Here is a 54,491-nt window from a genome sequence, read left to right as displayed (position 1 = left end):
CTTCCTCCTCACAGACAACACAAGGAATCACCATGAAGTACTGGATCAAACGAACTCTCTTCGGTTTTGCGGGCGCCGCGATGGTTGCCGGCAGCATCGCCGGCTGTGCCGGTCAACGGCACGGCTGGGGCGGTGGCGACAGCGCCGAGTTCCGCGCGAAGATGATCGAGCGCGTGGGCAGCAAGCTCGAACTCGACGCCAACCAGAAGCAGAAGCTCACCGTGCTGGCCGAGAAGCTGCAGGCGCAGCGCGAAGCGATGCGTGGCGCCGGCGGCTCGGGCGATCCGCGCTCGCAGTTCAAGGCGCTGTTCGCGGGCAACAAGCTCGACCAGGCCGGCGCCACGCGCCTGGTCGAAGAGAAGACCGCCGCAGTGCGCAACGGCAGCCCCGAGATCATTGCCGCCGCTGCCGACTTCTACGACAACCTGAATGCCGCGCAGCAGCAGAAGGTGCGCGACTTCATGGACCGAGGTGGGCGCCGCTGGAGCCATCGTGGATAGGCTCCACTCAACCCCAGGCTTCGCGCACTTCGTGTCGCTCCGCCTTCCCCCTCTCCGGGGGCGACAGCAGTGGACCGGCGAAGCCGGTTCCACGGTATCTCCCGAACAGGCAGCGGCAGCCGGCGGGGTGCGTGCGCTGCTGCGGGTCGAAGGCGCGGTGGTGCTCGGCGTGGCACTCGCTGCCTATGCCCAGTTCGGCGCGGGCTGGGGCGTGTTCGCGCTCTGGCTCCTCGCGCCCGATCTCTCGCTGCTGGGCTACCTCGCGGGGCCGCGCGTGGGGGCGGCTCTTTACAACGCGGCGCATTCGTACGTCGGTCCGGTGCTGCTGCTGGCGCTCGGCGTGCTTGCGGCCATGCCGTGGGCGGTGGCCGGCAGCCTGATCTGGCTGGTCCACATCGGCTTCGATCGCGCGCTCGGCTACGGGCTCAAGTACGCGGCGGGCTTTGCCGCCACGCACCTGGGCCGCATCGGAAAGGCCGATCCATGGTGAGCGAACGCGGCACAGTCCCCGTCATGCGCCCGCAGGCCGCGCGCGCATGGATGCTGACCGAGGCGCTCGCGCTCGGCCTCGCATCGATGGTGCACGCCGGCCGCATCGTGCCGGGCTATGCGCATGGGCACGCCCGCATCGCCGAAGCGGTGATCGCCACCGTGCTGGTGCTCGCCACGGTCGAGACCTGGCTGCGCCCAGAGGACGCGCGCCGCGCCGCCATCTTCGGCCAGGGCTTCGCGTTGCTGGGCACGCTGGTCGGGCTCGGCACCATCGTGGCGGGCATCGGTCCGCGCACCGTGCCCGACGTGGTCTACCACGCGCTTTTGCTCTCACTCCTCGTGACGGGCCTGACCTGGGCGGTGCGATGCCGGCAGGTTTGATGGTCAGCGAGGTCATCCGCCATTTCCTTGCCAGGAGGCACAATCCCGCCATGCCGCGCATCCTGCTGATCGACGACGACGAACACCTCGCCGCGCCGCTGACCACCTACTTCGCACGCTTCGGCTGCACGCTCGAGAGCGCCGTGCGCCCGAGCGAAGGTCTCGCCAAGCTGCGCGCCGGCACCTACGACGCGGCCATCCTCGACGTCATGCTGCCCGAGATGGACGGCTTCGCGCTGTGCCGCGAGATCCGCAAGGAAAGCGACATTCCCATCGTCATGCTCACTGCCCGCGGCGAAGTGATGGACCGCGTGGTCGGCCTCGAGCTCGGCGCCGACGACTACGTGCCCAAGCCCTTCGAGCCGCGCGAGTTGGTGGCGCGCGTGCAGACCATCCTGCGCCGCCAGCGCAGCGTGCCGCAGGCGATGATCAACGGCACGCAGCACCGCGTGTTCGACGGCCTGTCGATCGACCTCGACCGGCGCCAGGTGCTGCGCCATGGCGAGCGCGTGGAGCTCACGGGCACCGAGTTCGAACTGCTGGCGCTGCTGGCCGCCGAACCCGGCAAGGTGTTCAGCCGCGACGACATCCTCAACCGCCTGCGCGGTCACGAGGCCGAGCTCTATACCCGCGCGGTCGACATCGTGGTGAGCCGCCTGCGCAAGAAGCTCGAGCCGCTGGACTGCATCAAGACGCTGCGCAACGCCGGCTACGCGCTGGCCGTGGCACGAAGCGAACCTGCATGAGCGCAGCGCCGGGCCGCCCCAAGCAAGCTCGCACCGCAGCGCGAAGCGCGAAGGTATTTCAATGAGTCTCGGCCGTCGGGAATCCCGCAGGATGAGGTGGCGCGGCGAGGAGTGCCGCGACGAGCAATCGCGTGAGGACTGGCATGCGAAGTGGCATGCGCGCTGGAACGAGAAGGTGCAGGGCAAGCGCCGCTGGCGCCGCTCGCTGCGCGTGCGGCTGGTGCTGATGTTCGTGGTGCTGGCCATGGTGATGGCGGCGGTGTTCATGGGCGGCATGAAGAAGGCCTTTTCCACCGGCTGGGCCGAAGCCGCCAAGCCGATGCTGACCGACTACGCCGACCGCTTGGTCTCGGAGATCGGCACGCCGCCCGACGTGGCGCGCGCACAGGCGCTGGTGGCCCGGCTGCCCATCACCATCCGCATCGTCGGCCCCAAGGTCAACTGGGATTCCAACCCCGGTGGAGCGAACAGCCCCGGCGGCTGGATGCACGACCGCGAAGACGTGTTCGGGGGTGACAAGTGGTTCATCCGCCCCACCGCAGACGGCCACCGCGTGATCTTCGGCTGGGCGCCCAAGCTCTGGCAACTGGCGCCGCGCGCCACCGGCTGGGCCACGCTCGGCGTGCTGCTGTCGTGCGTGCTGCTGGGCTATGCCTACGTGAGCCGGTTGCTGCGGCCGTTGATCGACATTCGCGAAGGCGCGCAGCGCTTCGGCCGTGGCGAGTTCACGCAGCCCATTCCGGTGCGCCGCAACGACGACCTCGGCGACCTTGCCGAACGCATCAACACCATGGCCGACGACATCCAGGCCATGCTCGACGCCAAGCGCGGTCTGCTGCTCGCCCTGAGCCACGAACTGCGCTCGCCGCTCACGCGCGCCCGGCTCAATGCCGAGCTGCTGCCGATCACGCCCGAAGGCCAGGCCGAGCGCGAGGCGCTGCTGCGCGACCTCAACGAGATGCGCGACCTCATCAGCGACCTGCTCGAAAGCGAACGCCTCGCGAGCCCGCATGTGGCGCTGCAGCGCGAACCGGTCGACCTGGCGGCGCTGATCCGCGAGATCGTGGCCGAGATGCCCGGTGCGCAGAACGTGCACCTCGACCTGGCCGAAGGCCTGCCGCCGCATGCCGTCGATCGCATGCGCATCCGCCTGCTGGTGCGCAACCTGCTGGACAACGCCCTGCGCTACAGCGCCGACGCGCCGCGGCCGCCGTGCGTGTCGCTGCGCGCGGTGCTCGACGGCAGGAAGCAGGGCATCGAGATCGAGGTGCGCGACCACGGCCCCGGCGTGGACGACGAACAGCTCGAACGGCTGACCGAGCCCTTCTACCGCACCGACGGCGCACGGGCGCGCGCCACCGGCGGCGTCGGCCTCGGCATGTACCTGTGCCGGCTGATCGCCGAGGCGCACGGCGGCGAGCTGACGGTGCGCAACGCCGGGCCGGGGCTGCAGATCATCGTCAGGCTGGCCTGAGGCAAGGCGGCCCGGCGGGCGCTGTCACCTGCGCTACCAGCCCGCCCGCAGGCCACGGCTACGATGCGCCTCCGTGCCAGCGTCCGGCATTCAAGGTCAAGGAGACACCATGAGCAGCTCACTCACCAACCACCAGGTTCGCCTCGCCAAACGCCCCGAGGGCACGGCCACCCGCGAAAACTGGAAATTCACCACCGAACCCGTCGGCGAGCTGGCCGAGGGCGGCGTGCTGGTTAAGACACTGTCTCTGTCGCTCGACCCCGCCATGCGCGGCTGGCTCAACGACGCCAAGAGCTACATCCCGCCCGTGGGCATCGACGAAGTGATGCGCGCCGGCGGCGTCGGCCGCGTCATTGCCTCGAAGAACCCGCAGTTCGCTGTGGGCGACACCGTCTACGGCACGCTGGGCGTGCAGGAATACATCCTGATCCCCGAGGACCAGGTCAAGCGCAACGGCCTGGTCAAGATCGACCTGCGCGTGGGCACCATCACTCAGTGGCTCAACGTGCTGGGCATGCCCGGCATGACCGGCTACTTCGGCCTGATGGACGTGGGCATGCCCAAGGCGGGCGAGACGGTGGTGGTTTCCGGCGCGGCCGGCGCCGTGGGCCAGACCGTGGGCCAGCTGGCCAAGATCAAGGGCTGCCGCGTGGTCGGCATCGCCGGCGGCGCCGCCAAGTGCGACTGGGTGGTGAAGGAGCTGGGCTTCGACGCCTGCATCGACTACAAGGCCGGCGCAGGCGCGGTGCGCGAAGGCCTCAAGACCCACTGCCCGAAGGGCGTGGACATCTACTTCGACAACGTCGGCGGCGAGATCCTCGACATGGTGCTGGCGCGGCTCGCGCGCAAGGCCCGCATCATCATCTGCGGCGCCATCAGCCAGTACAACAACGCCAACAGCATGCCCGCGGCCGGCCCCAAGAACTACCTGAGCCTGCTGGTGAATCGCGCGCGCATGGAAGGCATCGTGGTGTTCGACTACGCCGACCGCTATCACATCGCCATCGCCGAGATGGCCGGCTACCTGAAAGACGGGCGCATGAAGAGCAAGGAAGACATCGTGAAGGGCCTGGACACCTTCCCCGAGTCGCTCAACAAGCTCTTTGCCGGAGAAAACTTCGGCAAGCTGGTGCTGCAGGTGGCGCAAGCCTGAAAAAGAAGAAGAAAAAGCGCTTCTTCAGCTTTCGTCGGGGCGCATGGGAATGTCGCCCATCGCCTCGTCTTCGCGAAGGCCCCGCGCGGCCTTCAGCAGCTCGATCGACATGCCGTCGCCGTGGCCTGCAAAACCCCTGGCGATGCCTTCGAGCACTGTCGACAGGCCGGTGTCGCCGTCGCCGCGCGCGTCCATGCTGATGTTGAGCACCCGGGCCGCCATCTGGCGGTAGGTGACGGCGCCCGCGCCCTCCAGCGCGGCCACCAGGTCGAGGTACAGCGCCAGGTTCAGGTCGAACACCAGCTTGGGCGTGATCTCGAAATCCCTGTTCTTGTCGTCCATGTGGGTTGGCTCCTTTATTCCTGAGCCTCCACTCTAGCCAGAAAAGAAGACGCCGAGCCGTCGGATACAGCCTGATTCTGCGCAAGTCAGCGCGCGCGCGTGCCCATGACCGCCGCCGAGACGATGAGCCAGGCCGCCACGGCGATGGTCCAGGTGAGCGGCCGGCCGGTGACGAGCAGCAGCAGCGCGGTCGAGCCCAGCGGCGTGAGGTAGCTCAGGATGCCGATCTGCCGCGCGTCGCCGCGCTTGAGCGCGATGTCCCACACGAAGAAAGCCGCGCCCAGCGGGCCGAGGCCGCAGAGCACGAGCAGCAGCCAGTCCCGGCCCGACAGCGCCACCGAGGGCTCGAGCACGGCGTGGCAGGCCAGCGAGAGCACACCCGAGACCAGCCCGAACAGGCCGATCGCCGAGGTCGGGAAGGCCGCCACGCGCTTCGTCCAGAGCGAATAGCTCGCCCAGACGAAGGCCGAGCCCAGCGCCGGCACGAAGCCCCAGTACTCCTGCGCTCCCGTTGCCGCCGCGCCGCCGCCGCGCGCGCCGAGGATCGCGATCGCCGCGCCCGCGAACCCCAGCAGGGCAGCCACCACGTGCAGCGGCCGCAGCGACATGCCCGGCAGCAGCACCGGCGCCAGCACCACCATGAGCAGCGGCCACAGGTAGTTGACGAGGTTGGCTTCGACCGGCGGCGCATGCCGCAGCGCGATGAACAGCAGGAAGTGAAAGCCGAACAGCCCGTGGATGCCCAGCGCCAGCGTGCGCGGCGGCACCCGCCAGGCCGAGCGGTCGCGCAGCGCCAGCGGCCAGCTCGGCACGCTGCCGATGATCAGCGCAAGGCCGGTCAGGAGAAATGGCGGCAGATGCGACAGCGCAGTGCCGAGCGAGGCGAGCGTGGCCCAGAGCGCGATGGCCAGCAGGGCGTAGACGGTGGACGACATGGGCCGCAAGGCTAAGCGACGCGGTCGTCGCGCAATGACGGTCCGTCGTCGCGCAACGACGGTCTTGCGCCGGGGAGGGCGCAGTTAGCGGCGCAGTGCGGCTGTGAGTGCGGAGGGCGACCGGTAGCCCGTGCGCCGCGCCGTCTCAGCCACGCTCATGCCGCCCAGCCGCAGCTCACGCGCATGCGCCAGCCGCAGCGAGCGCAGCCAGTGCATCGCGCTCACGCCCTGCTCGTCGCGGCAGCGCTGCGCGAACTGGCTCGGGCTCAGGCAGGCGACATCGGCCAGGTCGGCCACGCTCAACGGCTCGTGCCAGCGGGCCCGGGCCCAGTCGGCGAGCAGGGGCCAGTCGATACGACGCCGGCGCGAATCGGCAGATGCCGGCGCCGGGCTCCAGGCCTCCAGCAACAGCGCGGGGCCATGCTGCAATGCCAGGGCCGAGGCCTGTGGCTGCTTCATGCATTGCGCCAGGTAGCGCGCCAGCGCGTGCAGTTGCGGCGAATCGGGCGGTGCGCGCTCGGCGCAGCGGGCCCATGCCGGTTGCGTGGTGTCGAGCACCAGGCACAGGCTGCCGTGCTTGCGCGCGCTGAAGTCGTGCCGGTCGCCTGGGGCGACCACCTGCGCCTCGCCCACGCCGATGCCGGCGCCCCGGCCTTCCACTTCGATCTCCAGCACGCCGTCGAGGCCGATCAGCACCTGGAAGTGGTCGTGCGCATGGCTGCCATGCGAGTGGCCGTAGTCGCGCAGGGCGAGTTCATGGTGGGGCGACGGGGAGGAACCGAGGACAGGCATGGGCTGTCATGGATTGTCCGCGCAGCGCCCCGGCAATGCCACAGGCAGCATCAGCTTCCGTCGACGTCCTGCAGCGCCTGCCTGTTGACCCGCACCGCTTCGACCACGCGCCCCTGGCCCGTCGCCAGCGGCTGTGAGCGGCCCTCGGCCCGCACCTTGTCGCCGACCTTCAGCGCCAGCCGCGCGAGGCCGTCGGGCTTTGTGTGGACGAAGTCGCCGGTGTCCAGCACCACGCCGTTGGCCTGTCCGTGGCGCGCGTAGTTGAAGCGGACTACCGTGCCGTCGATGCGTTCACCGGCGTCCACCTGCCGCGGCGCCTTGCCGTCGACCGAGGCCAGCCGCTCGAAGCGGTAGACCGTGTGTTCGGTTTCGCCTTTGGGCGAGGGGTCTTGTTCGATGCCCTCGATCACCAGCGCCTGGCCGGCCTGCAGGCCGGCAAACGCGGGCGCAGCGCATTCGTCGTGGCGATCGAACACGAACTGCGAGGGCACGCCGTCGGTGTCGATCAGCACGCCTTCGATGTGGCCCTTGGGGCTGTAGACCAGGTGCTGGAAGCGGCCTTCGACCGACCAGACGTCGAGGGTGTCATCAGGATGTGGCATGGAATGTCCTTTTTCGAGTGTGGTTGTGAAACGGAAAACGCGATCAACCGAGCCGCAGCAGCACCGCCGATGCCGCGCACACGATCAGAAAGGGAATGCCGATGCGATGGAACTCGCGCAACCCGTGCGGCACCTTGGCCAGCCGCAGCGCGATGAGATTGGCCAGCGAGCCCAGCACGCAGCCGAAGCCGCCCACGCTCACGCCCGCCGCCAGCGCGGGCAGGTCGTGCACGTAGCGGTCCAGCAGGATGGTGGCCGGCACGTTGCTGATGAACTGCGAGGTGACGATGGCCGCAAGATACGCACGCCAGCCCTCGGCAATCGGCCACTGGCCCACCAGCGAAGCCACGGCCGGCAGCTCGGCCAGCTGTCGCAGGTCGACGAACATCAGCGCGATGATCGCCAGCAGCGCCCAGTCGACGCCCAGCAGCACGCGGCGCTGGAACAGCAGGTAGGCGACGAACACCACCGCCAGGCCAGCCAGCAGCCAGTGCCGGTCGAGCGCGACGACGAAACCCACGAACAGCACGCCCGACAGCGCCAGCAGCCTCGGCTGCACCGGTGAGGCCTCGGCCGCCGGCTTGAGCGCGATGGCCGTGCGCGGCACCAGCAGCCACACGGCCACGAACAGCCAGAACAGCATGACGAGCACGGTGGGCGCCATCATCAGCATGAAGCCACCGAAGCTCTCCCCGGTGCGGTGCCACAGATACAGGTTCTGCGGGTTGCCGATGGGCGTGAGCGCGGAGCCCGCGTTCACCGCCAGGGCCTGGAGCACCACCAGCCGCGCCAGCGGCAGGTGCGCCTGCGTGGCCAGCACGCGCGTCAGAGGTACCAGCAGGAACAGGCTCACGTCGTTGGTGACCAGTGCCGACAGCACGGCGGCCGTGGCGGTGAGCAGCAGCGCCAGATGGCGCAGATTGGTGGTGCGCGCCAGCAGCCGCTGGGCGGCCGACTGCAGCATGCCGCTCTTTTCCACGCCCTGCGTGATGGCGAGCAGCCCGGCCAGGGCCCCCACGGTCTGCCAGTCGATCAGCTTGAGCCAGTCCATCGGCGCGCGCGGGCGCACGAAGGCGAACAGCACCGCCACCGCCACCAGCACCCAGAGCAGGCCGTTTCCGCCGCCTTCGTGGGTTGCGGGAGCGTCGGCCCCGGAAGCGGCGGACGAGGAGGAAGATGCCAGGGTCGGCACGGTGTCTTTGGTCATGGAGCTGCGGTGGTCAGTGCGGAGGCGGCCGGCGCGTTCGCCATCGAACGGCGCCGGTCGCGAGTTTCCGGCATTGCGAGCGCAAACAGCGTCAGCGCAGCGGCCGCGATGCCCGCCAGCATCACGAAGGCCGTGCCATAGCCGGCCAGGTGCGCGACCGTGCCCGCCACCAGGTTGCTGAGCGCCGCGCCAAGCCCCACGCAGGCCGCGCCGATGCCCAGCGCGAAGTTGAAGTGCCCGCTGCCGCGCGTGATGTCGCCGATCATCAAGGTCAGCATCACGCCGAAGATGCCCGCGCCGATGCCGTCCAGCACTTGCAGCGACAGCAGTGCGGCCGGGCTGTCGGCCAGCAGGTACAGCAGCCCACGCACCGGCAGCACCGCGAAGCCGGCCAGGAAGATGGGCTTGCGCGCCAGCCGCGGCGCCCAGCGCCCGGCTGCCAGGGCAATCGGAATGGTGACCAGCTGCGTGACGATCACACCGCCCGACAGCCACAGCGTGGCCGAGGTGCCGGCCTGCGTGCCGACCTTCTGCGCCACCAGCGTGAGCATGGCGGCGTTGGCCAGGTGGAACAGGAAGGCGCAGACCAGCAGCACGATGAAACGGCGGTCGTACCAGCGTGCGGTGGAACGTGGCGTGTCGGCTTCGTGATCGGCATCGGCGCCGCGCGCCAGCCGTGGATCGACGTCGCGCTTGCGGATCAGCATGGCCGCCGCGATGGTCGGCAGCGCCATCGCCACCGCGTAGAAGAACATGGCATGCGGCCCGAACGCATGGCCCACCCAGCCGGTGCCCAGCGCCCACAGCACCGTGCCGGCCGCTGTGATCGCGGCGTTGCGGCCGACGCGCGCATCCAGCCCGGCGCGGCCCACCATGCCCAGGCTGACGGCCGCGATGGCCGGCGCCACCAGCGTGCCCGCTGCGCCGATGAGCGACTGGCCCGCCAGGATCACGCCGTAGCCCGGCCAGTTCGCCATGACCACCAGGCACACCGCGATGAGCGAAATGGCGCCCGCGATCCAGCGCGGCTTGTGCCGCGCGCTGTCGATCAGCGCACCGGCCGGCGCCTGCACCAGCAGCCCCACCAGCGCCGAGACGAACATCACGGTGCCGATGCGCTGCGGGTCCCAGGCCAGCGTGCCGGCCATGAAGACGATCAGGAACGGGCCGACGCCGCCCTGGATGTCGGGCGCGAAGAAGGCCAGTGCGTCGAGTGCGCGCAGGCTGCGGCGCGAAGGTGCGGCGGAGGAGGTCATGGCAGGCTGGACTGGAAGATCAGGATGCCGGCATCGGGGCCGGTGGCGCCATCAGCGGAGCGTATGGCGCGGGGCCGGCGCCCCTCGGGCCGCGGGGGCCGCCGGGGCCTCGGTGCGCAGGCACCAGCCCCGGGCCGCCGAACACCTCGCGCACCGTGTCCGCGGTCGGACCCATGCTGGTGGCCTCCAACGCCGTGCCCTGTGCGCCGCGCGTGCCCCAGCCGCGCGCATGGAACTGGGCGCCGGGCTGCAGTTGCGCGCCGTACATCGCGCCGATGTGCGGCGGAAAGCGCACGGTGGTCTTGTCCGCGAGAAGCACGCCGTGCACGTCGCCACGATCGGTGTACAGCAGGCGATCGATGCGCCCGCCCGCCGACAGGGCAACGAGCGCGCCCGGCTCGCGCGGCGGCGGGGCCATGCCGGGCACCGACGGCTCGTCGGTCACGCTGCGGCCGTTGGCGGCGAGCGACTGCATGCGCACCACCGGCACGCCGGGCGCGCGCCAGCCGCTGACCTGCACCGTATCGCCGGGCCTGAGTACCTGCATCACCGCGACCGAGAGGTGCGGCGGAAAGGCGACCTGCGTGCCGTCGGCCAGCAGCAGCCCGTCGGCCTCGCCGTTCGGGTTGAGCAGCCATTGCTGCACGCGGCCGCTGGCGACCGTGCCCGCTGTCGGCACGGCGTGTGGCAGTGGCGCGGTGGCGCCGGGCCGCTGCGGGGGGATCGGTCCGCCCGGTGGTGGGGGCGGCATCTGGGCGAAGGCGGCGCTGCCGGCCAGCAGGCAGGCGGCGGCGATGAAGGTGATACGGGGTGTCATGGTCAGCTCCTTGTGTGGATGGATGCCCAAGGACATCTCACACAACGTGCCAGCGCATGAATCCTTTGAAATCAACGACTTGCGTGTGTCCGGCGGCTTGCTGCCGCATGATCCGGAGACACCGGGTGTCCGGTTTGCGGACACCTGCGGCTCATTCGAGCCCGTACTGCGCCAGCTTGCGATACAGCAGCTGCCGGTGAATGCCCAGCCGGCGTGCCGTTTCGGCGCGGTTGCCCTGCGTCTGCGCGAGCGCGTGCGCGATCAGCAGGCGCTCGAGCCTTTCGACGGCGGCTGGCAGTTCGCCCTCGAGCCAGTCGGCGGGCAGCGTGGCGGGGGCTTCGCCGGGAGCCGCGGCACCGAGCGCGAGGTCCAGGTCCGCGCCGCCGATCACGCGGTGCCGCACCAGCGCCTGGCAGCGCTCCATCACGTTGCGCAGCTCCCGCACGTTGCCCGGCCACGGGTGGCTCAGCAGCCGCTGCGCCGCCTCGGCCGACAGCGCCTTGGGCACGGCATCGGGCGCACCCTGCAAGGCGGCGCGGCGCAGGAAGTGCTCCGCCAGCGGAATGATGTCGGCCAGTCGCTCGCGCAGCGGCGGCATGCGGATCGACAGCACGTCGAGCCGGTACAGCAGGTCTTCCCGGAAGCGTCCTTCGCGCACGGCGGCGGCCAGGTCGCGGTGCGTGGCAGCGACCACGCGCACGTCGACCTTCACCGTCTTGTGGCTGCCCAGCGGCGTGACTTCGCCCTCCTGCAGCGCGCGCAATATCTTGGCCTGCACGTCCAGCGCCATGTCGCCGATCTCGTCGAGCAGCAGCACGCCGCCGTCGGCCGCTCGAAAGCACCCGGGCCGCTCGCCGGTGGCACCGGTGAAGGCGCCGCGCACGTGGCCGAAGAGCTCGCTCTCGAGCAGTTCCTTCGGAATGGCCGAGCAGTTGACGGCCACGAAAGGGCGTTCGGCGCGGGCCGAGTAGCGGTGCAAGGCGCGCGCCACCATTTCCTTGCCGGTGCCCGTCTCGCCGAGCACCAGCACCGGCATCGCGTTGGCGGCGGCCAGGCCGATGCGCTTGTGCACCTCGCGCATCGCCTGGCTCGGGCCGATCAGGTCGGTGTCGTCGTCCCCGGTGTTGCTGGCCGATGGCGAGGCTGCCGTGTGCCGCTGCAGCGCGCGTTCCAGCACCTCGCGCACCGCCTCGCGGCTGATCGGCTTGGCCAGGTGGTCGAAGGCACCCAGCCGCATCGCCTCGATGGTGTTGCCCGCGCTCGAGAACGCGGTGAGCACGATCACCGGCGGCAGCCGCGCCATGCGCGCCTGCAGGGCCGCAAGCGTCTGCAGGCCATCCATGCCGGGCATGCGGTGGTCGAGGAACACGGCGTCGAAGCGCTCGCGCGACAGCGTCTCGATGGCCTCGTTGCCGCTGGCGACGGCGACCGTCTCGTGGCCCAGGCCCTGCAGCGTTTCGGCCAGCGTGTCGCGAAACGCGTTGTCGTCGTCGACGATCAGGAGGTGCGCCATGGAAGTTCCAGTTCGAAGCGGGTGCCCGATGTCAGCGGCACGTGATGCAAGTCACCGCCGTGCGCCAGCGCCACCTCGCGCGCCAGCGCCAGGCCCAGCCCGGTGCCGTCGGCGCGGCCGGTGGCGAAGGGCTCGAACAGGCTGGCCTGCAGCGATTCGGGCACGCCGGGGCCGTCGTCGTCCACGCGGATGGCCAGCGTGCGCGCATCGGGCTGCAGGGCCGAGAGCACGACGTGGCCGCCGCGCGGCGCATGGCGCACCGCGTTGTCGAGCAGGTTGTCGATCGCGCGCGCCAGGTGCACCGGGTCGAACACGGCGCCGGCGGGCGTGTCGTGCTGCAGCGTGACCTGCACGCCGGCGGCATCGGCCTTCGGCGCCACGGCGGCAACACGCTCGTCGAGCCAGCGGTGCAGCTCCACTTTTACCGGAGCCAGCGTCACCGGCTGCACGAGCGCAAGAAGGCTCTGCACCAGCCCGTCGAGCCGGTCGATCTGCCCGACGATCACGCGCAGTGCCTCGCCCTGCTTCTCGGGCGTGGCGGCCAGCGCGTTCTCGGCCTTCAGCCGCATGGTGGCGATGGGGTTGCGGATCTCGTGCGCGATGCCGCCCGTCATGCGGCCCAGCGCGGCCAGGCGCTGGTCGCGGCTGCGCTGCTGGGCGGCCGCGCGCAGGTGGGCGCGGGCCTCCTCGAAGCGCTGGCGGTAGTGGTTGAAGCCGTCGACGATGCGGTCGAGCTCGCGCACGCCGGTGCGAGGCAGCTCCGGCATGGCACCGCCGTCGGCATCGGCCTGCGCCAGCCGGTTTTCCAGGCGTTGCACGTGGCGCAGTCCGCGCAGCAGGATGAAGCCCAGCCACAGGCCCGAAGCCAGTACCAGCAGCAGCAACACGCCCAGCCCGGTGCGCAGGCTGTCCTGCGCAGCCAGCGCACCGCCGTTGGTGCGGGTCATGGTCCAGGCCGCCAGGTCGTTGCCCGGCGCCGCCAGCGGACAGGCCGCGACGATCAGCGCCTCGCGGCTGCCGCGCACCACGTCGGTCTGCGGCTGTTGCGTGCGGGCCGCAAGCTGCGCCATTTCGGCGATCAGCGGCTGCTCGGCGGCAGGCACGTCGCGCTTCACGCCGCTGCCTTCGTAGGTGGGGTAGGCGTAGGCCAGCTGGCCGCCGCTGGCCTGCCACACGCCGCCTTCGACGTGCGGCGCCTCGACCAGCACCAGCTGCAGCAGCACTTGCAGCAGGTCGACCTGGGGTTGTGCGGGGGCGGGCGCGGTGGCCGACCTGGCATAGCGCGCGGCGATGGCCCGGCATGACTGCTCGGTGGCCGTGCGCCCCGCCGCCACCTGCGCCCCCGCACTGCTGCGGTACAGCGTCAGCATCACCACGGCCAGCGCGGCGCACATGCCGAACAACAGCACCCAGAAGAACAGCAACTGACCGCGCAGGGATTTCATCTGGCGCGATCCTGCTCCGCCTTCGGGCTGCTGCGCATCAGCCGTGGTCACGTTCACGCAGTTCGCGCTTGAGCACCTTGCCGATCGCACTGCGCGGCAGCTCGTCGATGAAGCTCAGCCGCGCCAGGCGCTGCGTCTTGCCGAGCTGGGCGTTTGTCCATTGCAGCAGCGCGTCTTCGCTCGTGGCGTCGCCCTCGCGGCGCACCACGAAGGCCACCGGCGTCTCGCCCCATTGCTCCGACGGTACGCCAACCACCGCCACGTCGGCCACTGCCGCATGGCCGCGCAGCACGGCCTCGAGGTCGCTCGGGTAGATGTTGAAGCCGCCGCTGATGATCATGTCCTTCTTGCGGTCGAACAGCGTGAGGAAGCCCTCGGCGTCGAAGCGGCCCACGTCGCCGGTGCGGATGAAGCGCTTGCCGGTGGCGTCGAACCACTCGGCCTCGCGCGTCTTCTCGGGCTGGCGGTGGTAGCCGGTCATCATGCCGCCCGAGTGGCCCACCACCTCGCCGGCCACCTCGGTGTTGCCGCGCGGCAGCTCGTTGCCTTCCTCGTCGATCAGGCGGATGTCGCTGCCCTCGGCGGGCTGGCCCACCGTGTGCAGCTTGGTCGGGTGCAGGTGCGCTTCCAGGATGCAGGTGCCGCCGCCTTCGGTCATGCCGTAGAACTCGATCAGCCCGCCGGGCCAGCGCTTGAGCACGTCGGCCTTGAGCGCGGCGTTGAAGGGCGCGCTGGTGCTGAACTTGAACTTGTAGGAAGACAGGTCGTGCTCGTCGAAGCGCGGGTGCGCCATCAGCCGCTGGTACTGCACCGGCACGAGCATGGTGTGCGTCACGCGGCGCTTCTCGGCCAGCTGCAGATAGCCGAGCGCGTCGAACTTGGGCATCAGCACCACGCAGCCGCCGAAAGCCAGCGTGGGGAAGAACACCACCAGCGTGGTGTTGGAGTAGAGCGGCGTCGACAGCAGCGTGACGGTGTCGGTGCTGTATTCGTACCTGGCGCCGCGCTGCACGTGGGACCAGCGCATGCCGTGGCCCTGCACGATGCCCTTGGGCTCGCCGGTGGTGCCCGACGAATAGATGATGTTGAAGGCCCACGCGGGCTGCACCTCGACGGCCTCGGGCTGCGAACCGGCCGGCGCCAGCCAGCCTTCGATGTCGCGGCCGACCTGCGAGCCGTCCAGTGCCACGCGCGGAATGCCGCCTTCCTTCGCGGGGCCGATCACTTCGGCGGCCGATGCGTCACTGAACAGGATGCGCGCGTCGGCGTCCTCGATCATGCGGGCCAGGCTGGCGGGCGTGGAGCCGGGCGCCAGCGGGGCCACCGCGACGCCCGCGCGCAGCGCACCCAGGAACACGGCCGCGTAGTTCACCGACGACGAGGCGCAGATCGCAATGGCGTCGCCCGCCTTGAGTCCGTCGCGCTGCAGGCTGGCCGCGACGCGGTCCATCAGCGCGTCGAGCGCGCGGTAGTCCAGCGTGAGCGTGGCATCCGCCAGCGCGGCGTGATCGGGGGTGTGTTGTGCGTGGAGGCGAACCAGATCGGCAATGGCGCCGAAACTGCGTTCCATAGAGGCTTGAACAGCGGGGTGCATGGGAGAGTCAGTCCTTCATCTTGGCCAGCCGGCAGGATAGCGGACCTGTCGCGCGTGGCCAGCGCCTGGGCGACGACTGCCGGTGCAGGACACAGCGCCGTCAGTTGCCGATCAGGAAGGCGGGGCCACGATGCCCGACCACCAAGGAGCTCACCATGGGTTTACTCGACATCCTCCAGCAGGCCATCGGCAACAACAGCAACAACGCCGAAGACCACATTGACCAGGTCGCGCAGCACGCCTCGCCCGGCGAACTTGGCGCGGGGCTCGCGGCGGCCATGCGCTCGGACCAGACGCCGCCTTTCGGCGACACGGTCGGCAAGCTGTTCGGCCAGTCGTCGCCCACGCAGCAGGCTGGCGTACTCAACCAGATCCTGGCCACGCTGGGCCCGGCCGCCGCCTCGGCGCTGGCCGGCGGCGTGCTCGGGCGCGTGCTGCAGCCGGGGCAGACGCAGGTCACGCCCGACCAGGCCTCGCAGCTGTCGCCCGCGCAGGTGACCGAGATCGCCACGCACGCCGAGCAGCAGCATGCGGGCGTCATCGACGAGGTGAGCCAGTTCTACGCGCAGCACTCGGGGCTGATCAAGACGCTGGGCGGCGCGGCCATTGCCATCGCGCTGGCGAAGATGAAAGAGAACGCCACGCGCGGCTGAAAGACTCCGGGTCGATCAGCGTGCCGACGCCGTGGTCTCGGCCCGCACCGTGTCCCCGCCGCCCATCACCTTGTAGAGCGTGATGCGGTTGCTCTGCTCCGACAGCCGCAGGCCGATCAGCGTCTGCTGCGCCGTGTAAAGCGAGCGCTGCGCGTCCAGCACTTCGAGAAAGCTGTAGCTGCCGCTGCGGTAGAGCGCGTTCGACAGTGTGTAGCTCTTCTGCGTGGCATCGACAAGCGATTGCTGCGCCGCAATCTGCTCGCCGATCGAGCCGCGCGTGGCCAGCGCATCGGCCACTTCCCTGAACGCGGTCTGCACCGTCTTCTCGTAGGTGGCGAGGTCGATCTCGCGCTGCGCCTTCGCCGAGTCGAGGCTGGCGCGGTTGCTGCCGGCGTTGAAGATCGGCAGGCTGACCGATGGCGCGAAGCTCCAGGTGCTGTTGCCGCCCTTGAACAGGCCTGACAGCGCCGTGCTCGACGAGCCCGAGCTCGCGGTCAGCGAGATCGTCGGGAAGAAGGCCGCACGCGCCGCACCGATGTCGGCGTTCGAGCCCTGCAGCGTGTGCTCGGCGGCCAGCACGTCGGGACGCTGCTGCAGCAGCGTCGAAGGCAGCCCCGCGGGCACGTCGACCAGCGCGCTGGCCGTGGCCATGCCTGCGGCCGGCAGCAGTTCGCCGGGCACGGTGGCGCCGGCCAGCAGGTCCAGCGCGTTGCGGTCGAGCGCCACCTGCGCGGTGTAGCTGGCCACGTCCACACGTGCCGAATCAACGGTCGTCTGCGCCTGGGCCAGCGACAGCGCCGAGCTGGCGCCCAGTTCATGCATGCGGCCGGTCAGCGCATACGTGCGCTGCTGGCTGGCCAGCGTGTCCTGCGCGAGCTTCAGCCGTTCGTTGTCCGCGGCCAGCGTGAGCCAGGCCGAGGCGACTTCCGCCACCAGGCTGATCTGCGTGCTGCGGGTCGTGGCCTCGGTCGACAGGTAGCTCTGCAATGCCGCCTCGTTGAGGTTGCGCACGCGGCCGAACAGGTCGAGCTCGTAGCTGCTGAAGCCCAGCGACGCGCTGTACGTCGAGCCGATGGACGATTCGCCGCTGCTGCTTGTTGCCGCCGAGGTGCGCGCGCGGGTGGCACCCGCCGTGGCCGCGATGCTGGGGAACAGTTCGGCGCGCTGCACGCCGTATTGCGCGCGCGCCTTCTCAATGTTCTGCACCGCCACGCGCAGGTCGCGGTTGTTGGCCAGCGCGAGCGCGATGGTGCGGCGCAGCCGGTCGTCGGTGATGAAGCTCTGCCAGCCGGTGGTGGCGGAGACGGTTGCATCCTTGGCCTCCTTCGCACCCGTGGAGGCGGGCCAGGTGGCGGGCACCGGCGCTTCGGGCCGCGAGTACACGGGCGCGAGGTTGACGCAGCCGGCCAGCAGCGCGGCCGTGATGAGAGCGGAGAGTCTGAAATGAATTCGGGTCATGGCGTTCATGCCTCAGGCAGCGCGGTCAGCGTGGATGCCGCCGCGGGTTTTTTCTTTTGCGCGAAGAAGCGCCGGATCACGACGAAGAACAGTGGCACGAAGAAGATGCCCAGCGCCGTGGCGGTCGCGATGCCGCCGAGCACGCCCACGCCGATGGCGCGGCGGCTGCCCGAGCCCGCGCCGGTGCTCAGCGCCAGCGGCAGCACGCCGAACATGAAGGCCAGCGAGGTCATGAGGATGGGCCGCAGCCGCAGGCGCACGGCCTGCAGCGTGGCATCGACCAGCGCAACGCCTTCGTCCTGCAACTGCTTGGCGAATTCCACGATCAGGATCGCGTTCTTCGCCGACAGCCCCACCGTGGCCAGCAGCCCCACCTGGAAGTACACGTCGTTCGACAGCCCCGCCAGCTTCGTGGCCAGCACCGCGCCCAGCACGCCCAGCGGCACCACCAGCATCACCGAGAACGGCACAGACCAGCTCTCGTACAGCGCGGCCAGGCACAGGAACACGAACAAAATCGACACCGCGTAGAGCAGCGGCGCCTGCGAGCCCGACAGGCGTTCCTGATACGAGCTGCCGGTCCATTCGTAGCCGATGCCCTGCGGCAGCTGCTTCATGATGTTTTCCACCGCATCCATTGCTGCACCCGAGCTCACGCCCGCGGCGGGGTCGCCGATCAGCTCGAACGACGACATGCCGTTGTAGCGCGACAGCTGCGGCGAGCCATACGTCCAGCGGCTGCTGGCGAAGGCAGAGAACGGCACCATCTCGCTGCTTGCATTGCGCACGTACCAGCTGTTCACGCTGTCAGGCTGCATGCGGAAGGGCGCGTCGGCTTGTACGTAGACCTTCTTCACGCGGCCGTTGTTGATGAAGTCGTTCACGTAGCTGCCGCCCATGGCGCTGGACAGCGTGTCGTTGATGTCCGAGGTCGACAGGCCCAGCGCCGCGGCCTTGCGGTCGTCGATGTCGATGGCGAACTGCGGTGTGTCGTCCAGGTTGTTGCTGCGCACCTGGCTCAGCGCGGGGTCTTTCTTGGCCAGGGCCAGGAACTGCTCGCGCGCCTGTGCCAGCGCATCGTGGCCGATGCCGCCCAGATCCTGCAACTGCACGTCGAAGCCCGCGTTCGAGCCCAGGCCGCGCACGGCCGGCGGCAGCATCACGAACACGTTGGCGTTGCTGGTGCGCGCGGCCATTTCCATCGTGAAGCGGCGCGACAGCGATGCGGCGTCTTGCCCGTCGCCGCCGCGCTCGCTCCAGTCCTTCAGCGTGATGAAGGCATTGCCCGTGGCCTGGTCGCCGCTCAGGCCGGTCAGCGTGATGAAGTGGGCAACCTCTTTTTGTGAGGACAGGTATTGCTCGAAGCTCTTCATGGTCTGCTGCAGCTGCTCGTCGGTGGCGCTGGCGGGCAGCTTCACCTGGGCCATCAGCGTGCCCTGGTCTTCGTCGGGCAGGAACGAGGTGGGCAGGCGCATGAAGGTCACGGCCAGCACGCCCACCAGCAGCGCGTACACCAGCAGGCTGCGCTTGCCGCGCCGCAGCAGGCCGCCGACGCCCGAGCGGTAGCGGTCTGCATTGCGCTCGAAGTTGCGGTTGAACCAGCCGAAGAAGCCGCGCTTCTCCTGATGGTGGCCGGCCTCCACGGGCTTGAGCAGCGTGGCGCACAGTGCCGGCGACAGCGTAAGCGCCACCAGCACCGACAGCAGCATGGCCGCGACGATGGTTACCGAGAACTGGCGGTAGATCACGCCCGTCGAGCCGCCGAAGAAAGCCATGGGAATGAACACCGCCGACAGCACCAGTGCAATGCCCACCAGCGCGCCGGTGATCTCGCGCATCGACTTGCGCGTGGCTTCCTTCGGCGAGAGCCCTTCCTCGGTCATGAGCCGCTCGACGTTCTCCACCACCACGATGGCGTCGTCCACCAGGAGGCCGATGGCCAGCACCATGCCGAACATGGTCAGCGTGTTGATCGAGTAGCCCAGCAGCGCCAGCACGCCGAAGGTGCCCAGCAGCACCACCGGCACCGCGATGGCGGGCACCAGCGTGGCGCGCAGGTTCTGCAAAAAGAGGTACATGATCAGCACGACCAGCACCATCGCCTCGCCCAGCGTCTTGGCCACTTCCTCGATGGAGATGCGCACGAAGGGCGTGGTGTCGTAGCCGACCACGGCCTTCATCTGGTTGGGGAAGAAGGGCGCCAGCTCCGCGAGCTTGGCCTTCATCGCGTTCGACACCGTGAGCGCGTTGGCGCCGGTGGCCAGCTTCACGCCCATGCCGGACGACGGCTTGCCGTCGAAGCGCGAGCTGACGGTGTAGCTCTCGCTGCCGAGCTCGATGCGCGCGACGTCGCCCAGCCGCACGATCGCGCCGCTGCTGCTGTCCGACTTGACGATCACCTCGCGGAACTGGTCGGCGGTGCGCAGCTTGCTGCGCGCGGTGATGGTCGCGGTGAGCCGCTGGCCCGCGGCCGCCGGCAGCGCGCCGAGCTGGCCGGCCGAGACTTCGGTGTTCTGGCTGGTGAGCGCAGTGGTCACGTCCGAGGGCATCAGCGAATACTTCTGCAGCCTGGCGGGGTCGAGCCAGATGCGCATGGCATAGCCCGAGCCCAGCGTCTGCACGTCGCCCACGCCGTCGATGCGGCTGAGCACGTCGAGCAGGCTGCTGGAGATGTAGTCGCCGATGTCGGTGGCCGACGCGCTGCCGTCCTGCGAGACCAGCGAGACGATCATCAGGAAGTCGGTGCCCGATTTGGTGACCGTCACGCCCTGGCTCTGCACCGATTGCGGCAACTGCGACTCGGCCTGCTGCAGCTTGTTCTGCACCTGCATCTGCGCCACGTCGGCGTTGGTGCCGGCCTCGAAGGTGAGCTCGATGCGCGCGGTGCCCGACGAGGTGCTGCTCGACGACATCGAGACGAGCCGGTCGAGGCCCTTCATCTTCTGCTCGATCACCTGCGTGACCGAGTCCTCGATGGTCTTGGCCGAGGCACCGGGGTAGGTCGCGTTGATGGAGACCTTGGTGGGTGCGATGTTGGGATACTGCTCCAGCGAAAGCGTGGCAATGGACAGCCCGCCGGCAAGCATGATGACGATGGCGATGACCCACGCGAAGATGGGCCGGTCGATGAAGAAGCGTGCCATGTGCGTTGCTTCCTCAGCGGCTGGTGCCGGCGCTTGCCGCGCTGGCCACCGTTGCGGTGGTGTCGGCGGTCACGGGTTTCACTGTGTCGCCCACTTTGACTTTGAGCGAGCCCTCGACGATCACGCGCTCGCCCGCCTTCAGCCCGTCGGTCACCTGCCAGCGGTTGCCGACAGCGCGCGACACCTTCAGCGCGCGCTTCTCGACCTTGTTGTCGGCAGTGACCACCAGTGCCGATGCATCGCCGCTGGCCGTGCGCGTCACCCCCTGCTGCGGCACCAGCAGCGCCCGTTCGGCCACGCCCTCTTCGAGCACTGCGCGCACGTACATGCCGGGCAGCAGCGTGCGTTCGGGGTTCGGCACCAGGATGCGTAGCGTGACCGCGCCCGTGCCTTCGCTGACGGTGACGCTCGCGAACTGCAGGCGCCCGGCGTGGGCGTAGACCGTGCCGTCTTCCAGCAGCAGCTTCACGGAGGCTTCGCTCTTGTCGCTGCTGCTCTTGAGCGTGCCGGCCGCCAGTTCGCGCTGCAGCCGCAGCAGATCGGTGGTCGATTGCGTCACGTCGACATGGATCGGGTCGAGCTGCTGCACGGTGGTGAGCGCGGTGGTCTGGCTGGCCGTGACCAGCGCGCCCGGCGTGACCGTCGAGGCCTCGATGCGCCCAGCGATCGGGGCGGTGATACGTGTGAAGCCGAGGTTGATGCGCGCCGTGTCGAGCGAGGCGCGGGCCACGCCGAGTTCGGCCTCGGCCTGCTGCAGCGTGGCCTGGCTGTCGTCGTTGGTCTGCTGGCTGACGGCGTCGATCTTCGCGAGTTCGGCATTGCGGCGCGCGGTGACCTTCGCGGAGTTGACCGTGGCCTCGGCCTTGGCGACGCTGGCCTGCGCGCTGGCGTAGGACGCCTTGTAGCTGGCGGGGTCGAGCTGGTAGAGCACCTGCCCGGCCTTGACCAGCGCACCTTCTTCGAACAGGCGCTGCTGCACGATGCCGCCGACCTGCGGGCGGATCTCGGCGCTCAGGCGGGCGCGGGTGCGGCCCGACAGCTCGGTGGTGATCGGCTGGTTCTCGGGCTGGATGGTGACCACGCCGACTTGCGCGGCGGGGAGCTGGGGCGGTGCGGAAGAAGAGCCGGAGCATCCCGCGATCGCGCCCAGCAGGCCGAAGGCCAGGGCGCACGCGAGGCCGGTGCGGATGAAGCGGGAAGACATGTTCAGAAGATTCCAATCGGGTTTGGAATCCATGGTCTTCAGTGAATGTGGAGCGAATGTGGAGGTCCCTGCGGCATGCACGGCCATGGGCGCCGAGTGCACCGCGCGGGCCTCATCTGGCTTATCTTGTGGCCCTTCATGAAGATCAGCATCACCACCAAGCTCTTTCTCGCCGTGCTGGCCACCGCCGTGCTGGCCGTGGTCGCGATGGGCGCGGCCTCGCGCTGGAACTTCGAGCGCGGCTTTGTCGGCTACCTCAACGAGCAGGGCGTGGAGCGGCTCGACTCCGTGCTGCCGAACGCCGTTGCGGCCTACCGGCAGAACGGCAGCTGGGACTTCCTGCGAGACGACCCCCGCCCCTGGTTCGAGATCATGCGGCCCGCGCCTTCCGCCTCGGGCGAGCGCTTCGAGCCGGGGCGCACCCCGGCGCTGGTGTCCGACCTGACGGGCGCCGTGCTGCGCATCGCGCTGCTCGATACGGACAGGAAGGTGATCGTGGGCTTCAGGGAGATTCGCAAGGGTGCCATTGAACGCGCCGTGGTGGTCGACGGCAAGACCGTGGGCTGGGTCGCGATGATGCCGTTCCAGAGCGTGAGCGAGGCCGGCGACCAGCGCTTCCAGAAGAACCAGCTGCGCGCGAGTTGGGTCATCGGCAGCCTGTGCGTGCTGCTGGCCGCGGGCATCGCATGGTGGATCGCTCGGGTGCTGCTCGCGCCCGTCAAGCGTGTGGCGGCGGCCACGCACCGACTGACGTCGGGCGACTACGCGAGCCGCGTGGCGGTGGCATCGCACGATGAGGTGGGGCAACTGGCACGTGACTTCAATTCGCTGGCCTTCACCCTGCAGCGCAACGAGCGGATGCGCCGCGAGTTCATGGCCGACGTGTCGCACGAACTGCGCACGCCGCTGGGCGTGCTGCACGGCGAGCTGGAGGCAATGGAAGACGGCGTGCGCCGCCTCGACGCGCAGGCCGTGCGCTCGCTGCAGCACGAAGTGGGCATGCTCAACAAGCTGGTGACCGACCTGTACGACCTGTCGATGGCGGACGTGGGCGCGCTCGCGTACCGCAAGGCCGACATCAACCTGCGCGAGCTGCTGGAGCTGAGCGTGGATTCGTTCCGCGAAAGGCTGGCTTCGGCTGGCCTGCGACTGGAGCTGGTGCTGCCCGCGCAGCCGCTGATGATGTTCGCCGACGAGCGGCGCATGCAGCAGCTCTTCAGCAACCTCGTGCTCAACGCCTGCCGCTACACCGACGCGGGCGGCATGCTGCGCATCGAGGCACGCGAAGACGACAACCAGATCGCGATCGATCTCATGGATTCGGCGCCTGGCGTCGACGCGGCGCTGCTGCCGCGCCTGTTCGAGCGTTTTTTCCGCGGCGAGGGTTCGCGCAACCGGGCCAGTGGCGGCGCGGGCCTTGGCCTTGCCATCTGCCGCAGCATCGTCGAGGCGCATGGCGGCACCATCGAGGCCAAGGCTTCGCCGCTGGGCGGGCTGTGGATTGCGGTGCGGCTACCGCAATGAACGACACGACCATGGCAACTGCTTCTTCTTCGTCAGCACACATCCTGATCGTCGAGGACGAGCCGCGCATGGCGGCGCTGCTCGCCGACTACCTCCAGGCCTCGGGCTACACCTCGCAATGGATCGCCAACGGGCTGGAGGTTGTGCCCTCCGTGAAGGCTCGCCGGCCCGACCTCGTGCTGCTCGACCTGATGCTGCCCGGACAGGACGGCATGAGCGTGTGCCGCGAGCTGCGGTTGTTCAGCGAGGTGCCCGTCATCATGCTCACGGCGCGCGTCGAGGAGGCCGACCGCCTGATGGGCCTCGAGATCGGTGCTGACGACTACATCTGCAAGACGCCATTCAGCCCGCGCGAGGTGGTGGCGCGCGTGAAGGCGCTGCTGCGCCGCAGCGGCTATGCGTCGCGCGAGGCATCGCCCCTGCAGATCGATGAGCAGACGTACAGGGCGACGCTGCACGGCACCCCGCTGGGGCTCACGCCGATCGAGTTCCGCCTGCTGAAGGCGCTGGCCGATGCTCGGGGCCGCGTGCTGTCGCGCGACAAGCTGCTCGACCATGTGCATGCAGACCAGCGCGCGGTGACCGATCGGGCGGTGGACAGCCATGTGAAGAACCTGCGCCGCAAGCTCGATGCGGCGAGCCGGGGGCAGGAGTTGATACGGTCGATTTATGGGGTGGGGTATCGGCTCGATCTTCCCTGAATAGAAAAAGGCCCTCGATGGGGCCTTTCTTCTCTTTGCTGTCTTCGAAACGGTCAGACGCCGGCGGCGTGGGCCTGCTGATCGGCGTGATAGCTGGACCGCACCATCGCACCCACCGCCGCATGGCTGAAGCCCATCTTGTAGGCCTCTTCCTCGAACATCTTGAAGGTGTCGGGGTGCACGTAGCGGCGCACCGGCAGGTGCGAGCCCGACGGCGACAGGTACTGGCCGATGGTCAGCATGTCGATGTCGTGGGCGCGCATGTCGCGCATGACCTGCAGGATTTCTTCGTCGGTCTCGCCCAGGCCGACCATGATGCCGCTCTTGGTCGGCACGTTGGGGTGCAGCGCCTTGAACTTCTTCAGCAGGTTCAGGCTGAACTGGTAGTCGCTGCCGGGGCGCGCTTCCTTGTAGAGGCGCGGCGCGGTTTCGAGGTTGTGGTTCATCACGTCCGGCGGGGCGGCCTTGAGGATCTCGAGGGCGCGGTCGTCGCGGCCGCGGAAGTCGGGCACCAGGATCTCGATCTGCGTCATCGGCGAGAGCTCGCGGATGTTCTTGATGCAGTCGACGAAGTGCTGGCTGCCGCCGTCGCGCAGGTCGTCGCGGTCGACACTGGTGATCACCACGTACTTCAGGCGCAGCTTGGCGATGGTCTTGGCGAGGTTGAGCGGCTCGTCCTTGTCGAGCGGGTCGGGGCGGCCGTGGCCCACGTCGCAGAACGGGCAGCGGCGCGTGCACTTGTCGCCCATGATCATGAAGGTGGCCGTGCCGTTGCCGAAGCATTCGCCGATGTTCGGGCACGAGGCCTCTTCGCAGACGGTGTGCAGGTTGCTCTCGCGCAGGATCTGCTTGATTTCGTAGAAGCGCGTGGTCGGGCTGCCGGCCTTGACGCGGATCCACTCGGGCTTCTTGAGCACCTCGCCGCTCTGCACCACCTTGACGGGAATGCGCGAGAGCTTGGCCGCCGCTTTCTGCTTGGCCAGGGGGTTGTAGTTTTCGGCGCTCTGGGCGTCGCGGACGACTTCTGTGGTGCTCATTGGTGTGTCAAGGCGCCAGGAAAGTGGAGAGCTTCTGGCTCAGCACCGTGGCGGCTTCTTCCCATGTGGTTTGGATGCCGATTGTAGAAAGGTCGACCGTTTGCAGCCCTGCATAGCCGCAAGGGTTGATGCGGGAGAAGGGTTCGAGGTCCATCTGTACGTTGAGCGCCACGCCGTGGTAGGTGGCGTGGCGGCTCACCTTGATGCCCAGCGCGGCGATCTTTCCGAGGCCGCGGAACGGGTCGGCGGCGGGCATCGGGCCGGTCAGCGCGGCGTGCGAGAACGGGTCGTCCAGGCGCACGTAGATGCCCGGCGCGCCGGGCACGCGGTGGCCGGTCACGCCGAAATGGGCGAGCGTGCGCAGCACCGATTCCTCGATGCGGTAGACGTATTCCTTGACGAAGTAGCCCGCCCGGCGCAGGTCGATCAACGGGTACGCCACCACCTGGCCGGGACCGTGGAAGGTGACCTGGCCACCGCGGTCGGTCTGCACGACCGGGATGGCGCCGGGGTTCAGGATGTGGTCCTGCTTGCCCGCGATGCCTTGCGTGAACACCGGAGCGTGCTCGCAAATCCATAGCGCATCGGGTGTGTCGGGCGTGCGTTCCAGCGTGAACTGTTTCATGGCCGCGAAGGTATCGGCGTAGTCGACGCGACCCAGCGGATGCAGCTCGATGGCGGGAACGGTGGCGGTGTCTGTCATGGCGTGGTCCGCCGCGCGGGCCGCTTGTGGGTCAAAGCACGACCTTGACCATCGGGTGCGCGGACAGCGCGCGATACAGGTCGTCGAGCTGTTCGCGGCTGGTGGCCGTGACGGTGATGGTCACGCCGAGGTAGTTGCCGGCCTTGCTGTCGCGCAGCTCGACGGTGGTGGCGTCGAAGGTCGGGTCGAATTGCTCGGCGATCTGCGTGACGGCATGCACGAAGCCGTCGACCTTGGCGCCCATCACCTTGATCGGAAACTGCGAGGGGTACTCGATCAGCGACTCCTTGCGCGGGTCGGGGATCGCGTTGGTGTCGGTGGTAGTCGTGTTGTCGGTCATGCCAGGGCTCCGTGCTTCTGTGCGTTGTGTTGCTTGGCCTGCTGGTAGGCCGCGTACAAGCTCTTGTAGATGGGGCCGGGGCGGCCGTTGCCAATAGGTTGGCCGTCGAGCGTGACGACGGGCAGCAGCTCCTTGCTGGCCGAGGAGATCAGCAGCTCGTCGGCGGCGAACACCTCTTCGCGCGAGATGGGGCGCAGCGCAAAGGGAATGCCGTGCGCCTTGCACAGGCGTTCGAACAGGCTGTAGCGGATGCCGGTCAGCACGAGGTTGTTCTTGGGCGGGCCCATCAGCTTGCCGTCCTTCACGATCCACACGTTGCTCGACGAGGCTTCGCTGAGCCATTCGTCGCGGAACATGATGGTCTCGGCCGCACCGGCTTCCACGCTGATCTGTCGCGCGAGTACGGCGCCCAGCAGGCTGGTGCTCTTGATGTGGGCCTTCTGCCAGCGGAAGTCGGCCGCGGTGACGCAGGCCACGCCCTTGGCGCGGATGGCGTCGGAAATCGGCGGCAGCGGGTTCACCATCACGAACACCGTCGGGCGCAGGCCGCGCACCATCGCGTGGTCGCGTGGTGCCACGCCGCGCGTCACCTGAAAGTACACTGACTGGGGTTCGTCGCCGCCGGGCTCGACCAGCCGCATCACGATCTCGCGCCATTGCTCGAGCGAAAGCGGGTTCTCTATTTGCAGCTCGGCGAGCGAGCGGTCGAGGCGGGCCATGTGCTCCTCGAAGCAGAAGGGCTGGCCGAAGTAGACGGGGACGTATTCGTAGATGCCGTCGCCGAAAATGAAGCCACGGTCGAGGACGCTGATCTTCGCGTCGCGCAGGGCGGTGTACTCGCCGTCGAGGTAACAAAGCGTGGCAGGCAGGGCGTCGGTGATAGGGTGCATGAAGGAATTATGGTTGTGCGCGCCGCGTCGGGTTCGCGTCAGGGAATGCAGCGTCGATTTGCATGCGCGACAGCGCGGGGTGGCGGGACCGGCTGGGTTTTTACTTATAATCAATGGCTTTGTAGAAATTCTGGGTCGTCATCCGGGCTTCATTCGAAATGAAAACAATCGCCCGTCAAGACTCGGAGGTCGCTGAAGACCTCGATGCAGAATTCAAGCCGTTGACCGCCGATGAGGCGCGTGAACTGCGAGCAAAGAACCCTTCGGTCTCCCCATGGCGGGTGATCGCGGGTCAGTTGGTTGTCGGTCTGGTGGTGGCTCTGGCCGCCTGGGGGCTGACGGGGAGGCAAAATCTGGGTTGGTCCGCCGCTTACGGTGCGATCGCGGTGGTTGTTCCATCGGCGGTTTTCGCACGCGGGCTGACCGGTCGGTTTTCTTCCTTGAATCCGGGCACTGCGGTGTTCGGATTCTTCCTGTGGGAAATGGTCAAGATGGCCTTGTCCGTGGCGATGCTGATCGCCGCGCCAAGGCTGATAACGGCGCTGAGCTGGCCAGCAATGCTGATCGGCCTGGTGGTGACAATGAAGGCGGCCTGGTTGGCGGTGATGTTCTCGCCCCGGCGCCGGCAACAGAGAGACGAGTAACGGAATGGCTGCTGAAAACGCTGCGGAACATGGTCAGACCGCGGGTGAATACATCGTTCACCACTTGACGCACCTGCAAAGCTCCAAGCCCGGAGGTGTTGCTGACTTCTCGGTTTTCAATTTCGACTCGCTCTTTTTCTCGATCACGCTCGGCATCCTGGGTTGCTGGCTGCTCTGGCTGGCTGCCCGCAAGGCCACTTCGGGTGTTCCCGGCCGTTTTCAAGCGGCTGTCGAACTGCTCGTCGAAATGGTCGACCAGCAGGCCAAGGGCATCGTCCACAACGCCACGAGCCGCAAGTTCGTCGCACCGCTGGCCCTCACGATCTTCGTGTGGATCTTCCTGCTGAACGCAATGGACCTGTTCCCGGTCGATTTGTTCCCGGCAATCTGGGCCAAGATCTTCCACATCGCCGGCGAAGACCCGCACCACGCCTACCTGCGCGTCGTGCCCACCGCCGACCTCTCGGTGACCATGGGCATGTCGGTGGCAGTGCTGCTGATCTGCATCTACTACAACATCAAGATCAAGGGCGCCGGCGGCTGGATCCACGAGCTGTTCACCGCACCCTTCGGCAACCACTGGGCGCTGTACCCCTTCAACTTCGCCATGCAGATGATCGAGTTCGTCGCCAAGACGGTCTCGCACGGCATGCGGTTGTTCGGCAACATGTACGCCGGTGAACTGATCTTCCTGCTGATCGCCCTGATGGGCGGTGCCTGGTCCATGTCGGCCACCGGCATCGGCCTGGCCATCGGCCACATCATCGCGGGCACGGCCTGGGCCATCTTCCACATCCTGATCATCACGCTGCAAGCCTTCGTGTTCATGATGCTGACGCTGGTCTACATCGGCCAGGCCCACGATCACCACTGATCATCAGTTTTCGTTTCTGTTTTTTGTTTTCTCTTCAACCAAAGTCCTCTAGGAGTCATCATGGAAGTTATTAGCTTTGTTGCACTGGCCGCCGGCCTGATCATCGGTCTGGGCGCTGTGGGCGCATGTATCGGCATCGGCATCATGGGCAGCAAGTACCTCGAGTCGGCCGCACGTCAGCCTGAACTCATGGGTGAACTTCAAACCAAGATGTTCCTGCTGGCTGGTCTGATCGACGCCGCTTTCATTATCGGCACCGGTATCGCTCTGTGGTTCGCAACGGCCAACCCGTTCCTGGCTCAGATTGCCAACCTGCCGAAGTAAGTCTTTCTCGTCGGACCTGCGTCGTCGTTCCCTAGTCCTCTGGCGTCTAGCGAATGGCTTCGATTCAATCCCAAAGAGAGGGTGAAAAGTGAGCATTACCGGTACCCTGATCGTTCAGATGATCGTGTTCCTGATCCTGGTCGGGTTCACGATGAAGTACGTGTGGCCGCCGATCGCGAAAGCGCTGGACGACCGCGCTGCGAAGATCGCCGAAGGCCTCGCTGCCGCCGACAAGGCCAAGTCCGAGCTGTCCGCCGCCAACAAGCGCGTGGAAGCCGAGCTGGGTCAGGCACGCAACGAGTCCGCACAACGTCTTGCCGACGCCGAACGTCGCGCCCAGGCCATCGTTGAAGAGGCCAAGGCCCGCGCGACCGAGGAAGGCAACAAGATCGTTGCAGCCGCACGCGTCGAAGCCGACCAGCAGGCACTGAAGGCCCGTGAAGCACTGCGCGAGCAGGTTGCCGCACTGGCCGTCAAGGGCGCAGAGCAGATTCTGCGCAAGGAAGTGAATGCAGGCGTTCACGCCGATTTGCTCGCCCGTCTGCAGACCGAACTCTGATAGAAGCCATGGCAGAACTCGCCACCATTGCACGCCCCTACGCCGAGGCGCTCTTCAAGGCGTCGTCGTCCGACGTCGCCGGAACCAGCGCCTGGCTCGAAAAGATTGCCGCCATCGCGGCCAATCCGGAGCTCCAGCAGTTCGCCGACAACCCGAAGGCCACGGCCGAACAGGTGATCGGCGTGGTCGCCGGTGCATTCGGTGCACCGTTGGCCGCTCATGCCCAGAACTTCCTGGGTGCGCTCCTCGAGAACGGGCGCTTTTCGGTGCTGCCGGAAATTGCGAAGCAGTTCCGGGCACTGGCCAACGCGAAGAGCGGTTCGTCCGACGCCGTGGTCTACAGCGCCTTCCCGATCGACGGCGCTGCGCTGGCCAATGTGTCGGCCGCGCTCGAAAAGCGTTTCGGTCGCAAGCTCCAGGTCACGGTCCAGCAAGAGCCGGAACTGATCGGCGGCATTCGTGTGGTGGTCGGCGACGAGGTGCTCGACACCTCCGTCAAAGCGCGCCTTGAACAAATGAAAGTTGCGCTGGCAGCCTGACGGTTTCCAGCCCTCTACTTGTAGCCTCAAAGAAAGAAGGAAAGAGTCATGCAACTCAATCCCGCAGAAATTTCCGAACTGATCAAGAGCCGCATCGAGGGCCTCGGGGTCAGCGCCAACATCCGTAACGAAGGCACCGTGGTGTCGGTGACGGACGGCATCGTGCGCGTGCACGGCCTGTCCGACGCGATGCAGGGCGAAATGCTCGAATTCCCGCCCACGGCAGACGGCACGCCGTCGTTCGGCCTGGCGCTGAACCTCGAGCGCGACTCGGTCGGCGCCGTGATTCTGGGCGAGTACGAGCACATCTCCGAAGGCGACACCGTCAAGTGCACGGGCCGCATCCTGGAAGTGCCCGTGGGCCCCGAGCTCATCGGCCGCGTGGTGAACGCACTGGGCCAGCCGATCGACGGCAAGGGTCCGATCAACGCCAAGATGACCGACGTGATCGAAAAGGTCGCACCCGGCGTGATCGCCCGCAAGTCGGTCGACCAGCCGATGCAGACCGGCCTGAAGTCCATCGACTCGATGGTGCCCGTCGGCCGTGGCCAGCGCGAGCTGATCATCGGCGACCGCCAGACCGGCAAGACGGCAGTGGCCATCGACGCGATCATCAACCAGAAGGGTCAGAACATGACCTGCGTCTACGTTGCGATCGGCCAGAAGGCTTCGTCGATCAAGAACGTGGTGCGCGCACTGGAACAAGCCGGTGCCATGGACTACACGATCGTGGTTGCGGCTTCCGCTTCGGAATCGGCTGCCATGCAGTACGTGTCGGCCTACTCGGGCTGCACGATGGGCGAGTACTTCCGCGACCGCGGCGAAGACGCCCTGATCGTCTATGACGACCTGTCCAAGCAGGCCGTTGCCTACCGCCAGGTCTCGCTGCTGCTGCGCCGCCCGCCGGGCCGCGAAGCCTACCCCGGCGACGTGTTCTATCTCCACAGCCGTCTGCTCGAGCGCGCAGCCCGCGTGAACGCCGACTACGTCGAAGCCTTCACCAAGGGTGAAGTCAAGGGCAAGACCGGTTCGCTGACCGCACTGCCGATCATCGAAACGCAAGCCGGCGACGTGTCCGCTTTCGTGCCGACCAATGTGATCTCGATCACCGACGGCCAGATCTTCCTGGAAACCAACCTGTTCAACGCAGGTATCCGCCCCGCCATCAACGCCGGTATCTCGGTGTCGCGCGTGGGTTCGTCGGCTCAGACGAAGATCATCAAGGGCCTGTCCGGCGGTATCCGTACCGACCTGGCGCAGTACCGTGAACTGGCTGCGTTCGCGCAGTTCGCTTCCGACCTCGACGAAGCCACCCGCAAGCAGCTCGACCGCGGTGCCCGCGTGACCGAACTGCTGAAGCAGGCGCAGTACAGCCCGCTGCCGATCTCGCTGATGGGCGCGTCGCTGTTCGCCGTGAACAAGGGCTTCATGGACGACCTCGAAATCAAGAAGGTGCTGCCGTTCGAACATGGCCTGCACCAGTTCCTGAAGTCCAGCCACGCCCCGCTGCTCGACAAGATCGAGAAGGCCAAGGCGCTCGACAAGGAAGCGGAAGCCGAATTGCTGGCAGCCGTCACCGCGTTCAAGAAGTCGTTCGCCTGATCGACCCCTTGATCGACGCAAGAAGGAGCTCTCATGGCAGCTGGTAAGGAAATCCGCGGCAAGATCAAATCGGTGGAAAACACCAAGAAGATCACCAAGGCCATGGAAATGGTCTCGGTTTCCAAGATGCGCAAGGCGCAGGAACGCATGCGCGCCGCTCGCCCCTACAGCGAAAAGATCCGCAATATCGCAGCCAACCTCGGCAAGGCGAACCCGGAGTACACCCACGCGTTCATGAAGACGACCGATGCCAAGGGCGTCGGCTTCATCATCGTGACCAGCGACAAGGGCCTGTGCGGCGGCTTGAACACCAACCTGCTGCGTGCCGTCACCGGCAAGCTGCGCGAAGCGCAGGCAGCGGGCAACGTGGTCGAGTCGGTCGCCATCGGCAACAAGGGTCTGGGTTTCCTGAACCGCATCGGCGCCCGCGTGGTGGCCCATGTGACGCAGCTGGGCGACACGCCGCATCTGGACAAGCTCATCGGGCCGGTCAAGACGCTGCTGGACGCCTATGCCGAAGGCAAGCTGTCGGCGGTGTACCTGTGCTACACGAAGTTCATCAACACCATCAAGCAAGAGCCGATGGTGGAGCAACTGCTGCCGCTGAAGGCCGAGACGCTGCAAACCGAGTCGGGCCATCATTCGTGGGACTACATCTACGAACCCGACGCGCAAAGCGTGATCGACGAGCTGCTGGTGCGCTACGTGGAATCGCTGGTGTACCAGGCCGTGGCCGAAAACATGGCGTCCGAGCACTCGGCGCGCATGGTGGCCATGAAGGCTGCGACCGACAACGCGGGTAACGTGATCAGCGAACTGAAGCTGGTCTACAACAAGACCCGTCAGGCAGGCATCACCAAAGAGCTGTCCGAAATCGTGTCCGGCGCGGCCGCGGCCGCAGGCGTTTGATTGAGGCAATGCAACAGGCCGCGTTGCTGATCGGATGCGCTCTGCGCGCCCGGTAACCCAAGGCCTTTATTTAAGGGGACTCTGCGCAAAATGAAGAAGATTCTTGCTCTGGTGGCTATTGCTGCCGCTCTGACTGCTTGCTCCAAGAAGGAAGAGGCGCCCGCGCCTGCACCGGCTCCCGCTGCTGCACCCGCCGCTCCGGCTCCTGCCCCCGCTCCCGCAGCAGCGCCGGCTGCTCCCGCTGCAGCCCCGACGGCATCGGCCGCCGACCTGCCGCAGGAGTGCAACGACTACCTGGCCAAGGTGCAGACCTGCGTGGGTTCGCAAAGCGGCGCCGCTGCTGACGCGATGAAGGCCAGTCTCGACCAGACGAAGGCCACCTGGGCTTCGATGGGCGCCGACAAGGCTGCGTTGGGTCAGGCCTGCAAGGCTGCTTCGGACGCTTTCGCTGCCCAAGCGACGGCCATGAAGTGCTGATGAACTGACGAGAAGAAGTAGAGATTCAAGGGTGCCGGCCCGTCCGGCATTCTTGCAAAAGCGGCCCGTTTTGGCACCAGGACGCTTCTGCAAGAACCTGTCGCAAATTTATTGAGATCCATCCAGAAGGAAACGCCATGGCTGAAGGAAAAATTGTCCAATGTATCGGCGCCGTGGTCGACGTGGAGTTCCCGCGTGACCAGATGCCCAAGGTGTACGACGCCTTGAAATTCGAAGGCGGCGGGCTGACCCTCGAAGTTCAGCAGCTGCTCGGCGACGGCGTGGTGCGCACCATTGCACTGGGCTCGTCCGACGGCCTGCGCCGCGGCCTGATCGTGACCAACACCGGTGCACCCATCACCGTGCCGGTCGGCAAGGCCACGCTCGGCCGCATCATGGACGTGCTCGGCCGTCCGATCGACGAGCGCGGCGAAGTGGGCCAGGAGCTCACCGCTTCCATCCACCGCAAGGCTCCCGCGTACGACGAACTGTCGCCCTCGCAAGACCTGCTGGAAACCGGCATCAAGGTGATCGACCTGGTGTGCCCGTTCGCCAAGGGCGGCAAGGTGGGCCTGTTCGGCGGCGCCGGCGTGGGCAAGACCGTGAACATGATGGAACTCATCAACAACATCGCCAAGGCTCACTCGGGTCTGTCGGTGTTCGCCGGTGTGGGTGAACGTACTCGCGAAGGCAACGACTTCTATCACGAGATGGCCGACTCCGGCGTCGTGAACCTCGAGAAGCTCGAGGACTCGAAGGTGGCCATGGTCTACGGCCAGATGAACGAACCCCCGGGCAACCGTCTGCGCGTGGCGCTGACCGGCCTGACCATCGCCGAGTCGTTCCGCGACGAAGGCCGTGACGTTCTGTTCTTCGTGGACAACATCTACCGCTATACGCTGGCCGGTACCGAAGTGTCGGCTCTGCTGGGCCGCATGCCTTCCGCCGTGGGCTACCAGCCGACGCTGGCTGAAGAAATGGGCCGCCTGCAAGAGCGGATCACGTCGACCAAGGTCGGCTCGATCACCTCGATCCAGGCCGTGTACGTCCCCGCCGACGACTTGACCGACCCGTCGCCCGCCACCACCTTCGCTCACTTGGACTCGACCGTGGTGCTGTCGCGCGACATCGCCTCGCTCGGTATCTACCCCGCCGTGGACCCGCTGGACTCGACCTCGCGCCAGCTCGACCCGAACGTGGTCGGCGAAGAGCACTACAACGTGGCCCGCGCCGTGCAAGGCACGCTGCAGCGCTACAAGGAACTGCGCGACATCATCGCCATTCTGGGCATGGACGAACTGGCTCCCGACGACAAGCTGGCCGTGGCCCGCGCCCGGAAGATCCAGCGTTTCCTGTCGCAGCCGTTCCACGTGGCCGAAGTGTTCACGGGCTCGCCCGGCAAGTACGTGCCGCTGGCCGAAACCATCCGTGGTTTCAAGATGATCGTGAACGGCGAAGCCGACCACCTGCCGGAACAAGCGTTCTACATGGTGGGCACCATCGACGAAGCGTTCGAAAAAGCCAAGAAGGTCGCTTAAGGCGGCATAGGAACTCAGATGGCAAACACCATTCACGTCGACGTGGTCAGCGCGGAAGAGTCGATCTTCTCGGGCGAAGCCAGGTTCGTCGCGCTGCCCGGTGAAGCCGGTGAGCTCGGCATCTATCCGCGCCACACTCCGCTGATCACGCGCATCCGCCCCGGCGCCGTGCGCATCGAAACGGCCGACGGCAAGGAAGAGTTCGTCTTCGTGGCCGGCGGCATTCTCGAAGTGCAGCCTAACGCCGTCACCGTGCTGTCCGACACCGCGATCCGCGGCAAGGACCTCGATGACGAGAAGGCCAACCAGGCCAAGGCCGCCGCCGAGGAAGCGCTGAAGAACGCGAAGAGCGACATCGACATCGCGATGGCGCAGTCCGAGCTGGCCGTGATGGCCGCCCAGATCGCGGCACTGCGCAAGTACCGCCAGAAGAAGTAATCGGTCTTCCCGATTGCTCCGACAAGAAGCCGCCTTCGGGCGGCTTTTTTGCGTCTGTACGCTTTCGCTCGATCATCTTTGGCTGAAACATGGTCGAAGTTAGGCCTTGTCTGGCTGAAGAGCGCCGCCTAGTATTCGCCTTCGTCCAGCAGCCGGGCTGCGGGCGCAAAGCAAAAGAACACCGGAGACAAAGCGCGTGGCACCCTGGAGTGGCATCACTGCGGACGAGATGCGGCTGCTGGAAACGACCTTCTGGTCGGCCGGCGGCTCGCGCCACGCCATGGCCGAGCAACTCGGCTTTTCCAAGAGCAAAGCCAACGGGCTGATCGCCGGCCTCGTCGACCAGGGCCTGCTCGCCGAAGCCGGCCTGCAACGTTCCTCAGGCGGTCGCCGCGCGGAAAACCTCCAACTGCATGCCGGCCTTGGCGTGCTCGTCGGCATCGACATCGGCGCCACCAGCCTCGACGTGGCCGTGCTTCGGCCCGATCTCACCGTGCTCGCGCAGCACGACGAACCGGCCGACGTGCGCGAAGGCCCGGCCGTGGTGCTGGCCCGCGTGCGCACGCTCATACGCGAACTGCTGGCCCGCTGCAACGCGAGCGCCAAGGACGTGCTCGGCATCGGCATCGGCGTGCCCGGCCCCGTCAACTTCGAGATCGGCCAGCTCGTGAACCCGCCGCTGATGCCCGCGTGGGACAGCTTCTCCATCCGCGACTACCTGCGCGAGGACTACGCGGCGCCCGTCTTCGTCGACAACGACGTGAACCTCATGGCGCTCGGTGAGCTGTGGCGCCTCAAGCGCTCGCTGACCAACTTTCTCGTCATCAAGATCGGCACCGGAATCGGCTGCGGCATCGTCTGCCACGGCGAGGTGTACCGCGGCGCTGCAGGCTCGGCCGGTGACGTGGGCCACATCTGCGTCGACCAGGAAGGCCCCCGCTGCCACTGCGGCAACCTCGGCTGTGTCGAGGCCATGGCCGCCGGCCCCGCGATCACGCGCATGGCGATGCAGGCTGCGGAAGCCGGCGAGAGCGCGACGCTGGCCGAGTGCCTGCGCGTGCATGGGCGCATCGACGCCATCGATGTGGGCCAGGCCAGCCGCGGCGGCGACACGGCCGCCAACGCCATCATCCAGCGCGCGGGCAGCCTGATCGGGCAGATGCTCGCGTCGGTCGTCAACTTCTTCAATCCGTCGCATGTGTTCATCGGCGGCGGCATCACGCGCATCGGCCCGCTGTTTCTTGCGGCCGTGCGGCAGAGCGTGTACCAGCGCTCGTTGGCGCTCTCCACGCGGCATCTGGAAATCCAGTACACGCCGCTGGGCATGCAGGGCGGCCTGATCGGCGCCGGCGTGCTCGCGATGCAAGAGACCCTGAAGGCCCGCGGAGTGGCGCCATGAACGCGGCCGAGAACATCAAGGGCAGCGTCGCTGTCGAGTTCGATGGCGTGGTCAAGGCATTCGGCCCCGTGCAGGTGCTGCACGGCGTGAGCTTTGCGCTCGCGCCCGGCCACGTCTACGGCCTGCTCGGCGAAAACGGCGCGGGCAAGTCCACGCTGATGAAGATCCTGGCTGGCTACGAGCCGCTGAGCGGAGGCACGCTGCGCGTCAACGGACAGCCGCAGCAGTTCGCGAGCTCGCGCGATGCCGAAGCACTGGGCATCGTGCTGATCCACCAGGAGTTCAATCTCGCCGAAGACCTGAGCGTGGCGCAGAACATCTTCCTCGGCCACGAGAAGAAAAAGGGCTGGCTGCTCGACGACGCCTCGATGGAACGCGACGCCGCCACCGCACTTGCAGCAGTGGGCCTGAACATCGATCCCCGCACCAAGGTGCGAAAGCTCATCGTCGCCGAGAAGCAGCTCGTCGAGATCGCGAAAGCCATCGCTCGCCGTGCACGCCTGCTCATCATGGACGAGCCCACGGCCACTCTGACGCCGGGCGAGACCGAACGCCTGTTCAAGCTCATCGCCCAGCTGCGCGCCGATGGCGTCACCATCGTCTACATCTCGCACAAGCTCGACGAGGTGGAGCAGGTGACGGACGAAGTCATCGTCATGCGCGACGGCCGCTTCGTCGCGCGCGCGCCCACTGCCGAAGTCACGCGCCAGCAGATGGCCAACCTCATGGTGGGCCGCGAACTGGCCGACCTCTACCCGCCGCGCGACGTGGTCGTCGCCGCCGACGCGCCCGCCATGCGCGTACGGAACTTCAGCGTGCCCGGCTGGGCGCAGGACGCGAGCTTCGAAGTGCGCCCCGGCGAGATCCTCGGCTTCGCGGGCCTCGTCGGCGCGGGCCGCACCGAACTCTTCGAAGGCCTGCTAGGCCTGCGTCCCGCGAGCGGCAGCGTCGAGATGCTCGGCAAGCCCGTGCCCCACGACAAGGGCTGGCGCAACCCGCGCGATGCCGCCAAGCACGGCCTCACCTACCTCAGCGAAGACCGCAAGGGCAAGGGCCTGCACGTCAACTTCGGCCTGCGCCAGAACCTCACGCTGATGGCGCTCGAACGCTACGCCCAGCCCTGGCTCAAGCCCGAGGCCGAGCGCGGTGCGCTGGCCGGGGCGGTGAAGGACTACGGCATTCGCACCGGCTCGCTCGACGTCAAGGCATCGTCGCTCTCGGGCGGCAACCAGCAGAAGCTCGCGCTCGCCAAGGTGCTTCAGCCGCAGCCCAAGGTGGTGGTGCTCGACGAGCCCACGCGCGGCGTCGACGTGGGCGCCAAGCGCGATATCTATTTCCTGATCCAGCGACTCGCCCGCGAAGGGCTCGCGGTGATCGTCGTCTCGTCGGAGCTGATGGAGCTGATCGGCCTGTGCCACCGCGTCGCGGTGATGCGCGCGGGCCGTCTCGTTGCCACGCTCGACGCGGACCATCTGACTGAAGAGGAGCTCATCGCTCATGCCACCGGAACAGCCAACACCACCGCAGACGCTTGAAGCCGCGCAGCAGCAGCACCGCAGCGAGGCAAAGCCGGGCTGGGTGCAGCGCCTGCACGGGCTCGGCCCGGTCATCGGCCTCGTGCTGCTGTGCATTGCCGGCACGCTGCTGAACGGCGACTTCGCGACCCTCGATAACGCGATGAACGTGCTCACGCGCACGGCCTTCATCGGCATCATCGCGGTGGGCATGTGCTTCGTGATCATCTCCGGCGGCATCGACCTGTCGGTGGGCTCGATGGCCGCACTCATCGCGGGCAGCGTGATCATGTTCATCAACTGGGCCGGCCCGGCCTCGGGCTCGCCGCTGCTCGCGGTCGTGATGGGCGCTGTACTGGCGGTGGTGCTCGGCGCGGTGTTTGGGCTCGCGCACGGCCTGCTCATTACCAAGGGCCGCATCGAGCCCTTCATCGTGACGCTGGGCACGCTCGGCATCTTCCGCGCATACCTCACGTACTTTGCCGACGGCGGCGCGCTCACGCTCGACAACGACCTGTCGGACCTCTACGCGCCGGTGTACTACGCGAGCCTCGCGGGCATTCCGGTGCCGGTGTGGGTTTTCGTGATCGTCGCGGTCATCGGCGGCATCATCCTCAATCGCACAGCGTATGGGCGCTACGTGCAGGCCATCGGCTCGAACGAACAGGTGGCGCGCTACGCGGCAGTCGACGTCGACCGCGTGAAGATCCTCACCTACGTGCTGCTCGGCGTGTGCGTAGGCATTGCCACGCTGCTGTACGTGCCGCGCCTGGGCTCGGCCTCTCCGACCACCGGCCTGCTGTGGGAGCTCGAAGCCATTGCCGCGGTGATCGTCGGCGGCACCGCGCTCAAGGGCGGCGCGGGCAGCATCACCGGCACCGTGGTGGGCGCGATCCTGCTCTCGGTCATCAGCAACATCCTGAACCTCACCAGCATCATCAGCGTGTACCTGAACGCTGCGGTGCAGGGCTTCGTGATCATCATCGTCGCGTTCCTTCAACGAGGACGCCGCTAGCCCCTTTCCCGTTCGTTCCATCAACCACAAGGAGACACCCAGCATGACGACTTTCACCCGACGCCTCGCACTCACGGCGGTTGCCGCCGCAGCGTTCGCCAGCCTGCCCGCGCTTGCCGCGGAAAAGGTCAACCTCGGCGTTTCGATTCCCGCGGCCACGCACAGCTTCATGGGCGGCATCAACTACTGGGCCAACCAGGCGAAGAAAGACCTGGAGAAGGAACACAAGGACCTGAAGATCACGATCAAGACGGCGGCCAACGCGCCCGAGCAGGCCAACCAGCTGCAAGACCTGTCGACCGTCACCAAGATCAACGCGTTGGTCGTGTTCCCCTTCGAGTCGGCCGCGCTGACCAAGCCCGTCGCTCAGGTCAAGGCCAAGGGCGCCTACGTCACCGTGGTCGACCGCGGCCTTACCGACACCAGCGCACAAGATGCCTATGTGGCCGGCGACAACACGGCCTTCGGCAAGATCCCGGCCGAGTACATCGTGAAGCAGCTGGGCGGCAAGGGCAACGTGGTGGCGCTGCGCGGCATTGCGACCACGCTCGACAACGAACGCATGGACGCCTTCAACGCCGTGCTCAAGGGCAGCCCCGACATCAAGCTGCTCGACGCCAAGTACGCCAACTGGAACCGCGACGACGCCTTCAAGGTCACGCAGGACTACCTGACGCGCTTCAAGAGCATCGATGCCATCTGGGCCGCCGACGACGACATGGCCGTTGGCGTGCTGAAGGCCATCGAGCAAGCCAAGCGCGACGACATCAAGATCATCTTCGGCGGCGCGGGCGCCAAGGGCATGGTCAAGACCATCATGGACGGCAAGGACAAGCGCATCACCGCCGACGTGAGCTACTCGCCGAAGTTCATCTACGACGCGATCAAGCTGACGGCCGAGGCACGCCTGAAGGGCGAGAAGCTGCCGGCCACCACGATCATTCCTTCGGTGCTGATCACCAAAGAGAACGCCAAGGACTTCTACCACCCCAACTCGCCGTTCTAAGGTGACCGAGATCGCTTCACGCAAGCTCCGCTACGCCATGGTCGGCGGCGGCCGCGACGCCTTCATCGGCGGCGTGCACCGCAAGGCCATGGCGCTCGACGGCCAGATCGAGCTCGTGGCCGGCGCGCTGTCGTCGAGCCCGGACAAGGCGCGCGCCTCGGGCCGCGACCTCGGCCTGGCCGATGACCGCAACCACGGCGACTGGCAGGCGCTGCTGGCCGACGAGCTGAAGCGCCCGGAGGGCGAGCGCATCGACTTCGTGTCGATCGTCACGCCCAACCACGTGCACTTTCCGGTGGCGCAGGCCTTTGCCGAAGCGGGCTTCCACGTGGTCTGCGACAAGCCGCTGGTACACACGCGCGAGCAGGCCGATGCGCTGGTCGCGACCGTGGCGAAGCAGGGCACGGTGTTCGGCGTCACCTACAACTACACCGGCTATCCGATGGTGCGGCAGGCGCGCGAGATGGTGCGCTCGGGCCAGATCGGCGAGGTCCGCAAGGTCGTCGTCGAATACAACCAGGGCTGGCTCGCAAGCCATGTCGAAGGTGGCACCAACAAGCAGGCCGACTGGCGCACCGACCCCGCACGCAGCGGCGCGGCCGGCGCCATCGGCGACATCGGCTCGCACGCCGAGAACCTCGTGGCCACAGTCACCGGACTGCAGATCGAAAGCCTGTGCGCCGACCTCGGCGCGCTGGTGCCGGGCCGCATGCTCGACGACGACGGCAGCCTGTTGTTGCGCTTCGAGGGTGGCGCGCGTGGCGTGCTCGTGGCCTCGCAGATCAACACCGGCCTGGAGAACGACCTGCGCCTGCGCGTGTCGGGCACGCTGGGCACGCTCGAATGGCGCCAGGAGCAGCCGAGCCGGCTGGTGCACCTGCCGCATGACGGACCCCTGCGCGTGTTGACGCGTGGCGCGCCGTGGCTGTGCGAATCAGCGCAGCGCGCAAGCCGGCTGCCGGCGGGGCATCCCGAAGGCTTCATCGAGGCTTTTGCGAATGTCTATGCGGGCGTGGCGGCGGACATCCGTGCCCGGCTCGCGGGCCAGCCGGCCGATCCGCTGGATGCCGACTACCCGCGCGTGGAAGACGGCGCGCGTGGGGTGCGCTTCATCGAACGCACGGTGGCTTCGTCGAAAAGCGAATTAAAGTGGACGCCCTGGTAGCGCGCGACGCGCTGCACAGGCCTCCATGACACCTTCCGCATCCGAAGCTTCTTCCACTTCATCGGCAACGCAGCCCTGGCTCGCCGGCCTCTGGCGCCGCTGCATCACGCTGTTCCCCCTGAAGCTGGTCGGCAACACGGTCGCCACCCTCGGCTTCTTCCCGCTGTATTTCTGGATCATGAAGAACGCCGGCCAGGCCTGGGTGCTGCCGCTCACACCCATCGACCGGCTGATCGCCTTCTGGCCGGCGCTGCTGCCGGTGTATCTCTCGCTCTGGGGCTACATCGCGCTGCCGGTGCTGCTGGCCAAAGACAAGCGCGAGCTGCTGGGCTTCTCCTTCGGCTGCGCGGCCATGACGGCGCTGGCGCTGCTCGTGTTCTGGTTCATGCCCACGGCGATTCCCAACTTCGCGGTCGAGGCGGCCCCGGGCACCTCGCTGCAGTTTCTCAAGATGGTCGACTCGGCCGGCAACGCCTTTCCCTCGCTGCACGTCTCGTTCTCGGTGTTCGCCTGCGTCATGCTGGCGCGGCAGTTGCGCGATGTGGGGGCGCCGGTTTGGCTTCGCGTCGTGAACGTGGCCTGGGCCGCGGGCATCGTCTATTCGACGATGGCGGTGCGCCAGCATGTGCTGATCGACGTGCTGGGGGGCCTCGCGCTGGGCGTGGCGCTCGGTGTCGTCACGCGGCAGCGCGGCCCGGTGCTCGCGCCGGCGCAGCAGGCGCGTCCGGCTTAGGCCGATTGCGCTATTCCGCCGCCGCGGTGCACGCGGTACAACCCGGGGATCGTCGTCCACCGCTGCGGGAGCCCGTCATGAAGATCCGTTTGTCCGCCGTTGCTGCCTGCATGGCGGCCAGCGCCATCGCGTGTCCCGCGTTCGCGCTCGATTTCCCTTCGCGCAAGCCCGGCCTGTGGGAAATCCAGTCTGGAGACCCCACGGGCAAGGGCGCCGGCCACACCATGCAGCAGTGCATCGACGCGGCCAGTGACAAGGCGCTGCGCGACATGGGCCAGGGCATGGGCAAGGACATGTGCTCCAAGCAGGAACTGCGCGCCGACGGCGGCAAGCTGGTGATGGACTCGGTCTGCAAGATCGGCAACACCGTCGCCACCTCGCATGCGGTGATGAGCGGCGACTTCAGCACCGCCTACCGCATGGAAAGCAAGTCGACCTACAACCCGCCGCTGATGGGCCGCGCCGAAGGCGCGAGCGTCATGGAAGCCAAGTGGATCGGCCCCTGCAAGGCCGACCAGAAGCCGGGCGACATGGTCATGTCCAACGGCATGAAGATGAATGTGCTCGACATGATGAACAACCGGCCCAAGAAGCCGTAGCCTGTCGCGCAAGCCCGGCTGCGCCTACCATGGCGTGCCATGCCCGCAAAGCAGGAAGAAGACCTCCTCGTTGTCGCCCGGCCCGAGGGCCTGTACTGCCCGCCCGGCGATTTCTACATCGACCCGTGGCGGCCGGTGGCGCGCGCCGTCATCACGCACGCGCACTCTGACCACGCGCGCCCCGGTCACGCGCACTACCTGGCCCACACCGACAGCGCCGGCACGCTGCGCACGCGGCTCGGCCCTGACATCGACCTGCAGACGCTGGCCTACGGCGAGGCCATCGAGCACCACGGCGTGCGCGTCTCGCTGCATCCGGCCGGCCATGTGCTGGGCTCGGCGCAGGTGCGGCTCGAACACGGTGGGCGCGTGTGGGTGGCCTCGGGCGACTACAAGACCGAGCCCGACGGCACCTGCACGCCCTTCGAGCCCGTGCCTTGCGACACCTTCATCACCGAGTCGACCTTCGGCCTGCCGATCTACCGCTGGCCCACGCAGGCCGTGCTGTTCGCGGAGATCGATGCATGGTGGCGCGCCAATGCTGAAGCAGGACGCGCGTCGGTGCTGTTCTGCTACGCCTTCGGCAAGGCGCAGCGCATCCTGCATGGGGTGGACGCGAGCATCGGGCCGATCGTCGTGCACGGGGCGGTGGAGCCGCTCAACGCCGTGTACCGGGCGGCAGGCGTGGCATTGCCGCCCACCTTGCGCGTGAGCGATGAAGGCGTCGATGCCGCATTGCTGAAGCGCGCGCTGGTGCTCGCGCCGCCATCGGCACAAGGCTCGCCGTGGATGAAGCGCTTCGGCAACTACGCCGATGCCTTTGCGAGCGGGTGGATGCAGCTGCGCGGCACCCGGCGGCGGCGCGGCGTGGACCGCGGCTTCGTGATGTCCGACCATGCCGACTGGCCTGGACTGCAGCAGGCAATTGCAGGCACCGGCGCGGAGCGCGTGTTCGTCACGCATGGCAGCGTGCAGGTGATGGTGCGATGGCTCACCGAGATCGGCCTCGACGCGAAGGGCTTCAAGACCGAGTACGGCGACGAAGACGATCAGGAGGCAGAGGCATGAAAGCCTTCGCTGCCCTCTACCGCGACCTCGACGCCAGCACGTCGAGCCTCGCCAAGCAGGCGGCACTGCAGCGCTACCTGCGCGACGCAGATGCTGCCGATGCCGCATGGGCCGTCTACTTCCTCGCCGGCGGCAAGCCGCGCCAGCTCGTGCCCACCAAGCTGCTGCGCCTGCTTGCACAGGAAGCGGCGGGCCTGCCCGAATGGCTGTTCGACGAAAGTTACGACGCCGTGGGCGACCTCGCCGAAACCATTGCGCTGCTGTTGCCGCCACCGAGCGAGGCGCATGAGCTCGGCCTCGCCGGTTGGGTCGAGCAGCATCTGCTGCCGCTGCGCGAAGCCGCAAAGACTTCGCCCGAGCAGCTTGCCGACCGCCTGCGCGCACAGTGGCGGCAGCTCGCTGCCGAAGAGAGGCTGGTGTACTTCAAGCTCATCACCGGCGCGTTCCGCGTCGGCGTGTCGAAGCTGCTGGTCACGCAGGCGCTCGCCGCGGTCGGCGGCATCGATGCCAAGCGCGTCGCGCAGCGGCTCATGGGCTACACGCACATCGGCGCGCGGCCAAGGGCCGATGACTACCGCACGCTCATCGCCCCCGAGTCAAGCGCCGAGCAGGTTCAGAAGACCAGCGGCCAGCCGTACCCCTTCTTCCTCGCGCATCCGTTCAACCTGCCGCTCGAGCAGTTCGACGCCGCGCTGGGCCCGCCGTCCGACTGGATCGTGGAATGGAAATGGGACGGCATCCGTGCGCAGCTCATCAAGCGCGCGGGCGTCGTGTGGCTGTGGTCGCGTGGCGAAGAGCTGGTGACGGAGCGCTTCCCCGAGCTCGCCGCTCTCGGTGAAGCCCTGCCCGACGGCACCGTGCTCGACGGCGAGATCGCCGTGTGGCGCGACGACCGCGTGCAGCCCTTCGCCGAACTGCAGAAGCGCATCGGCCGCAAGACGCTGGGCGCGAAGCTGCTTCGCGACATTCCCGTGGTGCTGCTGGCCTACGACATCCTCGAATGGGAAGGCCGCGACCTGCGCGTGCTGCCGCAGTCGCAGCGCCGCACGCTGCTCGACGACCTGGTCACGCGCATGCAGCATCCCTCGCTGCTGCCGAGTCCGATGCTCACGGGCTCAGACTGGCCCGATCTCGCACGCCAGCGCGAAGCGGCACGCACCATGGGCGTCGAAGGAATGATGCTCAAGCGTCGCGACGCGCAGTACGGTGTGGGTCGCACCAAGGACGTCGGTGTGTGGTGGAAGTGGAAGATCGACCCGCTCAGCATCGATGCGGTGCTGATCTACGCACAGCGCGGCCACGGCCGGCGCGCGAGCCTCTTCAGCGACTACACCTTCGCCGTGTGGGACGGCCCGCCCGGGCAGGAAGACCGCAAGCTCGTGCCTTTCGCCAAGGCCTACTCGGGCCTCACAGACGCAGAGATGGCGCGCGTGGACGCAATCATCCGTAAGACCACGGTGGAAAGCTTCGGGCCGGTGAAGAGCGTGAAGCCGACACTGGTGTTCGAGTTGGGCTTCGAGGGCATCGCGCGCAGTACGCGGCACAAGAGCGGCATCGCGGTGCGGTTTCCGCGGATGCTGCGGTGGCGGGAAGACAAGCCGGTGGAAGAGGCGGACACTCTGCAGACGCTGGCGGCGTTGTTGCCCCTATGAAAAGGGCCGTCAAGCAGGCGCTCGACGTGTGGTTCGCTGCGCGCGGCTGGAAGCCCTTCAAGTTCCAGCGCGAGGTCTGGAAGGCCATCGGCGAAGGCAAGTCCGGCCTGCTGCATGCCACTACCGGTGCAGGCAAGACCTACGCGGTGTGGCTCGGCGCACTGCAAGCCTTCTCGCAGGCCCGCAAGGAAAGCGCGCGGCCTGCGGCGCCGCCGCTCACCGTGCTATGGCTCACTCCGATGCGTGCGCTTGCGGCCGACACGCTGCGCGCCCTGCAGCAACCACTCGAAGCCCTCGGCGCCGAGGTGCATCCGTGGAGCGCGGGCGCGCGCAGCGGCGACACCACGTCTGCCGAACGCAGCGCGCAGAACCAGCGCCTGCCCACGGTGCTCGTCACCACGCCCGAAAGCCTTTCGCTGCTGCTCGCGCGTGCCGATGCCCGCGAGGTGCTCGGCCACGTGCAGATGGCGGTGGTCGACGAATGGCACGAGCTGCTCGGCAACAAGCGCGGCGTGCAGGTGCAGCTCGCGCTCGCGCGGCTCAAGCGCTGGAACCCCGGTCTCGCGATCTGGGGCATGTCGGCCACGCTGGGCAATCTGCATGAGGCAATGCATGCACTGCTGGGGCATGAAGACGGCGTGCTCGTGCAGGGCCATGTGCCGAAGAAGCTCGTCATCGATTCGCTGCTGCCCGGCACCGCCGAGCGCTTTCCATGGGGCGGACACCTGGGCCTCACGATGCTGCCGCAGGTGATCAGCGAGATTGCCGCGAGCAAGACCGCGCTGGTCTTCACCAACACACGCTCGCAGGCCGAGATCTGGTACCAGGCGATGCTCGAAGCCAAGCCCGAATGGGCCGGCCTCATCGCGCTGCATCACGGCTCGCTCGACCGCGAAGTGCGCGAGTGGGTCGAGCTGGGCCTGAAGAGCGGCGAGCTGAAGGCAGTGGTCTGCACATCGAGCCTCGACCTGGGCGTGGACTTTTTGCCGGTCGAGCGCGTGCTGCAGATCGGCTCGCCCAAGGGCGTGGCGCGGCTGCTGCAGCGCGCGGGCCGTTCGGGCCATGCGCCGGGGCGGCCGTCGCGCATCACGCTCGTGCCCACGCACAGCGTCGAGATGGTGGAAGGCTCGGCAGCGCGCACGGCCATTGCGGCGGGCCACATCGAGGCGCGGCATTCGCCCGACCAGCCGCTCGACGTGCTGGTGCAGCACCTGGTGACGGTGGCGCTGGGCGGTGGCTTCGTGCCCGGCGAGCTGTACGACGAGGTGCGCGGCACGGCCGCATACGAAGGCCTCTCCCGCGAGAGCTGGCAGTGGTGCCTCGACTTCGTCTCGCAAGGCGGCCCATCGCTCGCGGCCTATCCGGACTACAAGCGCGCCGTGCCCGATGCAGAAGGCGTCTGGCGCGTGCCAGATGCGCGGCTCGCGCGGCGGCATCGCATGAACATCGGCACCATCGTGAGCGACGCGAGCATGTCGGTGCAGTACCTCGGCGGCTCAAAGATCGGCAACGTCGAAGAGAGTTTCGTTGCGCGCATGAAGGCCGGCGACTGCTTCCTGTTCGGCGGCCGGTTGCTCGAACTCGTGCGCATCCACGACATGACGGCCTGGGTGCGGCGCGCCAGTGGCAAGCGCCCTGCGGTGCCGCGCTGGAGCGGCGGGCGCATGCCGCTGTCGAACACGCTGGCCGATGCGGTGGTGCAGCAGCTGGCGCTGGCCGGCGAGGGGCACTACGACTCGCCCGAGCTGCAATGCGTGCGCCCGTTGCTCGAAATACAGCAGCAGTGGTCGGCACTGCCGACGCCGCAGACGCTGTTGGCCGAGACCTTGAGCACGCGCGAAGGCTCGCATCTGTTCCTCTATCCGTTCGCGGGCCGGCATGTGCATCTCGGGCTCGCGAGCCTGCTGGCCTGGCGCGTCGCGCAGCACGAGGCGCGCACCTTCTCGATCGCAGTCAACGACTACGGCTTCGAGCTGCTGAGCGCGACCGAGGTCGATTGGGCCGCGCTGCTGCCGCAGGTGCTGAAGCTGCCGGAGGGCGATGACGCGCACGGGGTGCTGCTGCACGAGGTGCTGGCGTCGCTCAACGCGAGCGAACTCGCGCAGCGGCGCTTTCGCGAGATCGCGCGCGTGTCGGGGCTCATCTACCAGGGTTACCCGGGCGAGAAGCGCAGCAGCAAGCAGCTGCAGGCCTCGTCTTCGTTGTTCTGGGAGGTGTTCCGCAAGTACGACCCCGGCAACAGGCTGCTGCAGCAGGCCGAGCAGGAACTCCTCTCGCAGGAGCTCGAAATCGGCCGCCTGCGCGCCAGCCTCGAGCGCATGGCCACGCAGCAGCTCGTGCTGAAGCCGCTGGCGCGGCCGACGCCGTTCTCGTTTCCGCTGATGGTCGAGCTGTTCCGCGAGAAGCTGTCGAACGAGAACGTGGCCGACCGCATTGCGCGCATGGTCGAGCAGCTGGAGAAGGCTGCAGGTGGCGCTGTCACGGCCGGCGGCGTGGAGCGCGTGAAAGGCACTCTGGCCTTCGGTCAGGAGGGGCCGGGCAAGCCGGCGAAGTCGTCGTCAAGTTCTCGACGAGAGCGCAGGCGGCCTTCGCGTCCGTTGCCGCCCCTGTGAACAGATCAGCCGGCGCCGTGCGCCTTCACCCATCGCACGATGTCCGCCGCGCTCATCGCACCAGCCTGCCGAGCCACTTCGCGGCCACCGCGGAACAATGCCAGCGTCGGGATGCTGCGGATGTTGAAGCGCGTGCCCAGGGCAGGCACGGCCTCGGTGTCGACCTTGGCCAGCCGCACTTGCGGTTCGAGCTGGGCCGCGGCCTGTTCGTAGCCGGGCGCCATCTGGCGGCACGGGCCGCACCAGGGCGCCCAGAAGTCGACCAGCACCGGGATCTCGTTGCGCGAGATGTGGCGGTCGAAGGTGGCTTCGTCCGGCAGCGCGGTCGAATGGCCGGCGAACAGCGGGCGGTGGCAGCTGCCGCAGTCGGGCGCACTGCCCAGCTGTACCGCGCGCACGCGGTTGGTCGTGTGGCAATGCGGGCAGACGATGTGCAGCGGGGGCGATTCGGTCATTTGCAGAAACTGGGGGCTGCTGGAGCCCATTGCAAGACGGTCGCCTGCCAGAGCGTCTTTTGCGACACTGGCAGCCCGTGACCTTTCCAGACTCCTCCGCATCGTCGTTCCCTGTCCATTGGGCGGGCGAACTGCTGCACCTGCTGCCCGAGCGGGCGCTCTGGTGGCCCGATGCGCGCGTGCTGTTCGTGGCAGACCTGCATCTGGGCAAGGCAGCGACCTACCGCGCGCTCGGCCAGCCGGTGCCGGGCGGCACCACGCAGGAGAACCTGGCGCGGCTCGATGTGCTGATCGAACGGCATGCACCGCAGCGCATCGTGTTTCTCGGCGACTTCCTGCACGCGGCGCAGGCGCGCACCGTGGTTGCCACGGTGGAGGCTTGGCGCACGCGCCATGCGGGCGTCGCGATGACGCTGGTGCGCGGCAACCACGACAGCCGCGCGGGCGATCCGCCGGACACGCTCGGCATCGAGGTGGTCGACGAGCCATTTCTGCTCGGGCCGTTTGCCTGCTGCCACCATCCGCAGACCCATGCGACGCACTTCGTGCTGGCGGGGCACCTGCATCCCGTTTGCAGGCTCCATGGGCCGGGGCGCGACAGCGTGCGGCTGCCTTGCTTCGTGAGCGATGCGCAGCAGGCTGTGCTGCCGGCATTCGGCGAGTTCACGGGCGGATGGCTGGTGGAATCGGCGCCGGGGCGGCGCTTTCATGCAGTGGGCGGTTCGGCCGTGTGGGCCGTGCCCTCGCGGGACGGCTAGAGCACGACCGGCTCGTCCGGCAGCTCGTTCACGTCCACATCGCCCTCGCCCAGCGGAAAGTGCTCCACCAGCAGGGCCGAGATTTCTTCCAGCGCCTGCGTGAGCCCATCCTCGAAACGGCCTTCGCGAAAGGCCGCGCCCATGCGCTGCGCCATTGCGGCCCATTCTGCATCGTCTACGCGAGCATTGATGCCGCGGTCCGCCACGATCTCGATGGCGTGTTCGGCCAGCAGCAGGTAGATGAGCACGCCGTTGTTGTGTGCGGTGTCCCACACGCGCAGCTTGCCGAACAGCGTGACGGCACGCTCGCGCGGCGGCGCATGGCGCCACAGGTACGACATCGGCAGGCCGGCCTCGACGCAGATGCGGATCTCGCCGCTGTGGCGTCGCTCGCTCGCGGCCACGCGGCCTGCAAGGCGCTCCAGCGCGGCCGGTGGCAGTGCACGGCGAACCTCGGACTCGTCGATCCAGCGGTGGCGCCAGATGCGGCCGAGCTTCGAGAAGAAGCTGGCGTCCGTTGGATTGGTCGTCGTCATCGTGTTCACCAGTCCCCCGACGCGCCGCCGCCGCCGAAATTGCCACCGCCGCCGGAGCTGAAACCTCCGCCGCCGCCCCCACCACCGCCGCCGCCGCTCCAGCCTCCGCCTCCACCGGAGCTCCAGCCGCCACCCCCGCCGCCGCCCGGACGCCCGGCGCCTGAGACCAGCGAGACGATGAGCGCGACAAGCGCCGCGATCACCGCGATGGCGATGCTGGTGGTGATGAAGAAAACGACCACGCCCACACCGCCGCCCACGACCATCGTGCCCAGCTTCTTGCCGAGGACGGCGCGCGCGACCGGCGCACCGATGAAGACGCCGACGAACAGGAAGATCGCGAGGTTCTCCCAGTCGAAGCCACCACCGCCGCCGCCTCCGCTGCCCGTGTCGCGCGAAGGCTCCGGCAGCGGCTCGCCGTCGACCAGCCCGATGAGCCGATCCACCGCCGCGTTCAGCCCGCCCGCGAAGTCGTTGTTGCGAAAGCGCGGCTTCATCTCCTCGTCGATGATGCGCACGGCCGCGAGGTCGGGCACCGCGCCTTCGAGCGCCTTGGCGGTGGCGATGCGCATCTTGCGATCGTCCTTGGCCACGACCACCAGCAGGCCGTCGCCGACGTCCTTGCGGCCGATCTTCCAGGCGTCGCCCACGCGCTGCGTGTAGCTGGCGATGTCCTCGGGCGCGGTGGTCGGCACCATCAGCACCACGATCTGCGAACCCTTGCGCTGCTCGAAGGCTGCGAGCTTGGTGTCCAGGCCGTTGCGCTGCGCGCTGTCCAGCGTGCCGGTCTGGTCGATCACCCGCGCGGTGAGCGCGGGCACCGGCAGCAGGCCCTGGGCCAGCGCGACCCCGGCCAGGGTCGCGAGAACGAGCGCGGCCAGTGCGCGACGGAGCAGTGCGGCAATGGCCATTGGTGCTGGCTTACTTCTTCGGAGCGCTGAAGTCGACAGTAGGCGGCGTGGAAATCTGCGCCTCGTTCTGCACCGAGAAGTTGGGCTTCGGCGCGTAGCTGAAGATCTTCGCCGTGATGTTGGTCGGGAAGCTGCGAGCGAGCACGTTGTACTCCTGCACGCTTTCGATGTAGCGGTTGCGCGCCACGGTGATGCGGTTCTCGGTGCCTTCCAGCGTCACCCGCAGGTCGCGGAAGGCCTGGTTGGCCTTGAGCTCGGGGTAGCGCTCCGACACCACCATCAGCCGCGACAGCGCCGAAGAAAGTTCGCCCTGCGCCTGCTGGAACTTGTTGAAGGCCTCGGGGTTGTTCAGCGTCTCGGGCGTCACCTGGATCGAGGTGGCCTTGGCGCGCGCCTCGATCACCTTGGTGAGCGTGTCCTGCTCGAAGCTGGCTTCGCCCTTCACGGTGGCCACGATGTTGGGCACGAGGTCGGCGCGCCGCTGGTACTGGTTGAGCACCTCGCTCCAGGCCGATTTGCTGGCCTCGTCGAGGGACTGGAACTGGTTGTAGCCGCATCCGCTCAGGGACAAGACCGCCGCGAGAATCAAGAACCAGCGCTTCATCATCATTTGCATTACCTCCGCAGAATTGCCGGAAGGTAGCATAGATGGCTCCATGTCCCTCGACCCTCTACAAGCCCTGCAGGCCGCCAACCGTGCGGTACTGCCCGTTGCTTCCGACGCTTTCGGCACGCTGCTGATCGCGGGCGCGACCGGTGCGCTGGGAGCGGAGCTGCTGCGGCGACTGGCCGGCAGCCACCGGCACGCCCATACCCGCGTGCTGGCGCGCGAGCCCATTCGCGACGGGTTGCGCGGCGTGGAAACCTACCTGAGCCCGGCCCCGCCGATCGCGCAATGGCCGCTGACTTCGGCCCACACGGCCATCGTCGCCTTCGACCCGCCGCGGCTGTACCACGACCGCGAACGCGCGCTGTGGGTGCCCGAGCCTTCAGATTTGCCCGAACTGGCCCGATGGCTGCGCGCCTGCGGCGTGCAGACGCTGGCCATCGTGCAGCCGCACGACCAGGGCCGGCTGCCCGAGGCGCTCAAGCGGGGGCTCGCGAGCCTCGACGAGCAGGCGGTGGTGGCCTGCGGCTTCGAGCGCGTGATCCTGGTGCGCTCGGCGCGCAAGCCGGTGAATGCGAAGTTCGCCAACCCGCTCGAGCGGCTGGCCGCGTGGATGCTGTCCGTCGTGCGCTTCATGGTGCCGAGCAGCGAGCAGCCAGTGCGCGCATCGAAGGTGGCCGAGCTGGTCGACGTGGCGCTGCGCATCGCGCCGCCGGGCGTGCATGTGGCCGCACCCGAAATGGTGTGGCAGGCCGCCCAGGGCGACATGCCCGGCGTGGCCGCACGCTGGCTTGGCGTATCGGGTTAATTCATCCGCGCCACTGGCGCAGCAGTTCCGCTGAATCGACCACCAGCCCGAGGTGCAGCGACACCATCGCCAGCGCCGCGCCCTCCAGGTGCGGGTCGGTGCCACGCACCAGGTCGCGCAGCACGATCACGCGGTAGTTGTGGTTGTTGGCGTCGAAGGCCGTGTTGAGCACGCAGCAGTCGGTAAAGCCGCCGTTGAGCACCACCGTCTCGATGCGCTGGTTGCGCAGCAGAAAGTCGAGATCGGTCGGGTAGAAGGCCGACAGCCGGCGCTTGCTGTCCACGCGCATGTCACCGGGCTCGACGCGCGTGACCCACTCGGTCCACTTCGAGCCTTCGATGGCGTGCGCGTCGGCATTCGGAATCTCACCGACATGCAAAGGAAAGGTGCGCCGCCATGCAGAAGGAATGCCGCGAATGTCGTCCACGCCATTGGGCCGCAGCACCGACTTGATGTGCACGATGCGCACGCCCAGCGCGCGCACTTCGTCATGGAAGCTGTCGATGGGCGCCACCACGTCGCGTGCGCGCGGCGCGGGGCAGGGGCAGTCGGGGCTGTCGTCGAGGTGGCCCCGGTGCATGTCGATGGAGACGACCGCGGTGGTGGCGGGGTTCAGGTAGTCGGCGAATTGCGCCGCGTCGAGCTCGCGCTCTTCGTTGTAGACCCAGGCCTTCATCGGCGTTCTTCTCTCACGTAGGGTTGGCCCAGCGCGCCGGGCTCTTCATCGGCGCCGCGCCGCGAGAGCGCGACCCACACCATCACGCCGAGCGTCACCGCATACGGCGTCATCATCACGAAGTACTGCGGCAGCTGCACGCCGGCTGCGGCCAGCTGCGGAATCAGCGCCTCGATGCAGCCGAACAGCAGCGCGCCGACCAGCGCCTTCCACGGCGACCAGCGCGCGAAGATCACCAGGCCCACCGCGATCCAGCCGCGTCCGCCGGTCATGCCCGCGATCCACAGCTTGGTGCTGACCACCGAGATGTAGGCGCCCGCCAGCCCCACCAGCGCCGAGCCCGCGAGTACCGCCGCGAAGCGCCATGCCGTCACGCGGATGCCGGCCGCATCGGCCGCCTGCGGGTTCTCGCCCACCGCGCGCAGCCGCAGGCCGGTGGAGGTGCGTGCGAAGAACCACGCCACCGCGCCGAAGATCGGCAGCGTGAGCCACACCATCGCGTTCTGCTCGAAGAGCCTGCCCACGACCGGCAGCAGCGACAACGGCCACAGCGCCATCGCGCCGATGCCTTCGGTGGCATGGTTGGTCCAGTCGGCCATCGAGCCGACCAGCGCCGTGAGCCCCTGGCAGAAGAACACCAGTGCGAGACCGGCAATCACCTGGTTCACGCGCAGCCAGATCACCATTACCGCGAACAGCACCGACACCACGCTGGCCGCCAGCATTGCGAGCACCAGCGACACGGCCGGCTGCCCGATGGCGATCTGCGCGCCGATGCCGGCGAGTGCGCCGACCAGCATCAGCCCTTCGGCGCCGAGCGCGAGCACGCCCGCGCGCTCGCAGATGATGAGGCCGAGTGCCGCGAGCGCATAAGGCACCGCGAAGTCCGGCGTGCTCGCGAGCCAGTTGAGCACGATGCTGCCGCTCATTGCGCAGCCTCCCCGCCCACGCGGCGCAGCCGGTGGCGAATGAAGAAGTCGCTCGACGCCACGCACACCACGATCACCGCCTGGATGAGCTGCACCATCGAGAACGGCACCTGGTAGAACACCTGCAGGCTGCGTCCGGTGACGAACAGTGCCGCCACCAGCAGCGCAACCACCGTGGCCGCGAGCGGGTTGTTGCGCGCGAGAAAGGCGATGAGGATGCCCGAGAAGCCATAGCCCTGATAGAAGGCCTGCGTGAGCCGACCCTCCTGCCCCGCGACCACCGCGAAGCCCGCGAGCCCGGCCATCGCGCCCGACAGCAGCACCGCGCCGTAGATGGTGCGCCGCACCGGCACGCCGTTGGCATGCGCGACGCGCGGGTTCGCATCGACGAAGCGCAGGTAGAGCCCCACGCGGCTCACGCTCACCAGCCACCACGCCAGCAGCGCGACGATGCTCGCAAGCAGGATCGAACTGCCGATGCCCGCACCCAGCTCGGGCAGCCGCTCGAACAAGCGGAACTGCGGCGAGTACGGAAAGTTGTCCTTCGGGTCCTTCCAGCTGCCGTAGACCAGGTGCAGCAGGAAGTTGGCCGCCATGTAGTTGAGCATCAGCGTCGAGATGATCTCGTTCACGCCCAGCTTCAGCTTGAGCCACGCGGGGCCCAGCACCCACAGCAGGCCGCAGCCGATGGCTGCCGCAAACATCAGCGGCAGGCGCAGGTTCTCGGGGCCGATCTGCCACATCGAGATGGTGGTCGCGCCGATGGCGCCCCAGATCATCTGGCCCTCGAGGCCGAGATTCCAGAAGCGCGCGCGGAATGCGATGGAGCCCGCGAGGCCGACGAGGATCATCGGCGCGGCCTGGAACAGCACGGCGCGGAAGTTCTGGCCGTCGAAGAAGGTCTGCATCACGAACTCGTTGGCGAGTTCGTCGGCGGGCACGCCCGCGGCCACGAGGATCGCCGCGGAGATGGCGAAGCCCACGAGCAATGCGGCCGCGAGGATCAGCGCCTGCCAGCGCCAGGCCATGTGCTGGCGGATTTCGAGCGCGTAGCGGCGGCGCGCGAGCGGTTGTGTGTGCTGCTGCGAGTTCACCTGGGTCCTGGGTGCTTGTGCCATGTCGACGGAGAGCGAGGCATCAGCCATGGTCCACCATCGCCTGTCCGATGGCCTGCCGGTCGGCGGGTTGAGCGAACTCGCCGGCGATGCGCCCGCGCGTCATCACGCCCACGCGGTCGGCAAG

At 67.8% G+C, this 54,491-nt stretch carries 56 protein-coding genes (1 of these 56 running past the window's edge); 31 read left to right on the top strand and 25 right to left on the bottom strand.

What is annotated here, in order from left to right; all coding sequences use genetic code 11:
• Nucleotides 1-32: 32 nt before the first annotated feature.
• From AC07O3_RS05305 to AC07O3_RS05280, 6 genes are all read left to right on the top strand, one after another.
• Nucleotides 33-500, top strand: coding sequence for a Spy/CpxP family protein refolding chaperone (locus AC07O3_RS05305; RefSeq protein ID WP_093057760.1), 468 nt, complete (start codon nt 33-35; stop codon nt 498-500).
• A 31-nt stretch (nt 501-531) separates the two neighbouring features.
• Nucleotides 532-990: a DUF4260 domain-containing protein gene (locus tag AC07O3_RS05300; RefSeq protein WP_307617344.1), complete on the top strand. Its 459-nt coding sequence runs from the start codon at nt 532-534 to the stop codon at nt 988-990.
• On the top strand, nt 984-1,373 hold the full coding sequence (locus tag AC07O3_RS05295) for a hypothetical protein (RefSeq protein ID WP_093079069.1): 390 nt from the start codon (nt 984-986) through the stop codon (nt 1,371-1,373). Before AC07O3_RS05300 ends, AC07O3_RS05295 begins: the two co-directional genes overlap by 7 nt.
• Before the next feature lie 50 nt (nt 1,374-1,423).
• Nucleotides 1,424-2,119, top strand: a complete 696-nt coding sequence (locus tag AC07O3_RS05290; protein WP_495338774.1) for a response regulator transcription factor — start codon at nt 1,424-1,426, stop codon at nt 2,117-2,119.
• A 91-nt stretch (nt 2,120-2,210) separates the two neighbouring features.
• Nucleotides 2,211-3,593, top strand: coding sequence for a HAMP domain-containing sensor histidine kinase (locus AC07O3_RS05285; protein WP_093057756.1), 1,383 nt, complete (start codon nt 2,211-2,213; stop codon nt 3,591-3,593).
• A 109-nt stretch (nt 3,594-3,702) separates the two neighbouring features.
• Entirely contained in the window at nt 3,703-4,746 is a 1,044-nt protein-coding gene (locus tag AC07O3_RS05280) for an NADP-dependent oxidoreductase (RefSeq protein ID WP_495338773.1), read from the top strand.
• A 24-nt stretch (nt 4,747-4,770) separates the two neighbouring features.
• Here the strand turns inward: AC07O3_RS05280 and AC07O3_RS05275 are convergent, their stop codons facing one another.
• The 10 genes from AC07O3_RS05275 to AC07O3_RS05230 form a co-directional block, all read right to left on the bottom strand.
• A complete protein-coding gene (locus AC07O3_RS05275) occupies nt 4,771-5,088 on the bottom strand; it encodes a hypothetical protein (RefSeq protein ID WP_093057754.1) in 318 nt (105 codons plus the stop codon).
• Nucleotides 5,089-5,174: 86 nt separating this feature from the next.
• The gene (locus AC07O3_RS05270) at nt 5,175-6,023 is read right to left on the bottom strand and encodes a DMT family transporter (protein WP_495338772.1); all 849 of its coding nucleotides are present in this window, start codon (nt 6,021-6,023) and stop codon (nt 5,175-5,177) included.
• Between the two features lie 84 nt (nt 6,024-6,107).
• Complete coding sequence (locus tag AC07O3_RS05265; RefSeq protein ID WP_495338771.1) at nt 6,108-6,815, bottom strand: helix-turn-helix domain-containing protein; 708 nt, start codon at nt 6,813-6,815, stop codon at nt 6,108-6,110.
• A gap of 50 nt (nt 6,816-6,865) precedes the next feature.
• The gene (locus AC07O3_RS05260) at nt 6,866-7,417 is read right to left on the bottom strand and encodes a hypothetical protein (RefSeq protein WP_495338770.1); all 552 of its coding nucleotides are present in this window, start codon (nt 7,415-7,417) and stop codon (nt 6,866-6,868) included.
• A gap of 43 nt (nt 7,418-7,460) precedes the next feature.
• Nucleotides 7,461-8,624: an SLC13 family permease gene (locus AC07O3_RS05255; protein ID WP_495338769.1), complete on the bottom strand. Its 1,164-nt coding sequence runs from the start codon at nt 8,622-8,624 to the stop codon at nt 7,461-7,463.
• Nucleotides 8,621-9,880, bottom strand: a complete 1,260-nt coding sequence (locus AC07O3_RS05250) for an MFS transporter (protein WP_495338768.1) — start codon at nt 9,878-9,880, stop codon at nt 8,621-8,623. The genes AC07O3_RS05255 and AC07O3_RS05250 overlap by 4 nt, the downstream gene beginning before the upstream one ends.
• 19 nt (nt 9,881-9,899) lie before the next feature.
• A complete protein-coding gene (locus AC07O3_RS05245; RefSeq protein ID WP_495338767.1) occupies nt 9,900-10,697 on the bottom strand; it encodes a hypothetical protein in 798 nt (265 codons plus the stop codon).
• A gap of 151 nt (nt 10,698-10,848) precedes the next feature.
• Nucleotides 10,849-12,210, bottom strand: coding sequence for a sigma-54-dependent transcriptional regulator (locus tag AC07O3_RS05240; protein WP_495338766.1), 1,362 nt, complete (start codon nt 12,208-12,210; stop codon nt 10,849-10,851).
• Entirely contained in the window at nt 12,195-13,655 is a 1,461-nt protein-coding gene (locus tag AC07O3_RS05235) for a sensor histidine kinase (RefSeq protein ID WP_495338765.1), read from the bottom strand. Before AC07O3_RS05235 ends, AC07O3_RS05240 begins: the two co-directional genes overlap by 16 nt.
• 37 nt (nt 13,656-13,692) lie before the next feature.
• A complete protein-coding gene (locus tag AC07O3_RS05230; protein WP_495338764.1) occupies nt 13,693-15,225 on the bottom strand; it encodes a class I adenylate-forming enzyme family protein in 1,533 nt (510 codons plus the stop codon).
• Nucleotides 15,226-15,404: 179 nt separating this feature from the next.
• Between AC07O3_RS05230 and AC07O3_RS05225 the strand changes: the two genes are divergently transcribed.
• Nucleotides 15,405-15,902: a hypothetical protein gene (locus AC07O3_RS05225; RefSeq protein ID WP_093057747.1), complete on the top strand. Its 498-nt coding sequence runs from the start codon at nt 15,405-15,407 to the stop codon at nt 15,900-15,902.
• Between the two features lie 15 nt (nt 15,903-15,917).
• Here the strand turns inward: AC07O3_RS05225 and AC07O3_RS05220 are convergent, their stop codons facing one another.
• The 3 genes from AC07O3_RS05220 to AC07O3_RS05210 are packed head-to-tail and all read right to left on the bottom strand — an operon-like array spanning nt 15,918 to nt 21,707.
• Nucleotides 15,918-17,360, bottom strand: coding sequence for an efflux transporter outer membrane subunit (locus AC07O3_RS05220; protein ID WP_495338763.1), 1,443 nt, complete (start codon nt 17,358-17,360; stop codon nt 15,918-15,920).
• Between the two features lie 5 nt (nt 17,361-17,365).
• The gene (locus AC07O3_RS05215) at nt 17,366-20,503 is read right to left on the bottom strand and encodes an efflux RND transporter permease subunit (protein ID WP_495338762.1); all 3,138 of its coding nucleotides are present in this window, start codon (nt 20,501-20,503) and stop codon (nt 17,366-17,368) included.
• Nucleotides 20,504-20,516: 13 nt separating this feature from the next.
• Complete coding sequence (locus tag AC07O3_RS05210; protein ID WP_093079107.1) at nt 20,517-21,707, bottom strand: efflux RND transporter periplasmic adaptor subunit; 1,191 nt, start codon at nt 21,705-21,707, stop codon at nt 20,517-20,519.
• Nucleotides 21,708-21,845: 138 nt separating this feature from the next.
• Between AC07O3_RS05210 and baeS the strand changes: the two genes are divergently transcribed.
• The gene (gene baeS, locus AC07O3_RS05205) at nt 21,846-23,231 is read left to right on the top strand and encodes a sensor histidine kinase efflux regulator BaeS (RefSeq protein ID WP_495338761.1); all 1,386 of its coding nucleotides are present in this window, start codon (nt 21,846-21,848) and stop codon (nt 23,229-23,231) included.
• Entirely contained in the window at nt 23,228-23,932 is a 705-nt protein-coding gene (locus tag AC07O3_RS05200; protein WP_218840257.1) for a response regulator, read from the top strand. The genes baeS and AC07O3_RS05200 overlap by 4 nt, the downstream gene beginning before the upstream one ends.
• A gap of 53 nt (nt 23,933-23,985) precedes the next feature.
• Here AC07O3_RS05200 and lipA read toward each other — a convergent pair whose 3' ends face one another.
• The 4 genes from lipA to AC07O3_RS05180 are packed head-to-tail and all read right to left on the bottom strand — an operon-like array spanning nt 23,986 to nt 26,902.
• Nucleotides 23,986-24,969, bottom strand: a complete 984-nt coding sequence (gene lipA, locus AC07O3_RS05195) for a lipoyl synthase (protein ID WP_495338760.1) — start codon at nt 24,967-24,969, stop codon at nt 23,986-23,988.
• 7 nt (nt 24,970-24,976) lie between these two features.
• Nucleotides 24,977-25,672: a lipoyl(octanoyl) transferase LipB gene (gene lipB, locus AC07O3_RS05190; RefSeq protein ID WP_495338759.1), complete on the bottom strand. Its 696-nt coding sequence runs from the start codon at nt 25,670-25,672 to the stop codon at nt 24,977-24,979.
• A gap of 31 nt (nt 25,673-25,703) precedes the next feature.
• Entirely contained in the window at nt 25,704-26,012 is a 309-nt protein-coding gene (locus AC07O3_RS05185) for a YbeD family protein (RefSeq protein WP_093079048.1), read from the bottom strand.
• A complete protein-coding gene (locus AC07O3_RS05180; protein WP_093079047.1) occupies nt 26,009-26,902 on the bottom strand; it encodes a D-amino acid aminotransferase in 894 nt (297 codons plus the stop codon). The genes AC07O3_RS05185 and AC07O3_RS05180 overlap by 4 nt, the downstream gene beginning before the upstream one ends.
• Nucleotides 26,903-27,060: 158 nt before the next feature.
• On the opposite strand from AC07O3_RS05180, the gene AC07O3_RS05175 reads away from it, so the two are divergent.
• The 20 genes from AC07O3_RS05175 to AC07O3_RS05080 all read left to right on the top strand — a co-directional run bounded on the left by AC07O3_RS05175 (nt 27,061) and on the right by AC07O3_RS05080 (nt 47,569).
• Complete coding sequence (locus tag AC07O3_RS05175) at nt 27,061-27,546, top strand: ATP synthase subunit I (RefSeq protein WP_093057738.1); 486 nt, start codon at nt 27,061-27,063, stop codon at nt 27,544-27,546.
• A gap of 4 nt (nt 27,547-27,550) precedes the next feature.
• On the top strand, nt 27,551-28,420 hold the full coding sequence (atpB, locus tag AC07O3_RS05170) for a F0F1 ATP synthase subunit A (RefSeq protein ID WP_093057737.1): 870 nt from the start codon (nt 27,551-27,553) through the stop codon (nt 28,418-28,420).
• Nucleotides 28,421-28,480: 60 nt separating this feature from the next.
• A complete protein-coding gene (atpE, locus tag AC07O3_RS05165; RefSeq protein ID WP_007830191.1) occupies nt 28,481-28,744 on the top strand; it encodes a F0F1 ATP synthase subunit C in 264 nt (87 codons plus the stop codon).
• A gap of 88 nt (nt 28,745-28,832) precedes the next feature.
• Nucleotides 28,833-29,303 (top strand): F0F1 ATP synthase subunit B, encoded by a 471-nt coding sequence (locus tag AC07O3_RS05160; protein WP_093057736.1) that lies wholly within the window; start codon nt 28,833-28,835, stop codon nt 29,301-29,303.
• Between the two features lie 8 nt (nt 29,304-29,311).
• Entirely contained in the window at nt 29,312-29,842 is a 531-nt protein-coding gene (locus AC07O3_RS05155) for a F0F1 ATP synthase subunit delta (protein WP_093079045.1), read from the top strand.
• A gap of 48 nt (nt 29,843-29,890) precedes the next feature.
• Entirely contained in the window at nt 29,891-31,444 is a 1,554-nt protein-coding gene (atpA, locus tag AC07O3_RS05150; protein ID WP_093057734.1) for a F0F1 ATP synthase subunit alpha, read from the top strand.
• A gap of 33 nt (nt 31,445-31,477) precedes the next feature.
• Nucleotides 31,478-32,353: a F0F1 ATP synthase subunit gamma gene (gene atpG, locus AC07O3_RS05145; protein WP_093057733.1), complete on the top strand. Its 876-nt coding sequence runs from the start codon at nt 31,478-31,480 to the stop codon at nt 32,351-32,353.
• 90 nt (nt 32,354-32,443) lie between these two features.
• Entirely contained in the window at nt 32,444-32,830 is a 387-nt protein-coding gene (locus AC07O3_RS05140) for a hypothetical protein (protein WP_093057732.1), read from the top strand.
• A 137-nt stretch (nt 32,831-32,967) separates the two neighbouring features.
• The gene (atpD, locus tag AC07O3_RS05135; protein ID WP_093057731.1) at nt 32,968-34,368 is read left to right on the top strand and encodes a F0F1 ATP synthase subunit beta; all 1,401 of its coding nucleotides are present in this window, start codon (nt 32,968-32,970) and stop codon (nt 34,366-34,368) included.
• Between the two features lie 18 nt (nt 34,369-34,386).
• On the top strand, nt 34,387-34,806 hold the full coding sequence (locus tag AC07O3_RS05130; protein ID WP_093057730.1) for a F0F1 ATP synthase subunit epsilon: 420 nt from the start codon (nt 34,387-34,389) through the stop codon (nt 34,804-34,806).
• Between the two features lie 229 nt (nt 34,807-35,035).
• Nucleotides 35,036-36,205: an ROK family protein gene (locus AC07O3_RS05125; protein ID WP_495339004.1), complete on the top strand. Its 1,170-nt coding sequence runs from the start codon at nt 35,036-35,038 to the stop codon at nt 36,203-36,205.
• Entirely contained in the window at nt 36,202-37,740 is a 1,539-nt protein-coding gene (locus AC07O3_RS05120; protein ID WP_495338758.1) for a sugar ABC transporter ATP-binding protein, read from the top strand. Before AC07O3_RS05125 ends, AC07O3_RS05120 begins: the two co-directional genes overlap by 4 nt.
• A complete protein-coding gene (locus tag AC07O3_RS05115) occupies nt 37,703-38,734 on the top strand; it encodes an ABC transporter permease (RefSeq protein ID WP_093057727.1) in 1,032 nt (343 codons plus the stop codon). The genes AC07O3_RS05120 and AC07O3_RS05115 overlap by 38 nt, the downstream gene beginning before the upstream one ends.
• A gap of 43 nt (nt 38,735-38,777) precedes the next feature.
• Nucleotides 38,778-39,740 (top strand): substrate-binding domain-containing protein, encoded by a 963-nt coding sequence (locus AC07O3_RS05110; RefSeq protein WP_093057726.1) that lies wholly within the window; start codon nt 38,778-38,780, stop codon nt 39,738-39,740.
• A gap of 37 nt (nt 39,741-39,777) precedes the next feature.
• Entirely contained in the window at nt 39,778-40,905 is a 1,128-nt protein-coding gene (locus AC07O3_RS05105) for a Gfo/Idh/MocA family protein (protein WP_495339003.1), read from the top strand.
• A gap of 25 nt (nt 40,906-40,930) precedes the next feature.
• A complete protein-coding gene (locus AC07O3_RS05100) occupies nt 40,931-41,638 on the top strand; it encodes a phosphatase PAP2 family protein (RefSeq protein WP_093178510.1) in 708 nt (235 codons plus the stop codon).
• A gap of 77 nt (nt 41,639-41,715) precedes the next feature.
• A complete protein-coding gene (locus tag AC07O3_RS05095) occupies nt 41,716-42,237 on the top strand; it encodes a DUF3617 domain-containing protein (protein WP_093178508.1) in 522 nt (173 codons plus the stop codon).
• A gap of 39 nt (nt 42,238-42,276) precedes the next feature.
• Entirely contained in the window at nt 42,277-43,305 is a 1,029-nt protein-coding gene (locus AC07O3_RS05090; RefSeq protein WP_093057722.1) for a ligase-associated DNA damage response exonuclease, read from the top strand.
• Nucleotides 43,302-44,957: an ATP-dependent DNA ligase gene (locus tag AC07O3_RS05085; protein WP_495338757.1), complete on the top strand. Its 1,656-nt coding sequence runs from the start codon at nt 43,302-43,304 to the stop codon at nt 44,955-44,957. Before AC07O3_RS05090 ends, AC07O3_RS05085 begins: the two co-directional genes overlap by 4 nt.
• A complete protein-coding gene (locus AC07O3_RS05080) occupies nt 44,954-47,569 on the top strand; it encodes a ligase-associated DNA damage response DEXH box helicase (RefSeq protein WP_495338756.1) in 2,616 nt (871 codons plus the stop codon). Before AC07O3_RS05085 ends, AC07O3_RS05080 begins: the two co-directional genes overlap by 4 nt.
• Before the next feature lie 5 nt (nt 47,570-47,574).
• Here AC07O3_RS05080 and trxC read toward each other — a convergent pair whose 3' ends face one another.
• Nucleotides 47,575-48,024 carry a thioredoxin TrxC gene (trxC, locus tag AC07O3_RS05075; RefSeq protein WP_495338755.1) on the bottom strand — a complete coding sequence of 150 codons (450 nt, stop codon included), beginning with the start codon at nt 48,022-48,024 and terminating at the stop codon, nt 47,575-47,577.
• 77 nt (nt 48,025-48,101) lie between these two features.
• On the opposite strand from trxC, the gene pdeM reads away from it, so the two are divergent.
• Nucleotides 48,102-48,782 (top strand): ligase-associated DNA damage response endonuclease PdeM, encoded by a 681-nt coding sequence (gene pdeM, locus AC07O3_RS05070; protein WP_495338754.1) that lies wholly within the window; start codon nt 48,102-48,104, stop codon nt 48,780-48,782.
• Here the strand turns inward: pdeM and AC07O3_RS05065 are convergent.
• From AC07O3_RS05065 to AC07O3_RS05055, 3 genes are read right to left on the bottom strand one after another with little or no spacing between them, the layout of a single operon-like run.
• Nucleotides 48,779-49,318, bottom strand: a complete 540-nt coding sequence (locus AC07O3_RS05065) for a TPM domain-containing protein (protein WP_354336831.1) — start codon at nt 49,316-49,318, stop codon at nt 48,779-48,781. The two genes, pdeM and AC07O3_RS05065, sit on opposite strands and share 4 nt — an antisense overlap.
• A gap of 5 nt (nt 49,319-49,323) precedes the next feature.
• Entirely contained in the window at nt 49,324-50,229 is a 906-nt protein-coding gene (locus AC07O3_RS05060; protein WP_495338753.1) for a TPM domain-containing protein, read from the bottom strand.
• Between the two features lie 10 nt (nt 50,230-50,239).
• Complete coding sequence (locus AC07O3_RS05055) at nt 50,240-50,839, bottom strand: LemA family protein (RefSeq protein WP_198788361.1); 600 nt, start codon at nt 50,837-50,839, stop codon at nt 50,240-50,242.
• 46 nt (nt 50,840-50,885) lie between these two features.
• On the opposite strand from AC07O3_RS05055, the gene AC07O3_RS05050 reads away from it, so the two are divergent.
• Nucleotides 50,886-51,644, top strand: a complete 759-nt coding sequence (locus AC07O3_RS05050; RefSeq protein ID WP_093057717.1) for a hypothetical protein — start codon at nt 50,886-50,888, stop codon at nt 51,642-51,644.
• 1 nt (nt 51,645) lies between these two features.
• On the opposite strand, the gene AC07O3_RS05045 is transcribed toward AC07O3_RS05050, so the two are convergent.
• The 4 genes in view from AC07O3_RS05045 to AC07O3_RS05030 are tightly spaced (at most 19 nt apart) and all read right to left on the bottom strand, a layout consistent with a single transcriptional unit that may run on beyond the window.
• Nucleotides 51,646-52,320, bottom strand: coding sequence for a cysteine hydrolase family protein (locus tag AC07O3_RS05045; protein ID WP_495338752.1), 675 nt, complete (start codon nt 52,318-52,320; stop codon nt 51,646-51,648).
• Nucleotides 52,317-53,249 (bottom strand): ABC transporter permease, encoded by a 933-nt coding sequence (locus AC07O3_RS05040; RefSeq protein ID WP_495338751.1) that lies wholly within the window; start codon nt 53,247-53,249, stop codon nt 52,317-52,319. Before AC07O3_RS05040 ends, AC07O3_RS05045 begins: the two co-directional genes overlap by 4 nt.
• Nucleotides 53,246-54,367, bottom strand: a complete 1,122-nt coding sequence (locus tag AC07O3_RS05035) for an ABC transporter permease (RefSeq protein WP_495339002.1) — start codon at nt 54,365-54,367, stop codon at nt 53,246-53,248. The genes AC07O3_RS05040 and AC07O3_RS05035 overlap by 4 nt, the downstream gene beginning before the upstream one ends.
• A 19-nt stretch (nt 54,368-54,386) precedes the next feature.
• Nucleotides 54,387-54,491 carry the 3' end of an ABC transporter ATP-binding protein gene (locus tag AC07O3_RS05030; protein ID WP_495338750.1) on the bottom strand. It continues 1,425 nt past the right edge of the window, so 105 of the gene's 1,530 nt are visible here — the last part of the coding sequence; its start codon lies beyond the right edge, outside the window; its stop codon occupies nt 54,387-54,389.

The sequence above is a fragment of the Variovorax sp. GW821-FHT09D05 genome (assembly GCF_059416325.1).
Note: the sequence above shows the minus strand (reverse complement) of the source record. Positions and strands in the feature narration are given on the sequence as shown.

What these genes read in the sequence shown, in the direction of transcription:
- AC07O3_RS05305 (WP_093057760.1), top strand. Translation starts at nt 33, where the DNA reads ATGAAGTACTGGATCAAACGAACTCTCTTCGGTTTTGCGGGCGCCGCG.
- AC07O3_RS05295 (WP_093079069.1), top strand. Translation starts at nt 984, where the DNA reads ATGGTGAGCGAACGCGGCACAGTCCCCGTCATGCGCCCGCAGGCCGCG.
- AC07O3_RS05290 (WP_495338774.1), top strand. Translation starts at nt 1,424, where the DNA reads ATGCCGCGCATCCTGCTGATCGACGACGACGAACACCTCGCCGCGCCG.
- AC07O3_RS05285 (WP_093057756.1), top strand. Translation starts at nt 2,211, where the DNA reads ATGAGGTGGCGCGGCGAGGAGTGCCGCGACGAGCAATCGCGTGAGGAC.
- AC07O3_RS05280 (WP_495338773.1), top strand. Translation starts at nt 3,703, where the DNA reads ATGAGCAGCTCACTCACCAACCACCAGGTTCGCCTCGCCAAACGCCCC.
- AC07O3_RS05275 (WP_093057754.1), bottom strand. Translation starts at nt 5,088, where the DNA reads ATGGACGACAAGAACAGGGATTTCGAGATCACGCCCAAGCTGGTGTTC.
- AC07O3_RS05270 (WP_495338772.1), bottom strand. Translation starts at nt 6,023, where the DNA reads ATGTCGTCCACCGTCTACGCCCTGCTGGCCATCGCGCTCTGGGCCACG.
- AC07O3_RS05265 (WP_495338771.1), bottom strand. Translation starts at nt 6,815, where the DNA reads ATGCCTGTCCTCGGTTCCTCCCCGTCGCCCCACCATGAACTCGCCCTG.
- AC07O3_RS05260 (WP_495338770.1), bottom strand. Translation starts at nt 7,417, where the DNA reads ATGCCACATCCTGATGACACCCTCGACGTCTGGTCGGTCGAAGGCCGC.
- AC07O3_RS05255 (WP_495338769.1), bottom strand. Translation starts at nt 8,624, where the DNA reads ATGACCAAAGACACCGTGCCGACCCTGGCATCTTCCTCCTCGTCCGCC.
- AC07O3_RS05250 (WP_495338768.1), bottom strand. Translation starts at nt 9,880, where the DNA reads ATGACCTCCTCCGCCGCACCTTCGCGCCGCAGCCTGCGCGCACTCGAC.
- AC07O3_RS05245 (WP_495338767.1), bottom strand. Translation starts at nt 10,697, where the DNA reads ATGACACCCCGTATCACCTTCATCGCCGCCGCCTGCCTGCTGGCCGGC.
- AC07O3_RS05240 (WP_495338766.1), bottom strand. Translation starts at nt 12,210, where the DNA reads ATGGCGCACCTCCTGATCGTCGACGACGACAACGCGTTTCGCGACACG.
- AC07O3_RS05235 (WP_495338765.1), bottom strand. Translation starts at nt 13,655, where the DNA reads ATGAAATCCCTGCGCGGTCAGTTGCTGTTCTTCTGGGTGCTGTTGTTC.
- AC07O3_RS05230 (WP_495338764.1), bottom strand. Translation starts at nt 15,225, where the DNA reads ATGGAACGCAGTTTCGGCGCCATTGCCGATCTGGTTCGCCTCCACGCA.
- AC07O3_RS05225 (WP_093057747.1), top strand. Translation starts at nt 15,405, where the DNA reads ATGGGTTTACTCGACATCCTCCAGCAGGCCATCGGCAACAACAGCAAC.
- AC07O3_RS05220 (WP_495338763.1), bottom strand. Translation starts at nt 17,360, where the DNA reads ATGACCCGAATTCATTTCAGACTCTCCGCTCTCATCACGGCCGCGCTG.
- AC07O3_RS05215 (WP_495338762.1), bottom strand. Translation starts at nt 20,503, where the DNA reads ATGGCACGCTTCTTCATCGACCGGCCCATCTTCGCGTGGGTCATCGCC.
- AC07O3_RS05210 (WP_093079107.1), bottom strand. Translation starts at nt 21,707, where the DNA reads ATGTCTTCCCGCTTCATCCGCACCGGCCTCGCGTGCGCCCTGGCCTTC.
- baeS (WP_495338761.1), top strand. Translation starts at nt 21,846, where the DNA reads ATGAAGATCAGCATCACCACCAAGCTCTTTCTCGCCGTGCTGGCCACC.
- AC07O3_RS05200 (WP_218840257.1), top strand. Translation starts at nt 23,228, where the DNA reads ATGAACGACACGACCATGGCAACTGCTTCTTCTTCGTCAGCACACATC.
- lipA (WP_495338760.1), bottom strand. Translation starts at nt 24,969, where the DNA reads ATGAGCACCACAGAAGTCGTCCGCGACGCCCAGAGCGCCGAAAACTAC.
- lipB (WP_495338759.1), bottom strand. Translation starts at nt 25,672, where the DNA reads ATGACAGACACCGCCACCGTTCCCGCCATCGAGCTGCATCCGCTGGGT.
- AC07O3_RS05185 (WP_093079048.1), bottom strand. Translation starts at nt 26,012, where the DNA reads ATGACCGACAACACGACTACCACCGACACCAACGCGATCCCCGACCCG.
- AC07O3_RS05180 (WP_093079047.1), bottom strand. Translation starts at nt 26,902, where the DNA reads ATGCACCCTATCACCGACGCCCTGCCTGCCACGCTTTGTTACCTCGAC.
- AC07O3_RS05175 (WP_093057738.1), top strand. Translation starts at nt 27,061, where the DNA reads ATGAAAACAATCGCCCGTCAAGACTCGGAGGTCGCTGAAGACCTCGAT.
- atpB (WP_093057737.1), top strand. Translation starts at nt 27,551, where the DNA reads ATGGCTGCTGAAAACGCTGCGGAACATGGTCAGACCGCGGGTGAATAC.
- atpE (WP_007830191.1), top strand. Translation starts at nt 28,481, where the DNA reads ATGGAAGTTATTAGCTTTGTTGCACTGGCCGCCGGCCTGATCATCGGT.
- AC07O3_RS05155 (WP_093079045.1), top strand. Translation starts at nt 29,312, where the DNA reads ATGGCAGAACTCGCCACCATTGCACGCCCCTACGCCGAGGCGCTCTTC.
- atpA (WP_093057734.1), top strand. Translation starts at nt 29,891, where the DNA reads ATGCAACTCAATCCCGCAGAAATTTCCGAACTGATCAAGAGCCGCATC.
- atpG (WP_093057733.1), top strand. Translation starts at nt 31,478, where the DNA reads ATGGCAGCTGGTAAGGAAATCCGCGGCAAGATCAAATCGGTGGAAAAC.
- AC07O3_RS05140 (WP_093057732.1), top strand. Translation starts at nt 32,444, where the DNA reads ATGAAGAAGATTCTTGCTCTGGTGGCTATTGCTGCCGCTCTGACTGCT.
- atpD (WP_093057731.1), top strand. Translation starts at nt 32,968, where the DNA reads ATGGCTGAAGGAAAAATTGTCCAATGTATCGGCGCCGTGGTCGACGTG.
- AC07O3_RS05130 (WP_093057730.1), top strand. Translation starts at nt 34,387, where the DNA reads ATGGCAAACACCATTCACGTCGACGTGGTCAGCGCGGAAGAGTCGATC.
- AC07O3_RS05125 (WP_495339004.1), top strand. Translation starts at nt 35,036, where the DNA reads ATGCGGCTGCTGGAAACGACCTTCTGGTCGGCCGGCGGCTCGCGCCAC.
- AC07O3_RS05120 (WP_495338758.1), top strand. Translation starts at nt 36,202, where the DNA reads ATGAACGCGGCCGAGAACATCAAGGGCAGCGTCGCTGTCGAGTTCGAT.
- AC07O3_RS05115 (WP_093057727.1), top strand. Translation starts at nt 37,703, where the DNA reads ATGCCACCGGAACAGCCAACACCACCGCAGACGCTTGAAGCCGCGCAG.
- AC07O3_RS05110 (WP_093057726.1), top strand. Translation starts at nt 38,778, where the DNA reads ATGACGACTTTCACCCGACGCCTCGCACTCACGGCGGTTGCCGCCGCA.
- AC07O3_RS05105 (WP_495339003.1), top strand. Translation starts at nt 39,778, where the DNA reads ATGGTCGGCGGCGGCCGCGACGCCTTCATCGGCGGCGTGCACCGCAAG.
- AC07O3_RS05100 (WP_093178510.1), top strand. Translation starts at nt 40,931, where the DNA reads ATGACACCTTCCGCATCCGAAGCTTCTTCCACTTCATCGGCAACGCAG.
- AC07O3_RS05095 (WP_093178508.1), top strand. Translation starts at nt 41,716, where the DNA reads ATGAAGATCCGTTTGTCCGCCGTTGCTGCCTGCATGGCGGCCAGCGCC.
- AC07O3_RS05090 (WP_093057722.1), top strand. Translation starts at nt 42,277, where the DNA reads ATGCCCGCAAAGCAGGAAGAAGACCTCCTCGTTGTCGCCCGGCCCGAG.
- AC07O3_RS05085 (WP_495338757.1), top strand. Translation starts at nt 43,302, where the DNA reads ATGAAAGCCTTCGCTGCCCTCTACCGCGACCTCGACGCCAGCACGTCG.
- AC07O3_RS05080 (WP_495338756.1), top strand. Translation starts at nt 44,954, where the DNA reads ATGAAAAGGGCCGTCAAGCAGGCGCTCGACGTGTGGTTCGCTGCGCGC.
- trxC (WP_495338755.1), bottom strand. Translation starts at nt 48,024, where the DNA reads ATGACCGAATCGCCCCCGCTGCACATCGTCTGCCCGCATTGCCACACG.
- AC07O3_RS05065 (WP_354336831.1), bottom strand. Translation starts at nt 49,318, where the DNA reads ATGACGACGACCAATCCAACGGACGCCAGCTTCTTCTCGAAGCTCGGC.
- AC07O3_RS05060 (WP_495338753.1), bottom strand. Translation starts at nt 50,229, where the DNA reads ATGGCCATTGCCGCACTGCTCCGTCGCGCACTGGCCGCGCTCGTTCTC.
- AC07O3_RS05055 (WP_198788361.1), bottom strand. Translation starts at nt 50,839, where the DNA reads ATGATGATGAAGCGCTGGTTCTTGATTCTCGCGGCGGTCTTGTCCCTG.
- AC07O3_RS05050 (WP_093057717.1), top strand. Translation starts at nt 50,886, where the DNA reads ATGTCCCTCGACCCTCTACAAGCCCTGCAGGCCGCCAACCGTGCGGTA.
- AC07O3_RS05045 (WP_495338752.1), bottom strand. Translation starts at nt 52,320, where the DNA reads ATGAAGGCCTGGGTCTACAACGAAGAGCGCGAGCTCGACGCGGCGCAA.
- AC07O3_RS05040 (WP_495338751.1), bottom strand. Translation starts at nt 53,249, where the DNA reads ATGAGCGGCAGCATCGTGCTCAACTGGCTCGCGAGCACGCCGGACTTC.
- AC07O3_RS05035 (WP_495339002.1), bottom strand. Translation starts at nt 54,367, where the DNA reads ATGGCACAAGCACCCAGGACCCAGGTGAACTCGCAGCAGCACACACAA.